The following is a 57,671-nucleotide window of genomic DNA, read 5'->3' on the forward strand; positions in this document are numbered from 1 at the left end:
CCGTCTTCATCTTTTCCGGCACTAACTACGAAGTACCATGTTCCTGTTTTTTCATCCTTGTGAGCTTTCATCTGCATTTTTCATACCTCCAATTTTTTGAACGCAAAAGAGCAGGAGGCTAGCTCCTGCTCTGCTTTAAATGATTGTTACTTCTTTAGTGTTTTTTCACTTTGGAAGAATTACGACATCATTCTACTAACCTTCTTTATTATTCCTTTCTGATATATTCTCTTAAATAATGTAGATTTAAAGTTGTCTTACATACGAATAAGGTCTAATATTGAATTTAGATTTTTGTTTATTTCCTAATAATAATCTGAAATAATATGATTTAATGTTGGATTATTGATGTTTATTACATATTGTCATTAAATTTCGGAGGTTTTTTATGAATTCAAATGATATGAATAAAGAAGAAGTTCTTAATTGTTTCAACACTTTGTTGAAGGATACAGATGAATTTGCTTTGAATGAGTTTGGTGAGTTCTGCATTTCCGAAAAGGGGGAAAAGAAAGTAGTAGCTAACTTTTCAGTCATTCCAACTAAACAAGTGATGAAATTATCTGATAACGGCGCTCCTCGACCATATAAATTTGAAATGACAGGTTTCATAAATCAAGGTGGAATCAAAGAGAAACTTACATCATTTGAGGTTCTGTATAATGAATTTAGTAATGATAAATGGATATCTAAGAATATCCCTTTTGGTATTTTCAACTTACCTCGAAAAACAGCATATATGCACTTGCAAAGATTCATTCTAACAACTCTTGATTCCTCAAAAGGCTTAATTGAGTATGATAATCCCGGATGGCACTATTATGATTCTCAGTGGTTTTATTTGCATAGTGCTGGGGTATTCGGACCCTTAAATAATGTTTATACAACAGATAAAAATAGTTTAATTGAAATCGATGAAAACTTATCGAGAAAAGAAGCATTTGTAACGACTTTAAAGATGTTAAGTTTTGTTGAGGGGAAGTTGACCCATGCTTTACTGGGTTTTCTGTTGACTTCTTTGATTACTACACCTCTAATGAAGTCAAAAGTTTCACCAAACTTTTCTTTATGGATTTATGGCCAATCTGGTACAGGAAAGACATCTATTGCTAAACTCTTTACTCAAATTTTTTACCATGCGAAAATTGTTCATGTTTACGATATGAAAAAAGACATTCAGTCTAATATTGGCGCTAAAGATAGTGTTGCTATATATGACGATTATGGTACTGCTAAAACTACTCAGTCCAGTTACAGAATGGATGAGAAAGTGGAGGAGATCATAAGGGCCATAGGGGACAGAGAAGTATCTACAAATTTCTCTTTTATTCCTGAGGGTATGGCTATGTTTACTGGGGAGAGATTTTTGGCAAATCAAAGTAAAAATGAGTCTTCATCTGCTAGGCTAGTTAGAGTTAAGATGGATAATGTTTTTAATAGCAAGTTATCAGAGAGTTATGATTCCAGTAGAGCTATTGATTTTAAATATTATAGCTCTAGAACATTTCTCCCAACTAGCATTGCTGGATACTTAGAGTGGCTTAGTACAGAAATGAATAACAATTTTATTCAAAAATATAGTGATGATTTAGAATCTATAAAAAGTAAGTTATCAATGCGGGCTCACCAACGCCACATTGATAGTATTGCTCATTTGATTAATTCTTTTAATTTTTATCTGTCCTACGGTTTTCAAAAAGGATTTATTACACCTGAACAATTTGCGGAATTTAAGAACGCAGGGGAGAAACATTTTAGACAGTTACTTGAAGAACAGAACAAAGTAATTCTAAATACGGAAACCGAAGAGTTTTTGTCAGTTTTAAAATCAGTTATTGAAGATGAGGAGATGCCTATAAAAATTAAAGATCGACCTTACGGATATTACTTTACAACAGAACCAATGGGGATATTAGATTTGGAGAAGAACACGCTTAGTTTGAGTTGGCAAATAGCATATGATTTGGTTTCGGAGAGGATAACTTCCCAGAAGGAACGAAACTATGAATTCATATCAAATAAGATGCTAGGGAAAGCTCTTCGTGAAGCAAATATGATTTTGCCTGGTCCACAGGGAGTAACCAAAGTTATAAACGGACTAAAGGCTCGGGCAATTCAACTCAAAACTGAAACAATCCCTGAACTTGTAGAAAGTATTGTTAGTATCAATGAGAACTCACCATACTTAAAAAGATTACGTGAGATTGAAGAGGATTATTCAAATTACGATTATTAAATCGGTGTTATCAGTGAGCTGCTTCATAATATATGTGACCCGTAAAGACACTATCTTATTAGTGTCTTTACGGGTTTTTCTCTTATAAATCTTCTTAACTATTGAATTATCAAGACATATATTTTTTTTCATTAACTCATCAACACAAAAATAATGGATGCTAAGATAACTATACCCTTATCTTACTTAGTATCTTCTAGTGCCCATAATTCTTATAAGTAGAGGGGAATACGATGTATATGTTTGATACGATATATATATACCATCAATTAACCAGAGTTGAGTACAATGATCTTTTTAATCAGTTAAATAAATTAAGTTACGAATTAAGTGGGAAGAAGCTCTATAGAGATCGCGATGATCGTAATGCTCATGTAACCAATTGTTTGTCTTCTATAGGTATACAGTCCATTAGATTAAGACATTATAAACCTGTTGGTTATAGAGCTGTAGAGGTTCTTCTGAGACCAAGACTGTTAGTCGAGCCAGGTAATTATATTGATCCATTTCATATTAAAGATCTGGAAACTTTACGGAAGAATTTTAATGTAATAAACAAACCGTTTGGCTTGCCAGATTTGCTACTATGGAAAACTAAAAGGATTGACGCTGCAATAGACATTTTATTGAGTGGTGAAGATATTTTTAATTATATGTTCCTTTTAAAAAAATGTAATATACCTGAAATTATGAAAGATAATATATTGACAATTAAATATCTTGAATCTCCTCACAATGTCTATTTAAGTTCTAAAAATATTACTGTGAATTTCTATTGTCGTTATACTGCTCTAGTTAACAAGGTAAAGGAAGGCTTATTAAAAGAAGAAGTTGATATTTCTAAAGCAAAAAATAAACTTCGTTTAGAAGTTCAATATAAAAAGTGTACAGGGAAGTTGTATAAATTCTTAAACGCAGAGTACAGCCGTCATCTTATAACAAAATATTATAATGAAGTTATTGGAACAGGAGATTATTACAAATTAGATGAAGCATTATCAATAGTTGATTCTAAAATTTCGGGACCATTAAGTAGGACGAGAACAAGAATGTTTATAAAAGGTATAGCTAAATACGGGACGGTTCACAATGCAAAACAAGTGTTTATACAAAGTAACAAAAAGAGTGGAAATTTAGCTGTAAAGGATTTCAATAAGTATATTCATCTGCTTAATGGAATTGGAGTAAATCCTGTTACAATTGCAGAATCCATGAAATTAAATTCTTTAAAAAATTTGAATTCGAGAATATCTGAGTATTACAACCATCTATATATAGATAGTTCACATTTTTGAAAGGGGATGCTTTTCAAGCAATCCCCTATTAATAGACTGTATTAATCTTTCTTTGTTGCTTCTTTTATTTCAGAATACTTATCGTTTAATTCTTTGGCAGTCTTCAAAACATCGAAACGATTATCCAATGTTTTGGTTACCGCATCAATGGCAGAAGTTATGACTAAGTCCCATTTTCGATTCATGTCTCCGTATCCTCTCTACATTTATTTAGTAATTCTTCTAGTGGAATTAATTCCTGCTAATCCGGTTCCGAATAAGTAACCGACGGCTGTACCCGCACCAGGGAGGATCATTGTTCCAATTGCTGCTCCAGCACCACCACCAGTGAGAGCGCCTGCTGCTGCAAATGCTAATGTTGTCACGTTATTGATAAAAGTATTGCTCATAAAGTCTTGTCACCTCCTTTCATGAATTCAGAGAAAGTTGAGGTCTAGTTCATAGAGTTATACAACAAAAAGGAGATGCCAACTAACAGCATCCCCTTTACCATGAACTAACCACTTCAGCAGCGATCTTACTTATCAATAGTCAAATTACTAGCATCTACCCAATTCGAAGCTTTATACCTAATACCAGCCATCATAGACCAGTAATCAACATCACCATCTTTTACCCATAGATTATCTTTACTTTCCCAATATACAAGAATACGTCCTTTATTAATTTTTTGAACTTCACCGTAAAAGAATCCTAACTTGACACGATCCCCTATTTTAATAGTAACGCCTTGTTTAGAGACAGGCTTATTTGAATCTGCCTTGGGCTTACCATTCTCTTGTGGGAGTGTGTTGGACTTATCGTCTGAGTTTATTGGCAGAAAGTAATCATTATACTCTGTAGGCACATTTCCGAAGTAACCTTGATATAAAGCTATAATCTGGTTTTTTTGATCCCATATAAGCTGTAATCCTAAATTATCACTAACAAAGCGTAGTGGAACCATGGTTCTTCCGTCTAGTGTAGTAGGAGCAACATCAAGCTCAACTTGTTCTCCGTCTACAAAAGCTTTACGACTATCAAGGATCAGCACAACTTTTTTTGAATGCAGGTTTATGGTTACTTTCTTTTCTGATCCGTTCCAGGTGGTGCTTCCTCCAAATTCTTTGATCAAATTACTAATGGGTAGGAGAACTCTATTGTTGACCAAAGTTGGAGCTGCATATTTGACTGGATCAATATAGGTTGAATACTCAGCATCATCTACAAACATTCCAGCATCATTTAATTTTAAAATGATTCGCTTATTGGGAATTTCCGTTGCAGCCGAGATTACACTGGTTCCTAACAAGATGAAATTAAGGACTACAACAGCGCCTAGAATAGTGATATATTTCTTTAACATATGATTATCATCCTTAATATAGTTTAGTTTGTTTTCTTGCTTTTGGCTTGAAGCAAAAATCCAATTCCTGACAAGACTGCTGTGGACGAACCAATCATAGCTGCAATACCAATATCCCCATACATCATTCCTCCTAGAGCAATACCTACGACACCTACGATTAGAAGTAAAATAGCGATTGTTTTCATTGTTTGTTTTCTCCTTTATTTAAGTTTGTTAGTAACCATAATTAGATGGGTGTATGTACCACCAAGAGCATTATCGACTTCCATACGTCCAGTTGGGAAACCTGTTAAGGTAACCTCGTTTCCTGTTTGAATATCTCCGCTAGATACTGTGCTGAAAAACTCTACAAAGGTTCCGTCAGTAGTTTGTATTAGTACATCCGCTGTTCTGATGTCTTCACTTCCGGGTGGAAAATCTGTGACATCTTGCACAATTCCAATAAAGGTCAGTGTTTTCCCATAGAAATTCCATGGACTTTTAACAACCTCTATAGGGGATACTGCCTCTCCAGTTGTTAGAGGATTCATTTCTTTTACCATGTCCACAGCCAACTGAACGTTTCCGTTTAGTAGAGCATCTGGCTCGCTTTTGTTCCAGTTCAAATCACCGCTTTCCTGTTTAAAAGAAGATTCTTCTTCAGACATACTCACTGCTTCTGTTCCTTCTTTTGGTGGTGTAGAGGTTCTTACTTCAATATTTTCTCCCACGGCTTGTTGTTCGTTCTTAGGAGAATCGTTTGGGGATGTTTGAGATTGAGCGACTTCCTTAGTTTTATCAATTGAAGAATTTGCAGTTTCTTTCGTGTCAGATTGATCCGAATAAATTCCTAGAAAGATAAGACTTAGAAGTATTCCTAAGCCGTAATAACCAAGAACTTTGCCGCGAGTTTTCTTTTCTCCCCATTTCAAAACTAATCCTGGTTTAATGAGGCCAGTGATCAAGGATGCAAAACAGAAAAGCAAAAGTAAAGTGAATACAACTAACAAACTTAACACTCCTTCATTTGAATTTTGAGGCTCGGCCTAGTCTTGAGGGTATCATTGAAATTATGACTATCAGACCTAAGACAATTGAACCACATCTGAATTATATATTGAATGAAACTAATAGTAAACAAAATGAAACTATTAGTATATTAATGCTTCGCTTCATATTGGCTAGTGTTATATATGGAGGAGATCGATATGAATTATGAGTTGTTGGGGAGCAGATTGAAGCAAGAACGTTTGAAGATGAACTTAACTCAAGAAAAGCTGGCTGAGAAAGTAGAGGTTAGTCATGCTTACATTGGACAAATTGAGCGCGGGGAAAGATCGCTGACACTGGATACGCTGGTGAGGTTAGCAAACTGCTTAGGTGTAACTGTGGACTACCTGTTATCAGATGCATTGGAGAAAAACGGGCATTATTACATGGATAAGGTAACACAATTAATGCAAGAACGTTCACCTGACGAACAACAACTGATTTATGAAGTTTTAGATTTAATGTTCACACGTTTAGATAAGATGAATTCCAAGGAATAGGGAGTAGTTTACTCTCTATTTTTTTACATAAGATTTTTTTCTCGTAGACTGGTATAGCTGTTATGACCAATAATTATGTGATCCAGCACGTCTATCCCAATAGTTTCGCCAGCTTCTACAAGTCGTTTTGTTAAATTTACGTCTTCTGGAGAGGGCGTCGAGTCTCCGCTGGGATGATTATGAGCACAGACAATAGAAGCACTACAATGCTTAATAGCAGCATGAAATACTTCTCTTGGATGAACTATGGTGGCATTTAATGAGCCGATGGAGATGACTTCTTTACAGATTACTTTATTTTTTGTGTTTAAGAAGAGGCAAACAAAGTGTTCCTTTTTTAAGAATTTGAACTCAGGTTCGAGGAAATGGAATATGTCTTTAGGAGATCGAATGCTAATTTGTTCAGATACTGGTAGTGTTAACAACTTTGCAAGTTTCAGTATGGCATTCAATTGACGAGCTTTACTCAATCCGATTCCTTTGATGTTAACTAGCTGTTGCTCTGAAATGTTCATTAATGCCGTTGTAGTTGGGTATTGCTTAAAAAGCTGCTCAATTGGGATGCTGTCTTGATTTACACTTAAGCAGACTGAGATCAGCTTTTTTAGCTCTTCATTGTAGGATATGTTTTTCAAGGGCAAGCCTCCTATATTTTTGTGTAATAGTGTTTAGGTAATTTGTATTATTTAAAAAGTTAGGTGGATACAAATATTATAGGTATCAAGGTAATAATATATATTTAAATTTATAGTGATTACAATATATGGAACGCATGTTTGGGAGGAAAAGGTAAATTAATGTCGAAATTATGACTTAAGAACCATGCTTTTTAAACTATAAAACTAATTCTATTTTAATTTAAGTGATGACTCATTCTACGTAGGAGGGAATAATGAAGCAATTAACTAAAAGGGCGAGAAATCTTATATTCAAATTTGATCTCACCCACGATTACTTGAAAACTGAAAAAACTGCGATGACGTTGAATTATGAAGATGGTAAATATAGACAAAGTGAGATCGTTAGAATAATAAGAGAATCCGTAATTCATTTTGCGCTCACGAAAAGAGAAATAAAAAAGTACAAAGAAGACGATGATTTTGGCGAGATGCAAAGAAAGGCTTGGGAAAGAATATCAAAAGCTCAAAAAAATCAAAAGGGTGATTTTGGAGAATTGCTTTTATATATAATACTGAGTGTGTTTTTTCCATCTGAAAAGTTTGTAACTAAAGTCAGGCTCAGAAGTTCAACTAAAGACCAGATAAAGGGGTTTGACTGTGCACATTTTTCGATTGAGGATGAGGATGTATATCTGTGGTTAGGGGAAGCGAAGTTCCATCAAAGTTTTAGTGGAGCAATTTCAAATGCAATAGAGTCTATAAAAGAACATTGTGAGATTGATTATCTAAGAGACGAAATCAGCATTCTATCCTCTAACATCGAGCTAAATGATAACTACCCGGAATATGAAAAGATTAATGATATTTTAAATAGCGGAGGGACTTTGGACAAGATTAAAATTAGAATTCCTGTGCTTTTAACTTATGATTGTAAAGTCCTTACTAATCACAAAGATATTGAAAGTGAAACTTTCATTGAAGAAATGACAGGGGAGTTTCTGAAGAAATACAAAAAAATAGAAGATTTTGAATTATCGTCAAAGCCTAATATTGAAGTTCTTTTTATTATTATGCCTTTTGAATCGGTTGCATTTATAAAAACAGAGCTAGAGAAATTAGAGGAAGTGATGAGATGAATTTATATAGTAACAGGGTACTTTCTACAACCCAATTGTTAGCAGAATTAAAACAAAATGCATTCTTAAGTAATTCACAATATAAGTTTATGTTGGAGACTGCATATAGTTTACTTTCTTCTGAGAATGATGAGGAGTACAATTTAGGGCTATCTATCATATGTCATATTGCAGAAGCAAAGCCAGACGATAGATTCATACATCAGCTTTTGTTTGATTGCATCATCGAATCCAGAGTATTTCTTTATCATGAAATGTTTAAGAATCTTAACGAAAGTTATGCTGAGTATGTTGGTCATGGTTTCCTGGACTCTTTTGTACAATCGTTTTATACCCTAAATACAGGGACTGTCTTGACACGTGATCAAAAAATGTTATTTGAAGACTTCAAAAAATATAAAAGATTGGTCGTCAGTGCACCTACTTCATTTGGTAAATCAAGAATTGTCTCAGAAATAATTATTCAAGGAAATTACAATAATATTGCTGTGATTTTACCTACAATTGCTCTACTCAATGAAACGTATCTCTCATTCAGGAAAAATCTTGCAATACGAGAACGATATAATCTAATTAACACATCAACTCAAGAGTTTGGAGATACAGGAAATATTTTTATATTGACTCCAGAAAAAATGGATTTGTTGCTAGACTCACATCCAAAACTACGTATAGATTTCTTCACAATGGATGAAATCTATAAAATACAGGATGATGATGAGAGACGACATGTATTTACACATTGCTTGTATAGGTTATCCAAAATGGCCGGAGACTTCTATTTAATAGGGCCTTATTTTAAGAACTTCAGCAAAGTATTTCTTGACCGTACTAATGCTGTTTTCAGAAGGTATACTGCGGAGATTGTTCAGAAGGATATGATTGACATCTCTAGTTTGGAAAATAAAAAAGAATTTAAAATTTCAAGACATACGTTCAAAAAAATGGCTGATGACGATAAAAATCTAATCAATATTACTTCTTTAATTGATGGACAAACTTTGGTATATCTGGGTAGAAAAGATACGGTTGAAACTAGAGCTAAAAAAATTGCAGAGAAACGATCTGATATTTCAATTCACAATGATTTAATTGACTACATAAAATCAACAATAGATGATAACTGGTCACTTGTGAATTGTCTAATTAAAGGAGTAGCATTCCATCACAGTTCAATTCCCAAGTATATTCAAACCGAGATAGTGGATGCTTTCAATAATGGAAATATTGATACTCTGCTATGTACATCTACTCTAACAGAGGGAGTAAATACCTCTGCAAAAAATATAGTAATTTATGATAATCATAAGGGGGGGAAGTTGCTAAGTGGGTTTGATGTGAAAAATATCAAAGGTAGGGCGGGGCGTTTTTTATCACATTTTATTGGTCGTGTTGTTACATTACAGCCAATAAATGAAGAAGAAGAGAAACAAACCATTGAATTTAGTTATTACGATAATATTTCTTTAACTCCTGAAGAAATAATACAGGTTGATAAAGGTGATTTATATAATGAAAATTTAAAAAATAGAGAGAAGATGGAGCAGCTCCTTTCGCAGTGGAATATTACATTTGAATTAATCAAGAAAAATAAGTTTATAGCTATTCAGAATCAAATTTCTTTAATCGATTATCTAAGAAATAATATAAATCTTTTAAAGAAAATTGAATTTACTACTCAATATCCAAAAAAGGAACAGTTAGAATTGATTTTAGAGACTTGTTATTTACATTTATTTAACGAGAGAGATCAAAATGATAGAAATTTCTCAATTGGTAACTTAATCAGACTAACTAAATTTTATATCTACCAATCCCCTTCTATAAAAGAATTGATACAGAATCAGAATGGAAAAAAAATAGATACAAGAGTTAGAAGTGCATTTGCTTTAATTACTAGATATTTTGAATTTTCTCTACCTAAATATTTTACAGCCTTTGAGAATCTTTTTAACTATGTTTATCTTGAAGTTTATAGAGTCAAGGATGCAATCAGTTTAAAAGCTTTAATCACTAAATTGGAGTTCGGTTCAAATGAAAAGCACGAAATAGTCTTAAAAGAGGCAGGAGTACCAACAGGTATTATTAGTAAGATCTCAAGTGGATTAGTTGATTGTGACAACATTACAAAAATAAAGGTGAAAATAGCTTTGGATCCTAGTGTAACTAATTCATTGTCTAACTATGAAAAACTAATTTTGAGTAAATATGTGTAGTTGTAAATGTTAGATTTGTAGATTTACGAAATAGGGGGATACTATTATGATGAATGAGTACGTAAGAGTTATCACTGATGAAATTTCAGATTACAGAGAAGGCGAAATCGCCATTATTGATGAAGAACATGTTGAACGTTGGTTATGGCAATTTACGTCAACGGATAGACTTATAATTGCAAGAGAAATGGCACATATTGTGAGCAACTTTTATCTTACAAAATCTGAAACAAAAACCATCATTAAAACGATACTGCAAGAGAAAGAGTTGTTCGGGGATTTGAAAAACGCTCCTCAGAAAACAAAGTTTTTAAACATTCAACAAAACGGAAGAAGTCAAATCGAATTATTGGATTTAGTAAATGAAATTCTAGTTGAAGATTATAATACTAGTCTTGATGATTTGGGAAGTACACCAAATAGGTATATATATTTTGACGACTGTTTGTTTTCAGGAAAACGTTTGTTCACGGACATCAGACATTGGGTAGAAGAAAACAAGGAGCTTGATGTTGAACTGCAAATAATTTATATTGCTTGCTATTCTAGAAATTATTTTAGTACAAAAAAGAGGATAGAAGAATTAACAAAGGATACACAAATAAAAGTGAAATATTTTGAATGGGTAGAATTTTATAACTACCATAAAGAAACATTACAAAAATATGAATGTTGTTGGGCAGGAGAGCCTGGAACTCATAATGAAGATTTACAGAATTACATAGCGGAGTTACACAGACAGTGTGAATCTAAGAATAGAGGTCCTCGACTTTTTAGAGGGGAATCGATTGGATTTGAGGAAACTATATTTACTAGTCTTGAGGGAAGAAACGTTGTTGAACAGGCTTTCTTAGAACATGGTTCAGCTATTGTAAGGCTCTCTCGAAACAATAATCTGTTAATGAGACCATTAGGTTTTGAATCATATGAAAGTTTGGGATTCGGAGCTATGTTTATTACATATAGGAATATAGCGAACAATTGTCCACTCGTTCTATGGTGGGGAGATACTACTTATCCTCCTTCTCACCCTTTTAGTAAGTGGCATCCTTTATTCCCTAGGCGAATAAATAATTAATTTGACACAAAAATTGTTGTAAATTAATGTATGATAAATTCAAGGGGCTTTTATAAATTTCGTAGGTGGGGTTGAATGACAAGAATATATTCAAGAGACAGAGCTATCGTATTCAAAAAAACGAATGAAGAGTTTGGTGGTCTGTCAAATATGGCACCTGGATATCCTTTGGAGATAAATAGAATTAAAATTCGCACTTCAGAAGCCTTATATCAAGCTTGTAGATTCCCTCATAATATTGAAGTTCAAAGACTTATCATATCAGAGCGGAGTCCGATGACAGCGAAAATGCGGAGTAAACCTTTTAAAAGTGAAACTAGAAAAGATTGGGATGATATTAGATTACTCATAATGCGTTGGTGTTTGAGGGTCAAGTTACTACAAAATTGGGATAAATTTCATGAGCTTTTGATTTCAACAGGTGATTTACCTATAGTTGAAGAATCTAACCGAGATTCTTTTTGGGGAGCCAAACCTGATGAAGATGGACGACTAGCTGGGACTAACTCATTAGGAAGATTGCTAATGGAATTAAGAGAAGAAACAAAGACTTATGATTATACGAAATATAACTTGAATCCTCCTCAAGTTAGTGATTTCTTTCTTATGGGAGATGAAATTCCTGTTATAAGTGCAACGCTTTTCAAATCAAAAGCTGTAGATAACGTTAAAAAGAAGACAGAGTTTGTTAATGACAGCCAACTTGATATGTTTGATTTGTAAAATGAATTAAAACAAGTATAGGATACCCCTATACTTGTTTATCATTACTTAGTATTTATAGTCTATTTAAAATAAATTCTACTTCAATATGTAAAACATTTTCTTCTGAAAGTAATTCTTTTAGTCGGGATTTAGCGGAATAAGCCTCAATATCTTTTAAATCTTTTCCCTGATTCTTCAGAATCGAGAAGTCGTATTGACAGACTTTTTGAGAATTATCAATATCCTCTTTATGAGTAATTCTAAAACCTTTTTGAGTATTACTTTTTCTTTCAAAGTACCATTCCACAACCGCGTCCTTCAGATTTTCTATGTGCTCTCCACAACTATCACATACTACAGATTTTGTTTTAGTCAGAATAACCAAGTCCTTTCATTTATCAATTTAAGTTCTATGTTTATAGCTAATACTACTCTACTCTGTAGTCTAGTGTAAATAATATGAAACATTGTTTGCAACTTAAAAAGTAGAGAAATGGTTTGATTGTATTTGATTTTCAGTCCGCCATCCTACATGTTACAATTCATGTTAATAATACAATATAAGTGAGGTATTTAAATGAAGGAAATTAGTCAACTACATTTTGAAAGTAATCCCCCTTTGTTGGTATCGGAGTTAAAGGAACGAAGTACCGATTTATACTCAGTTGTGCTCTCAGTCTATCGTAAGACAAAAGATATTTTGGATACACGGGTTTCACAAGTTTTTCCTGATTATACACTTCATAATGTTAACCATTCACTAAGAATTATAAATTATATGGGAGAGATCATTCCAAGTATAGAGCAACTTTCTGATCTTGAAATTACCTTTTTGATTTGTTCAGCGTTGCTACACGATATAGGGATGGGAGCAACATCTAGTGAAGTTGAAAGGATAAAATCAGGAGAGCTCAGTTATAAGGACTTTAGTTACGAAGCTTTTCTAAAAAAGTTTAAAAATGACCATACTAAAGCTGTACAAGATTACATAAGAAGGGTTCATGCTTTACGTTCTGCTGAATACATCAAGAAGGAGCTTAAAGACGTACTCATTGTTCCAACTATGCCAAACACTAATTTTGATGAAGAGGTTTCAAAAATTTGTCAGTCACATACGGAGGATATAAGTTGGATTGAAAAGAATTTAACAACGTATTCTTTAAAGGGAAGTTATAAAATAAACTTGCAATTTTGCGCAATGGTGTTAAGACTTGCAGATTTATTGGATTTTGATAGCGAACGAACACCACCCAGTTTGTACAAGGTGTTGGAACCTACAGGCGTTAGTGACCAGGAATGGAAGCAACACTTTAGTATAGATAACTCTAACAAAATTACACTTGATAGCACAAAAGGTTATAAGATAATAGAGTTGTTTGGAAAATGTAGTAACTCCATTATTCATCGAAAAATTTTAAAGTATTTAGACTGGATAAATGATGAGATTGAAAACATAAATAAAGTAACTAGCAAGATGGAAAATCACTATGTCGTAAACTTTAAATCACAAGTTAGAAACGAGATACAATCAGAAGGATATACCTTTGCAGATTTAAGGTTTATTATCGACTTCAGACAAATAACGAACTTATTAATGGGTGAGCAAATATATGGAGATAAAAAGAATGGATTACGCGAACTAATTCAAAATTCTATTGATGCTTGTAAAACTAGAAAAGAGATCGAGGATAAGCATAGAGAGTTTGGAGATGAAGAGTACGAGCCAGTAGTAAAAGTAATATTAGATCAAGATAAGAATCAAGTTATCATTAGTGATAATGGTAGTGGTATGAACATTGAAATTTTAAAAAATTATTTCCTGAATGTTGGATCTTCTTACTATACATCGGATGATTATATGTTAAAAGGTCTGAATCATAAACCTATAGGGAATTACGGGATTGGTTTTTTAGCTTGTTTCATGCTCTCAGACTTGGTTACTGTTAAGACTCGTCATTTCGAGAATTCTACTAGGTATGAGGTTGAATTGGCAAAGGAAGATGAGTATGTATCCATTAAAGAAAGTGAAGATGTTAAACATTTCGGAACAGATATTATTCTTAAGTTTGATCAATTCATACAGGTGTGGCCTGAAGGTATGAAGGAAATACAAGAGTATTTAGAACTTTATTTCTTATCAGATGAAGTCAGTATTGAACTAGTAGACAAGGCCAGCAAAACAAAAAAAACTATTTCAAACAGTCTGGTTTCAATAAAACAGGATGTTGGTCAAAAAGATACGATAATTGATTTATCTGAGTTTTTAGACGGTGTAACTGGGGAAGTGATCGTTAAAAATCCTAATAATATTTTATTTAACTATTCTTTTAATGATATCTCTTTGTTGGGCGAGCCTTATTACTATAATGAGGAAATGATTAATTTAGAGGATTCTGAAATAAAAATTTTAAGTCTAGTTAGGGATGGTAAATTAAAAGTTGTTAATATTCCAATTATCGAACATGGCGAACGTTTAGAGCGACTTATAGAGGCTTTTAATAATGTAAAAGAAGGAATAGAGCATTATATGGAGAAGAACAATTTTGATTATATAACCATTTTAGCTCCTCCTGAGAAGATTGAAACAGCATATAAAGGAACGATATCCTATGATGATGAAATAATGGATGGATTAGAATTTAAAGTGCTGTATAATTACGGGCAGGATAGAATGTGTGATCATTGTTTAGTTGATATTGGATTATTTAATTTATTTTCCCTCCCTGGAAATAGTGCTTTTTTAGAATTAGTTGATAGATCACCCAATGAATTTAGGTATTTTAGAAGTAAGGATTCACATGATTTCAGACTCTATGTTAAAGGCGTATATGTTAAATCGTTTAAAATAGTTTTAGAAAAAATGCTTTATGATCTTAAATTTGAAAATTTTAAAGTCAATATTGTTAAGGATAATATTATACCTAATGTATCGAGAGATGGTATTCAAGAAGAAATCGAAAATAACATTAGTACTGCAATTTATCAGGCTATTTGCATAGGGGTATATCAAAAAATAGAGGATATAGTTGAAAAAGAAACCTTACTGCAGTATATTAAACAGTTTAAGAATACCGAGACCATATTTATGAAAGAAAAGTATAAAAATTTGATAAATTAATTATAAAATTTTGGTCACATTTCTGGTCACACTTTTTCTTTTCCGAGCAATACGCTAAACTGTACGTAGAAACAAAAAAACAAAATAAACGCTTGTTACTTAAGGCTTTCCTCTGCGTTTACCTTAACGTTCAGAATCCTATCGCTCCACTGGCAGCGATGAGGTCAGGGGTTCGATCCCCCTAGGCTCCATACGTAAAGAACGCCATCACGTCATGTGATGGCGTTTTTTCTGTAAGTCCTTAACAAGGGTTTGCTTAACCCTCTATACGCTTTCACTTAGCGAGGTGTTCGACAAACCTTACAAAGATAGCAGCGACTTCGGCGCGGGTAGCAGGGGCTGTAGGAGCAAAAAGATTATCGGGATTGCCTAGTACAATACCGATGCCCCGCAGCGCCTGAACTTCCTCCAACGCCCATGAGTTGATTTCACTCTCGTCTGCGAAGGACTTGGAGTGGCTTTCAGGTAATTCATAGCCCTTGTACTTCATGTAGTTGTAAAGGATCACTAACATCTGCTCGCGCGTCATTGATGAATGTGGGTCAAACTGCTCTGTGCTTAAACCATTGACTATGCCTTTTTCGGCCGCCCACTCGACTGCCGCCGTGTACCACTGTCCGTCCGTCACGTCTTTAAAACGGGAACTCGTGTAGTCGGCGTGTTTTACGCTCTCCAGATTGGCCAGTACCTGCACGAACATTGCGCGCGTCATAGCGGTACCCGGTGAGAACGTCGTAGATGTCATGCCGTTGAAAAGGTCGTATGTGTAGGCAGAATTTACATCGCTGTAGAACCAGTCGTCCATAGTGGTATCGCTAAAAGGATTGCCCGATACGACAAGGAAGCCGAGCGGGGTGGAGTCATCGAATGCAAGCTCCGCAGCCTTACGGATGTTCAGCGACATGTCGTTTTTTAAGCCAATACTTGCTCCGTCTGGTCCGACCACAACCATGCCGTCGCTCCGTATTTTCGATCCGTCATGGATATGCACTTGATTGCCGTTTGGCAGGTTCACGTGCGCTTCTTTGCCGTCTATTGTGACCGTACCGTCGCTCGCGATCGTCGAGCCGCCCGGAATGGTTACTGTGCTGTTGCTGCCGGGTAGTGTCACTTGGGCGCTCTTGTCCGCTGGAATGGTCACCTTACCGTTTGAGTCTATCGATGTGCCTTCAGGTACATTGATCTCCGTCCCGCGCTTGTTCACAATCTTGCCGCCGCCGGGCAGGGTGGTATTGCCGTTTTTATCCGTGACTGCCGGCTTATCCTTCGGTGTATTCACGGTGTAGGTCGACTTCGACATTCCAGCGTCTGTCCCGGTACCCGTATTGTCGGTGTTGCTTGTGTTACCACTGTTGTTTGTATTACCGGTGTTGCCCGTAGTGCCCGTAGGGCCACCAGAATCAGGCACGGAAGGCGTTGTCGCGGCCGTCGGCATGGCCGTCACACTGACCTCTGCGCTGTCGCCCTTTGCGTTCACCGCGATGATTTTGAAGCTGTAGCTTTGACCGTTTGTCAGATTTTTGAAGGTATAGCTGGTATCCGCCGCACTCAATGTGACTGGTGCTGCGTTGCCATACCACACCTTGTAGCCCAATATCGGGCTTCCCCCGTCGTCAGCAGGAGCAGTCCAGCTCAATGTGACCCGTCCGTCACCCGCAGTTGCCTTGAAGCCGCTTGGCGCACCGGGCACAACCGCTTTTCTCTGCGCAAACATCCAATCAAAGACATCTGTGTAGTCATTGTTCCAAGCCGGCAAGTTAGAGGACTGCGCCGTAGGAGCCATACTCCAACTTCCCATCGTTATTTGGTTGTAAAGAACCGCCGCTTCAACCTCATGCGCTATATAATCAGCCAGAACAGGTGTGTTGGCAGGATTAGGCCTCAGATTCGGCTGATCAAATTGATTGTACGGCCACGTAAGAGCCTCATTACTTTCAAAGCGTGAAGCCCTCGCGTTGATCATTTTCGGCATATTGTTATTGATGAAGTTATTGAGGTTAGTCTGGTAGCCTCCAACATTATGAGCATTTAGAAACATCCAATAGGCCAGGTTGTGGTGAGCGTCATTGTCCTTAGCGTTCGGTGAACCGCTTACCGGGGCCATTGGTGCGGCGGCGGCGAAGAAGCCAGGGTAGCTGTTAACCAGGTTGTTCGTATACTGGCCGCCCCAGGAGAAGCCTGCCGCGTAAACACGGTTAGGGTCTACTTCGCCGCTGGCAATCAGGGCGTCTATGACCTTCTTAACATTCTCTGTGGAGGGAACAGATACGCCATTATAGGAAATATTCAGTACATGGCTGGCGTACTTATCGGGATTTTGCTCCATCTTTTTCATTAGAGCGACCGAGCCATTGGCTGATTTCATGGCCGCTTTTTGGTCTGCCGCAGCGTTTGTACCGCCGCGTGACATGCCGTGGGTATACACATACAGCGGCAATCCTTTCATCACGTTACCGTCTTCATCCTTGTGAAGGTAGAGCGAACGATTGACCGAATTATCCGTGAATGTTGTAAATTGATCGAGGATTGGATTCACAACTTTTTCTTGTTCAAAAACCACGTTGTGAAGCGGATTTCCTTCTGTCAATACGATTTCGCCTTTTTGGACAAGGGTGTAAACCTGCTTTGTCGAGTTACTGCTGCCATCCAGTGTTGTATTGCCGCCGCTCTCTGAATAAAACTCAGACTCAACGACGATGTAACGGCCGCTCGCCAGTCCGTCCTGATAATCTGGTGAATTGCTTACCGGCCCCACATAGCCCCGTACCTTCGGCTCGTCATTAGCGTATACCCTAGTAATCTTGCGTGGTCCTTCAAAGGTAACCGCTTCACCGTTCAGGGTTGTGTTCCTGGCCGACAAGGTAAACAAGCCGGGATGAAGCTCGGAGCCTAGCGCCGCCTTTCCCTCGCCTAAGTCAATGATGACAGCCGTTGTGTACTCGCCACTGGCAAAGTTGTCATTCCATACGATAAAGGGGAGTATGCCCGCGTCCGGATCGTTTTTGAATGTCACATGAATGGTATGGTCGGCTTCAATATTCGTAAAGGTATAAGTGCCATCAGTTAGAGCCACGATCTCGCCGTCTACCGTTACGGTATCCACAACTTTACCGGAGTCGGGAGCAAACGTAATTTCTTTGTCAGAGCCCAGGTCTACTCTCAGAACATCGCCGGGTGGGCTCGACGTTATTCGGCCGCCCGGACCTGCCGTTGCGGTGATTGATAATCTGGTGTCCACTTCATCGGCTGAGATGAGCTGCAGGCTGTCTGTAAATGAATCAGAGCTGGTATAAGCCGCGTCCGGAACTCCAAAACAGGAAACGACTTCATAGCGGTCAGCCCCGTTTTCCGTTGAGTTATTGATATAGACCTCAAAGGTAAGATTTCCCTCCTGTAAGGTCAAATTTCTTTTGGGTATTCTCATTTCCACGATGTATCCTGTTTCCGTAACCTGTGTCCATGCAGCTCTGCCTGGAGCGGCTTGACCTGAAAACACACCCGTCGCGCTGACGCGCCATTGGTTAGAGCCGCTGCTTCCGGTACCCACATAAAACTCCAGGCTGTCGTACCGGTGGTCTCCGCCAGCTCCCTGATATAGATTACTATCATTAACAACAACGCGGACATACAGGAAGTCATGATCCCAAAGGATTCTGGCCGTGCCCGTGGCATGGGGTCTTGGGTCGGTGGGCACAGTGCTTTTGTTGATGTGATGCTCCATGGTTTGGCTCCAGAGGGGGTCGTTTGACCCGAGTTCGGGAGTTCCAAAAATGGCGGTCGGTGCTTCATTTGTTACTACTGCGTTTTCAATGTTGTCTTTGTCGGCAGCAGCATAGCTCGCAGGCATTAACGAGGCTGCCATGACCAAGCAGCAGAGGAACGCGAGCAATCTTCTAAAACGTTTGGGCATAAATGAAATCCTCCTTATTTTTCGATCTGGTGCGCTAAGGCTTACCCGCATCCTAACAGGACACGTTATGCATTTGACAAGCGCCCAACTATATATATTATGCTTATCAAGGGTTCAACCCTTTAATTTAATCATAGAGCGTATTTAGAATGAAAACGATTACTTCGAAAGGATAGGGATAGTGCTGCAGTACACGTCAAATTTCAAATTGAAATAAAAAAATCCACGTTATTAACATCATAGTACATTGAATTGAAATATCTGAACACGTAATATGAGAAGAAATGTAAGCGCATTCATTTTGTAGAGTTATTCTATATAAGTTGAACGATTTATTTACACGTGAACGGATAGGACAGAAAAAACCTGAAAAAGCGGAGCGGTCGCCTTTATCACCGGATTTTCCCCTTTGTAAAGGGAATTGAAAAAATCTGGGGATAACAGCGATTGGAAGGTTATTCTGTCATTGGAGTGGATTGTGTAAAATCTTTAGTTCAACTTATATAGCTCCTTGAGTGAGGTGGTCTTGTTTTAAAGGTGAGTTATGGCTTTGTATGCTTCTGAAATTTAAACGAGGGGAAGAATGCTATGCGAAAGCGAATGACAAACATAACTTTGGTTTTACTTTTGACTTTTAGCAGCTGTTTTAGTTTTGGTATGCCATTCAGCAACCAAGCTTCCGCAGACACGATAACACCAATGATGCTGGCGCATTATCCATTGATCGAGGATGTATTGGATACATCGGGTAATGGCAAGCACGGAACGGCTGTAGGAGACATTACGTATGCCGATGGCCTTACTCTACCTGGAGGGACCGATAGTAATACGAACTACGTGCAGCTTCCTACGGGCTTGTTTGATCATCAAGAAAATACAACGATCTCTGTATGGATAAAAAGTAACACTGGCAGCGGGAATTACTCCGCATTGTTCTACGGTACACCAGCAGCTGAAAATAAGTTGCCAACGAATTATTGGCTGTTTAATCCATCGAATCCAAGTGGTGATTTCAAGTCCGTATTTACAGATCGAAATAATGTGGAGCAGCCTTGGACAACTGAGGTAGGCATATCAGGCGCTTCTACCTCACAGTATCAAGGTCAATGGGTTCACTATACCACGGTCATAACAGAACATTCTATTACAGGTTACATTAACGGTGTAAGTATAGGCACGGCCGCCAAAGAGAAAACAACAGCAAGCTTTGGTACGGATTTGCAAGCTTACATCGGTCGCTCCAATTATGTAGGGGATTCAACTTTTGCGGGCAGCTTTCAAGATTTAAGGATTTACGGAGAAGCACTAAATAGTGAAGATATCGCTGGAGTATATGAACAATCGTTGAATGAAAGGCAAGTACAACAAAGCAAAGTAGAGCTAACATTAGGTGATATATCTGCCGTTACAGCATCTCTTGAACTTGCTTCTGCCAATAAGTATGGCGCATGGATATCATGGGCTTCCAGTGATGAGAGTGCGATTAGTCCAACGGGGGAAGTGTTTTTACGAGAAACGGAACAACAAGTGACGTTAACGGCAACCATTTCTATAGGTGAGAGCCAAGCGACAAAAGAGTTCGTAGTTACCTTACTACCTAAGGATGCCTCTTTAGAGCAGACTACCAATCAAGAAAAGTTGCTGACAGATGATCTGCTTCTTCATTACGACATGAAAACGACTGCAAAAGTAGATGATCAACTCGTACTAAAGGATGTCGCCAACAAGAAAGTTACATTTGATGGGATATTTAAAAATGCAAACCATGGGCAATTCGTTGCAAACAGTGAGGTTGGCTTTATCTCCTTCAATGGTGGAAGCTCTACATCGAATAGTGGATATGTTGAGATTCCTAAGGGCTCAAATGGCCTGGATCTATTACAAGGTCTGAATGAGATTACCGTATCTTCCATCGTGAACTGGACGAATGATGGTACGAATCGCTGGATTTTCGGTTTGGGTACGGTGTTAACACCGGAAACGAACAAATATTTTTTCGTAACCCCACGTCACGGTAGCGGATCAGGCAATATGGTGGCTTCAGGTATCTCTAAAAATGGCTGGCCGAACGAAGCGTTAGTTACAGGCAGCGCAAACTCCAATCTGATCGGTGGACAGTGGAAGCATGTAACGGTTTCTTTCTCTGAAGCCAGCAACAGGATCACATTATTTGTGGATGGAGTTAAGGTTGCTTCAGGTAATGCGAAAGGACTAAAGCTGACAGAAATCATTAATCCGGATTCTACGTTTTCTGGTTTTATCGGCAAGTCAATCTTCTCGAACGATCCATATCTTCAAGGTAGCGTGGCTGATTTTCGTGTATATGATCGTGCATTGACGGAGCAAGAAATAGCCGAGTTATATCAACAAGAAGCAGCAACTCACATTTCCAAAATACGAAAGCTTACTGTGAATGATGCAGCGAATCAACTAAGCATCGATCGTTACTTAGATGAGGCAGATCAGAGTGCTGAACAGATAACGAAAAACCTTGCCTTACCGACGAGCGGTAAAAACGGTGTCAACATCACTTGGAGTTCAAGTCATCCAGCTGTCATTTCTAATAGTGGTATTGTGCAACGTCCAAATGCTCAAGCAAGTGATGTTCAAGCAGAGCTTACGGCTGCTTTAACGTATCAAGGGGTATCAACAACAGCTGTATTTCCTGTTACAATCTTGAAGCAATTCGATGATCAGCAGAAGGTTGATCTGGATGCTGAACAATTAAAGATCTACAATGCGGACAACGTTAAAGGAAACTTACGTCTTGTCACTACAGGTGAACAAGGCTCTACTATTACATGGACATCTAGCAGACCGATAGTTGTTAAAGGAACGGCTGAAGCGGCTGGTAACGCTGCACGGTTAGGCTGGGTAAGCCGGCAAGCTACGGATATACCCGTTACGCTCAGAGCTACAATTGCGAATGGCACAGCTTCTAAAGAGCGTACGTTTAACCTTACGATTAAACAAGCACCTGCACCAATACAGCCTGATGCGTACTTCTTTGCGTATTTTACAGGTGAGTATGAAGGTGGGGAAGAGATCTCCTTCGCTACAGCTGAAGACCCACTGTTCTGGAAAGCGCTGAATAATGGTAAGTCGATCCTTCAATCGAAAATGGGGGAAAAAGGACTTCGTGATCCATTCGTTATTCGTTCAGCAGAAGGGGATAAATTCTATATGCTGGCAACCGATTTGAAAATGGGTGAAAGTACAGATTTCGACCAGGCTCAAATTACAGGTAGTCATTACATGATGGTTTGGGAGTCGGAGGATCTCGTGAATTGGAGCGAGCCGCGAATGGTCAAGGTTGCTCCCAAGACGGCAGGCAATACGTGGGCACCAGAAGCGATCTATGATCGGGTAACCGGAGAGTATATCGTATTTTGGGCATCCTCGATGAAAAACACAGAGACATACGGTGATTATGACGGGAGACCGGCAGGTCAGTACAATGTGATGTACTATGCAACAACACGAGATTTCTACAACTTTTCTGAGCCAAAGGTCATGATTGATGAGTCACTTCCAACCATTGATACGACGTTTATTGAGCATAATGATATGTTGTATCGATTCACCAAGTCAGAAGTGAATACCAAAGTATATGTGGAGAAAGCACCAAATTTCTACTATGACAAGGATGGTATTGCTGAGAATGGCCTTCAATACGACGCTGTTCCGGGTACACGTGATAACAAACTTGGCTTGATCGGAAAAAATGGAAATAACGAAGGACAAACGATATTTAAGGATATTCATAAAGACAAATGGTATCTGTTCCTTGATTCATGGCCATATCATGTACGATATACAACAGATCTGGATAGCAGCACGCAATATATGAACAATGTATTAAGCAGTGATCAATATGCACTTCCGCCAGGACCACGACATGGAACGGTAATTCCCATCTCACGTGCAGAGTATAATGCTTTGCAAGTAAAATATGCATCGAAGGGTCCTGAACCATCTACAGACCCGGTTGTACATTACTCATTTGATGCAAATACAGTGAAGGGTACAACGTTGAATGACATTTCCGGCAATGGCCATCACGCAACACTGGTAAGTGGAGCAACGATTAATGAAGAGGATCATGTTGGTAAAAAGGGTGCTTCGTTAGAACTTAATGGGTCAACGGGATATGTGAAACTGCCGGATCACTTGATTCAATCCTTGAATCTGGAGAAGGCTACGTTCTCTACATGGGTTCAAGTAGACAAAAATCAGGCAAATCAACGCATATTTGATTTTGCTTCCGAAACAGGCAGACAGGTTAACCGCAACACCATGTACTTGAGTACACAAGGAGATACAGGTAGTTTAGAGTTCGCTGTCGTAACACCTTTTACGGAGAAATTCAGCAATGACAGCACGAGACTCGGATCAGGTTATAAATATGCATTGCGAAATGCTGGACTATTACCAACAAAGACTTGGCAGCATGTTGCCGTTACGATGGATGAATTTGATGCCGTATTGTATGTGAATGGTCGAGAGGTTAAACGCAGCTCTACATTTAACGTTGAGCCGAGAATGTTACTGGAAACAACGATGAACTATATTGGTAAATCGAGAAATAGCACCGATCGTCTGTTTGCCGGTAAACTGGATGATTTCCGTATTTATAATCGTGCATTATCTGCTGAAGAGATTGCAGCATTAGCGGATGAAGACATTACTCCTCCAGTAGAGCAGCCGTCTGGGGCTGAGCTTATTCTCCATTACGATATGAATGATATCGATGGAGAGACGGTTATTGACCAAACCGGAAAATTCAACGGAAGATGGATGAATTCGTCCAAAGCAGAATGGGTTCGTACACAAGATGCTGGTGTGCTGAGTTTTAATGGGGGCACAACTAATTCCTATGTAGAGCTGCCACAAGGAGTGCTCGATGGATTAACGGATATTACGGTTTCATCCATAGTGAACTGGAGCGGCAAAAACGCTGCGGAGTGGTTGTACGCATTAGGAAAACCCAACATTAATACGCACTATACGTATTTTACACCGCGTTATAACGCTAACGGTATGGCCCGTTTAGGGATCGCAACAAATGCCTGGAATAATGAGTCCTCAGCTTCGGCCACGGGCTTGAAAAATAATGAATGGAAAGTAGTTACGACTGTTGTTTCAGGCACGGATGGTACACTGACGCTTTATATTGATGGTATTGCTGTTGCAACAGGCTCAACCAATGGAATGACGCTGGAACAAATAAAAAATATCTCGGGCAGTAGTGGATATATCGGGAAGTCATTCTATACAGCTGATCCATACTTCGGCGGGTTGATTGCAGACTTCCAAATCTATGATGGTGCTATGAGTGCGTCAGATATTGCTTCACTGAAGGCTCGTGCAGATCAGAAGATCGCTTCGATGAAGGGCATGTTTGTATCGGCTGCGACAGAGAAATTAACGATTGCTGATCTTCTTGCTTCGAATACATCCAAAGATACGATTACAAGCAATGTAACCTTGCCAACATCAGGCGCTTATGGCACGACAATAAGCTGGACAACAGATAAAGGCCATGTGATCTCAACTACAGGTGCCATAACAAGACCAGCTAACGCAACTGGCGATCAAGTTGTAACGTTAACAGCGGTATTTTCAGATGGTACTGAGACTGCTAACAAAACTTTTACGTTGAAGGTTAAAGCATTGCCGAACGATGCCGCTGCTGTAGATGAAGCCAAAGCAGCACTAGTCGTTCATAACATTTATGATGTAAGAGGTCATCTCACATTACCGGCATCTGGACTCTATGGAACAACGATTACGTGGACTTCCGTTCAACCAAACGTCGTTTCAGTTACGGGTGAAGTAAAACGCCCAGCGCACGGTAGTGGAGATGCAGACGTGAAGCTTACAGCGACGATTACATTAAATTCCGCATCCACTACGAAGGAATTTATTGCGAAGGTGAAGGAACTGCCTGCTGAAGAAAATTATGCGGGATACTTCTTCACATATTTCACAGGAGAAGGTACTTCTACAGGGGAGCAAATTTACTTTGCAGCAAGTGACGGCAATGATCCGTTGAACTGGCGAGAATTGAATGATGGTAAACCTGTATTGACCTCTGCCTTGGGGGAAAAGGGGGTTCGTGATCCGTTCATTATTCGTTCGCCTGAAGGTGACAAGTTCTATATGATCGCTACCGATCTGAAAATTAACGGCAATGGCAACTGGGGCAGAGCACAAACATGGGGAAGTCGTTCCATTATGGTTTGGGAATCGAATGATCTGGTCAACTGGACAGATCAACGCATGGTAGAGGTTGCACCGGAAGAAGCGGGTAATACTTGGGCACCAGAAATCATGTATGATAAAACAACAGGTGAATACATTGTATTTTGGGCATCGAGAATGTTTGATGATGCATCCCATACAGGCAGTGCCTATCAAAAAATGATGTATAGCAAGACAAGAGATTTCTATACGTTTACTGAACCGAAAGTATATTTGGATTATGGATATTCCATCATTGACACCACGATGATCGAGCATGATGGAAAAGTATATCGTTTTACGAAGGATGAACAGGACAACGGAGCTGCTGCTCCATTTGGCAAGATGATCTTCCAGGAGGTGGGTGACTCAGTCCTGGACCCAGCCTTCAAGATGATTAATCAAGGCGTAGGTAACATGAAATGGGTCGAGGGTCCAACGATTTTCAAATCCAATACAGATGAAAAGTGGTATTTATTCGTAGATGAGTTTGGTGGAAGAGGTTACATTCCATTCGAGACAACCAATCTGGCATCAGGTATCTGGACATTATCTTCCAACTACAACTTACCAGCTAATCCGCGTCACGGAACGGTTATTCCTATTAAACAAAGCGAATATGATGCACTCCGTGGAAAAAATGTACCCGTTAGCGGAATTAGCTTGGACGAAACGACGTTGTCCATAATGGTAGGTCAATCAGGGCAATTGACAGCTGCGATAGTCCCAGCTAATGCAACGAAAAAAGCAGTAACATGGAGCTCAAGCAACCCGGCGATAGCTACTGTAAGTGCAACAGGTCGCGTAACGGCGGTGGCACCAGGAACAGCAACCATTACAGTAACTACGGTAGATGGCGGTTTATCATCCAGCGCTACGGTAACGGTGACACCACTGGTTGAACCGACTGCACCAGGCGGTGGTAATGGAGATGGTGGCGGTAGTAGCAGTAATACTCCTGCACCTGTAGCACCACCAGCTTCTACAGGTGGAAGTGAACCCGTGGTAACGGACAACGGGCAAATAAACATCAAACCAGTCGTGAATGAGAGCGGCACTTCTGAAGTCAAGTTAAGTGCAGATACGGTGAAGCGTGCGCTTGATCAAACGACAGGCAGTAAGCTGCGGGTACAAGTTGACGGTAATCAAGGCTTGAACGAACTAACCATTGATCTATCAGTTGATCCGCGCTTAACAAGTGGAACTGCTAAGGTAAGTAGCATCGAGATCAACACAGGCTCAGCAGTCGTAACGTTGGCTACCGAACGGCTTGGAACAGGAGCAAGCGCAGGGAAAACGTTAGGATTGTCGATCAAGAAAATGGCAGCTGATCAACTTCCAGCTGGCACACAAGCTGGGCTGAACGGTGAGGTTGTATACGATATCAAGTTAACGATGGATGGTAAGAAGCTTACAGCGTTTGATGGTAGAGATGATCTTGTGATTGCACTGCCATACAAATTAAAGCCTTCCGAGAATCCAAACAACATCATCGTATACGATGTGAAGGATAATGGAGAGCTAAGAGTAGTGATGAATGGTAAGTACTATGCAGGAACTGGTCAAGTAGAGTTCAAGCCAACGAAACTAAGTAAGTATGCGTTAATGTATGTTGCAACGAGGTTTCAGGATGTGACCCAAAGCTGGGCGAAGGATGCAATCTCGGCATTGGGAGCAAGAGGCATCGTAAAAGGTGTAGGCAACGGCGAGTTTAATCCGAAAGGTCAAGTGACAAGAGCTGAATTCATCAATATGTTGATGAATCTGTTAGAGTTATCGGATGAAAGCGCAACGACAAGCTTTAGTGATGTGGAGCAAGGAGAATGGTACCATGAAAATATCGCAACCGCGCAGAAGCTGGGGATTGTGAACGGGAAACCAGATGGAAGCTTCGGTGTTCATGAGAACATTTCGCGAGAAGATATGGCTGTTATGGTATTCAAAGCAATTCAAATGAACCAACTAGCGTTACCAAGCAGTGAAGCTGCAGCCTTCAAGGATGAAGCAAGCATCGCAAGCTATGCGAAGCAAGCGGTAGAGGCAATACAGGGAGCAGGCATCATAAACGGTGTAGGGAACGATGAGTTTGCGCCGAAGAAATATGCTAACCGTGCAGAAGCAGCAGTGATGATCTATAATTTATGGAGTTTGATGTAGACACATTAAGTATAGGGGGCCTACATGGAGCGATGACGAAGCGATTAATCCTCCTGGGCTTCATTCAAAAAAGGAACGCCATCACATTACGTGATGGCGTTTTTTAGCTTAAAAACCGGGGAACTAAGCGTACAAGTACGAATGAGTTTTCGTTACCTATTCAGAGGTACGCACTTTTTGCCTTGTTTCTATTAGCCCGAACACCTCATCCATATCGAGGGAAAACATGACGCTTTCACTTGTTATCGGCTGGAAGTGAAACTCCAGCTTTTCTTTCCCGAATTGCTTCTCAAGCTCTGCCCACTGTTCTGTGGACAATAATAGAAAGGCTAACGTGTCGTTGCCTAAAGACTCCATAAACCATCGAATCTGATAACGTGGACCAATCATTTCCTGCATAGCCCGAATAGCGCTGTCTCGATCAGTCCGATCATCAGCGAACGGAATGGTCAGCTTGTGATCGTGCGAACTTAACACAATATCAATGCCTCTCGGTTTGTCGATGTCGATTATCTCGCACGTGATCTGATCCGATTCCGGCAGTTGATCGTACTCTACATTATCCTACAAGATCAGCGGGGCCTGAATAGGTCAAAGGATACAGGCGAATGCCCAAAACACTTGTAGTCATATAAATGTCCAGATTATAATGAATGAAGTAAATATTTGGTATGTGCCATTGGCGTAAACGTGAAAAACCACGAGCAAGCACATATTTCATAAGCCGTACGCCTGGGCAACGTATTTGGTCGTACACCGAATGATTTTATTTATTTTACGGGAGATGAATAGGATGGAACAGGTACGGCAGGCAAGAAATGTGGCAGTATTCATTTTTGAACAAGTAGAACCTTTGGATTTTGCAGGACCATTTGAAGTTTTTATTTCAGGAAGTAACAGAGGGCAGGACTTCAATGTGTACACTGTGGCGGAAACGGAAGGTCCGATCCAGGCATTGGGAGGGCTGAGCATCAATCCAGCTTATACGATTCATAACTGTCCTGATCCCGATATATTAGTGATCCCTGGAGGTTGGGGTTCAAGAAAAGAAATGAACAATGAAACGATAACGAGCTGGATTCGGGAAGTGTCTAACGATGTCGAGATGATCCTGTCGGTCTGTACGGGAGCCTTGATTTTGGCAAAAGCCAATCTGTTAGACGGTTTGAAGGTGACAACCAATCGTTTGGCGATGAAAGAATTACGGGAAATTATCCCTGCTTCTACTGAAATCATAGAAGATGTTCGTTATGTGGATAACGGGAAGATTGTATTGTCCGCTGGAATATCCGCTGGCATGGATGCTGCGTTATACGTTGTAGAACGACTACTGGGCGAAGATCGAGCTATACAAACGGCAAATATTATGGAATATGATTGGAAGAAGGCTTGAAATGGGGATTCTTGTTGAGAAGTACCCTGCACGTTGAAAACGATAGGTGGAAAATCATATCAATTGCGCCCTCAAATTATAATGATAAGCATAGATTGGCGGCATGAAACTTTACATATGGAGGTCATTAAGTTTGAGGACATATTACTACTTCAGTTGGTTTAATCATTTTTTCCCAGAGAAGCTGTTTAAATTGTTGCACGAGGATATCCAAGACAGAAAATCACTTGTTATGATTAGCGGTGATCCTTCTGATTATGAAGGTGAGCAGGTTAACTTTGATGATATCACGGAATGGACATGGTTTACTCAGGCAAACCTTCGTTTTGATGAAACTCATTTCATTGATTACCGCATGCAGCAGGAAGAGGCCCAGCAAGTTATGCGTAACGCTTCAGTCATTTATTTATGCGGTGGAGATCCTGTTCAGCAGCACGATTTTCTGGCCAAATATGAATTATCCAATGTAATCAAGAATAGCAACGCCGTGATCATCGGTGCAAGTGCTGGTTCATTAAACATGGCTGCAAAATGGTTATTTTCTAATGACACTATCCCTGAGGTCGAAACAAGTATTATTTATGAGGGTTTAAGTTGTAATGCTTTTGCTTATGAATCTCATGCTCAACGTGACTACGCTACGTTTGTTGAGGGCTACCTGTTCACCCTATCTGAAGAGATAGATGTTTATGCGGCAGAACAGGAGAGCGCTATGCGTGTTAAGGACGGCAAACACTTTAGTTGGAATAAAGTTGTACAGTTGCAGAGAAATGAACATTCTTATAGACCGACCGCCTTCATTGGCGGTTTTTCTAGTGCGCCCGGCCAAGATGGATATAAAAGATCACTTAAACTTTAAGCAGTCAATGTTTGTTTTACCATTAGTAGAAATGTATATTGGCATTAGAAGAGGTGAATTACGTTATGATTAATGTGGATAGATTAGCTTCAATATTTGCAAGCAATTTATATGAGATCGATGGAGTCAATCGAATGATTCTGCAGCCTAAGAGTGCATTGCGTGGATTCAGAACGTTAAACCATGGGTTTATTTTTGTGACTCGAGGTGAAGCCAGCATGTCAGTGAATGGAACAGTCTATGAATTATACCCAGGGTCTGTTTTTCATGCAGCGCCAGGTATGTATTTGGATTCACAAGTGAATGGTCAGTCGGAGTACGAATATTATTCCCTTTTTTATCGTTATGACAGAGCAGGAGAGGACAAGTATGTTCCAGAATTGTTTTCTCATTACAAGCTGGACTCAGGAGCCGATCCCAGGGTTGTTGAATTGTTAATTATGCTACAGAAGCAGTTCAGTAATCAGGGAGGAATCGGGAAACTTCGAATTAAGCAATTGTTTTTAAGTATCATGGTTCATATTTTTACAGGGTACAGTCAACGGGAAAGAGAGGCTTCTCCGTGTGAAAGAATGGTTGAGGAAGCCATTTCTTATATTCAAGGCCATTACATGAATCCGATGACGCTGGACGAGTTAGCCAAGTTACATGGCGTAGGTTCTAAGCGATTCTCTTACTTTTTTCACAAATATACGGGATTTCGTCCAATTGACTATGTCATCCATTATCGAATGGAACGGGCGAGTGAGCTGTTACGGTCAGGAAATTATCTTGTTCGAGATGTTGCTGCGAGTGTTGGTTATACCAATCCCCTCTATTTTAGCAGAGCTTTCAAAAAGAAATTTGGTGTTTCACCTTCGGAATTCACACCACAATTAGATAATGATACATATCGAATTTGATTTTTGTGTATTCGCTTTTTGAGGCATCCTTGCTATAGTATGTATTGATAATGATAATCATTATTAATACAACAGCTTGAAAGGTTGGTTGATTTGGCTACAAAAAGACAGCTTTGCATTGGAGTATCCTTGACAGCAACCTGGCTGAAGGGAAAGAGCTGGTGTCATGAGGATAGCCATGTAGAAAAGTTATATTCCAGCGATTTTTATCTGGAGCTGGCATTAAGGGCTGAGCGGGCCAAGCTAGATTTTGTTTTTAAGGCAGACGCATTGCTGCTGAATACAGCGGTAATAGATCATACTCCTGGATTCAGCAGTCCTGATTCGACGATTTTACTTGCCTCCATTGCGCGTGAAACTAAGCATATCGGGCTTATCACGACGACCTCAACAACGTTTAACCCGCCGTATGTTGTTGCGAGACAGCTTCAGTCGCTAAACTGGATCAGTAACGGACGCGCAGGCTGGAATATGGTTACCGCCATCGGTGGAGCAGAAAACTTCAGTGATGCTCCGATGCCTTCCTCTGAGGAAAGGTATGCTAAAGCATTGGAGTTCAGTGATGTAATACACAAGCTTTGGCAGAGTTATCCGTACGACGCGTTAATTGTTGATCGCAGTACGGGACAATATGCAGACCGGGAGAAAATACGTGCGATTGATCATACGGGTGAATACTTCAGCGTGAAGGGACCACTCAATATGCCAGCTCATCCATCAGGTCCACTTCCTTTACTTCAGGCGGGTTCATCGGAATCGGGGCGCCGCTTTGCTGCTTCCGTCGCGGATGCTGTTTTTGCAGCGACTCCCGATATTGCTTCAGGCATCGAATTGCGTGAAGACCTCAGAAGAAGAGCCAGCAGCCACGGTCGTCATCCTGATGAAATCCGGGTGCTTCCCGGCATGTATTTTTTCTTGGGGAAAACACGAGAAGAGGCGCGTGAACTGTATCAGGAGGCCCACGCTCATCTGAGCACTGAGAATCGATATTCGGCTGTCAAGTCGATATTAGGAATAGATATTAGCCATTTGCCTTTGGATGGCTGTATCACGGCAGACATGCTTCCTGATCCGGTCGAGCCGTTGCGTAGCCAGACTCATGCCAATTTACTGCGCAGGCTGATTGTCAATGAGCAGCCTTGCGTGAAGGACTTGCTGTCAAGGCCAGAGGTTGTTGGTTCTGCATATTGGGTAGTCGTTGGAACAGCAGAGGACGCACTGAGTGAAATCACGACCTGGTTCGAGGCGGGAGCTCTGGATGGCTTCATTGCTCTTCCTGGCGGTTCCCTGCATTCCATATCCATATTTTTTGATGAACTCGTTCCTATGCTTGCCAACAAAGGTTTGTTCAGAAAGGAATATACAGGGGCCACATTGTCAGAGCATTTGGGAATTAAGAAGAGCTTATGAAGTGTGACATTATTTTGTGGAAGGGGTTATAGAGAGGGATGAATAAACGGTGGATATTTATAGGTATGGTTGTTTTAATGCTTGTAGTTTTGGCTGCATGTGGAGGGGGAGAAAAGCAGAGTGAATTAAGCAAAACTGCTAATAACAACGTATCAAAAACAGTATCTGGAACGGAAAGCGGCGCTTCAAATTCAACAAAAACGATTGAATATCTCGGAGAAACCTACACGGTGCCACAGCAGGTCAAGAACATTGTAATTACGGGTGCAATGGAGGCGATGGAGGATGCGTTAGTTCTTGAAGTTCATCCTACTGGCGCGATCACTGTCGGCGGCGAGTTCCCGGAGATGTTCGCTTCAATCACCAATACCTCTGAATCCATTGGAGAGAAACAGCAGCCCAATTTCGAGAAAATACTAGCGTTGAAGCCTGACGTTATATTGGGTTCAACGAAGTTCCAGGAGGAAGTAAAGCAAAACCTGAAAAAAATAGCTCCAACGATTTTGGTTTCGCACATTGCGACGGACTGGGAATCCAATTTGCAGCTTATGGCGGAATTAACCGGAAAACAAGCAGAGGCAGAAAAAATCATCTCTCAATACCAGACGGATACACAGGCAGCAAAAGCGTCACTGAAGGAAAAGCTTAAGGGTAAAAAAGTAGCAGCAATCCGTATTCGTGGAACACAGATGTTCGTATACCCGCAGGATGTCTATTTTAACCCTGTTTTATATAATGAAATCGGCCTGGAAGTGCCACAAGAGATTCAAATGGCGAAAACACAAGAGGCTATCTCCGTGGAGCAATTGGGGGATATGAACCCGGATTATTTGTTTGTGCAGTTTTCTTCGAGCGAAAATCAGGATGCAATCAATACATTTGAAGATTTGAAAAAAAATGCTATTTTTCAAAATGTTAATGCCATAAAACAGGGTCATGTCTATGTTAACGTGGTGGATCCGCTCATGGAGGGAGGCCCGGCCTATAGTCGAATTAAGTTTCTGGAAAGTGTGCAGCAGCACCTAGACAAGCAGTAGATTGGAGCAGAAGGAAATGCATTGGTTGTCAGGCAAAAGCTTTATGCAGGTGGTCATTTTAACATTGCTTTTTGGGATCACAATCATGGTATCCGTTGGATATGGCTCCAAATCGATCAGTTATGAAGCGGTGTGGCAGTCGCTGGTTCAATATGATTCCGAAAATATGGACCATCTTATCATTCACACCTCTCGTTTCCCACGTGTCGCAGGTGCATTGCTGATCGGTGCGTTCCTGGCCGTGTCCGGTGCGTTAATGCAGGGCATGACGAGAAACTATCTTGCCTCTCCTTCCATAATGGGTGTAACCGATGGATCGGTATTTATGATTACACTTTGTATGATTTTCATGCCAGGGGCCTCCTCGATGACGCTTATCGTAGCCTCCTTAATCGGCTCGGCATTGGGTGTAGCTCTTGTATTTTCAGTAGCCAAAATACTGCCTAACGGAATGAGTCCCTTAACCTTGGCTATATTGGGGACTATTCTGGGAACGTTTCTGAGCGGGGTATCCCAGGCGTTGGGGACTTATTTTCAAGTTTCGCAAAACATCAGCTTCTGGTATAACGCAAGGCTGCATCAGATGGACCCGGTTCTGATCCAGTGGACCGTTCCGTTTGCTATTATTGGATTACTTATTGCATTCATGGTTTCTCGTTCTATTACAGCCATTTCGCTGGGAGATGACATTGCGCAGGGTCTCGGCATTAACCTTGCTGTCATGAAGAGTTTGACGATGCTTAGCGTAGTCATTCTGACTGGAATTTCGGTTGCGTTGGCCGGAAAAATTGCTTTTATTGGCCTGATCATCCCGCATATAACTCGATATATTGTTGGACAAAACTACAAAAAAATCATTCCTTATGCGGCTGTATTTGGTGCATTGTTTCTCGCTTGGTCTGATGTCATTAGCCGATTTTTGAATCCTCCATTTGAGACGCCCATCGGTGTGGTTACTGCCTTGTTTGGAGTTCCTTACTTCCTGTACCTAGTCAAAACAAGAGGGGGGAGGAGCGTATGAGCAAGCTCAGTCTTCAGGGAAAGTACTGGTTTGTGCTCGGCCTAACGTTGGCTCTGTCCATTCTGGTCATGTATGTCAGTGTAACCAATGGCACATTTGATATTTCGGCGACAGATGTGCTGCGAACGTTATTTCGTATGAATTCCAGCAAGGAGTATGATCTGGTTATTTTTGATTTCCGATTGCCCCGGATCGTCATTGGAGCTTTAGTCGGCTTGGGGCTGGGAATTTCAGGTGCTGTGCTGCAAGGCATTACAAGAAACCAACTGGCTGACTCTGGTATTCTGGGTATTCATTCTGCTGCGGGTATGGCAATTGTGCTGTTCATGTTCATTTTCCGAGGAACGACAGGTGCTCACTGGTTATCTACTATGGCGATGCCGATTTTTGGCTGGTTTGGTGGTTTAGGAGCCGTGTTTCTATTGCTGCTGTTTGCCAGACAGCAGGGGGGACTTGATCCGCAACGATTGATTCTGGTAGGCATTGCTTTAGGGTTAGGCTTCGGTGCAATTACACTGTATATTTCGTTGAAAATGGACCCGCAGGATTTTGAAATGGCGACCGTATGGCTGGCAGGCAGTATCTATAGTAAGAACTGGCTGCAGATCGCAGCGGTATTACCGTGGCTAGTCTTGTTAATACCTGTGATTTGGTGGAGAGCCTATAAGCTGAATTTGCTGCATCTTGATGAGGTATCCGTCTCTGGTATAGGATTAAATGTCAATCGGGAAAGAATGATTTTTCTATTATGCTGTGTCGGGCTTGTGAGTGCTTGTGTATCTGTATCCGGGAGCGTTGGTTTTGTTGGGTTGATTGCACCTCACATTGCCAGAAGATTGGTGGGCATTCAGTATAAGTACGTTCTTCCTGTTTGCGGAGCTATCGGCATACTGATGGTATTAGTCGGAGATTTTATTGGGAAAACGATTTTTGCTCCGGCAGAGCTACCGGTAGGTATTGTGATTTCTATAATTGGCGTTCCTTATTTTATCTATTTACTATTTAAAAAACGAAAATAGCATCCTGACTGCGTACTTCTTAGAAAATCATTAGAAAAGAGGAAACCATACGATGAATAAAATGAAAGACCATGATGTATTCGATGTAACGATTGTTGGCGGAGGACCCGCTGGATTATTTTCAGCTTTTTACAGTGGTCTGCGTGAAATGAAAACCAAAATCATAGAATTTCAGCCCTTTTTGGGCGGGAAGGTGCATGTTTATCCTGAGAAGATGATTTGGGATGTGGGAGGACTACAGCCTGTTCCCGGAGCACAGCTTATTGAACAAATGGTTCATCAGGGATTAACCTTCCAGCCAGAGGTCGTTCTTGGAGAAAAGATCACATCCATATCCAAAGATGAACAAGGGCATTTCGTATTACACACGGCCTCTGAGAAGTTACACTACTCCAAAACAGTGATTTTAGCTATTGGAGGAGGGATTTTGAAGCCTATTAAGCTGGACATTGAAGGTGCAGAACGTTTCGAGGTTACCAATTTACATTATACAGTCAAATCGCTGTCCCGTTTTAAAGACAAAACGGTTCTTATCTCGGGTGGAGGAAATGCGGCGATCGATTGGGCGAATGAGCTTGCCCTTATTGCCAAACAGGTCTATTTAACGTATCGGCAGGATACACTGAAAGGCCATGAAGCGGAAATAACACGTCTTGAAAATAGCCCGGTTGAGTGCTTACTCAACACAACGATTGAGAAGCTGATTGCTACAGATGACCATCAACAGATTGAAACGGTTGTGCTGAAACGCAATGAGGATGGAGCATTATTAGGGCTGGCTGTGGATGAGGTCATCATTAACTACGGATATGAGCGAGACAAGGAACTGCTGGTGAACAGTCATATCCAGATTGAGATGAAGGAGCATTGGATTGCTGGAACTTCGTCCAGCGAAACCTCTGTACCGGGCATATATGCAGCGGGAGATATTTTGCATCATGAAGGAAAGCTGCATTTGATTGCAGGAGCGTTTCAGGATGCAGCGAATGCGGTGAACAAAGCAAAACTGCATATAACTCCCGATGCCAAAACACACGGACTGGTTTCCTCACATAATGATTTGTTTACGAAAAAAAATCGGGAGTTGCGCAAACACTTATACACGAAGTAAATGTCAGGTGTTTTGGCAAGTTAGCGTTTTACTCTATATTTCACGTTGAGACCGGATGTATTTTGCCCCTGAGATTGTCAGTGTAGGCCAGGTTTCCGTCCTTTGTAATGACAGCAGCTTCGATATGCTTCATAGGATTCACCTTGTGAATGATGGAGGCGGCATCTAACCCGAACAATTCTGTTGTATAGATGTCACAGTCCAGCGACTTGTCTGCAATTATAGTTAATGAAGCGATATTGCTTTCCATCGGATAGCCAGTTGTACTGCTGAATATATGGTGGTACTGCTGGCCTTCTTGTTTCAGAACTCGCTCGTATATGCCGGATGTAACGACGGATTGCTCTCGGATGCTGACATATGCTGCTGCATTTCCCCGGGGGAGAAAGGGATTCTGTATTCCAACCTTCCAGTGACTGAGCCCCGAAGGGGAATCCCCATGAACAAGCACATTTCCACCCATATCGACCATTACAGAGACGACCCCGTTGTTCTTGAAAAAGGTCATAATCTGATCGGCAAAATACCCTTTAGCAATCGCACCAAGGTCGATCTCCATGCCTTTTTTGCATAAATGAACCGTCTGGCGCTCATCGTCAAGCTGTACATTCTCCGGGTTCAACAGCTCCAGCACTGCTTTGATATCTGCATCCTGGGGCACATGTGCCTCGCGGAAACCAATTCTCCACAATTTGATCAATGGACCGATCGCAATATTTAAAAATGAATCTTCATGCAGGCTGTGTGCTTTGCCGATCCGGATAAGATCATACAGCTCTTTGTCCACCTGTATCGGATGAGATGCGGCTGCTCTTTTTAACATGGCAAGCTGCGAGTGCTCGCTGTTGGCACTAAACACTTGTTCATACTGCATCAGCATTTTCGCTGCTTCCTCGGCAAGCTCTTCAGCATCTTTGCCATCGATATAGAGGGAGATGTTCGTCCCCATGAGTGGTATCGTTCTCGTAAAAGGTTTCATGATAGCCTCCTATATTGCACATTGCTGTCCGTGATTGAGGAACGTATGGATGAGGTCATGATCCACGCTGGTCAGCTTTTTATCTCCATGATGGGCAATGAAATAATCCAGGCTTATCTTATCCAACGGAATGGGGTAGATATTGTATTCTGCCGGACACTCGTCAACCCGAACACTTTCGGGCACAATAGTCAGGCCCAAATTACGCTTGGAGAGCTTGAGTACAGTGTAGATATCTTTGCTTTCCATCATGATGTCGGGCTGTACCTTGTATACACTGAGTAATTGATCAATCTGTTTGCGGATGGCCGAGCCCTTGGACGTTAGAATAAGCCGTTGACTCAAAATGGTGCTGATCTCAATCGTGCCCTCCGGGATGACTGCGACATTCTCTTGATATAATTGGCAGCAGCGCGGAATAATGGCCCGGTAACTGTGTTTGCCCCAGCTATACGAGTTCAGGTTAGGGGAGATGCTGCTGGAATTTTGGCCGATCCAGAAGTCGAGCTCGTTACTCTGGAGGCGTTTCTCATTTTTTTCAGGCAAATCCTCGACAAGATTAATTTTATACGTTGGATGAAGCTCCAGAAAATTCGGTAAAAAAAGGGGCGTTAAGTACGCACCGAGGCTTGGGAGAATGCCGATCCGCAACACTTTGTTGTCGATATCCGATACATAGGAGATTTCCCGGACAAGCTTGGCGTAGCTATGTTCAAGTGAAGTCAGATACTGATAATATATTTTGCCCTGCTCGGTTAATCGGTATGGAAGCTTGTTGCGTGTAATCAGCTCACAGTTCAGCTGGCCTTCAATCTTTTTGATCACCTTGGTCAGGTAGGGCTGAGAGATGTAAAGGGATTGGGCAGCTTTGCTATAATTACTGTATTTCAGAAGGCTGTCGATGTAACATAAAATATCCTGCGATTCTAATTTAGACATGTCGCTCACCATTTGTGAAAAAAGTAACAAACTTAGGATTTGAGCTGATTATAACAAATTGGTTATCAAACTGCAATGAATAACTATTAGATCATTCCAGCTTCCCTATGTTAAGGTTATGCCGAAAGATCGAGTCTGACATTGACGAACATGATTTTCGAATGACAGAAGGGGGATTACGATGAATTATTTAGCTATTGTGGGCACGAATTCGGATGTGTCAACGAACCGCACACTGCTTCAGTTTATGCAAAAGCATTTTGCCAGTGAGGTCCAGATTGACTTGTTTGAAATCAAGGATTTGCCTGCTTTTATCGAAAAGGACGATCTAGAGGAAGCTGAAGTTGATATTCCTGTAAAGGTACAAGAATTGCTGGACCAAATCTCCAAAGCAGAAGGCATCATTATCGCTACTCCTGAATATGATCATGCGATTCCGGCTGTGTTGAAAAGTGCGCTGGAATGGGTCAGTTATACCACCCAAACCCTAAAAGACAAGCCTGTTCTGATCGTAGGTGCTTCCCACGGCTCGCTTGGCTCCTCCAGAGCGCAGGCGCATCTCAGACAAATTCTGGATTCACCTGAACTTGGTGCGAGAATGATGCCTAGCAGCGAGTTTCTTCTAGGAAAATCACAGAGTGCATTTGATAACAGCGGCAGCCTGATCAGTGCTGAGAAAGTTACGGAGCTTGAGGAAATTTTCAGGGAATTTGTTTTGTTTACGGAGATCACAACAGAGCTGCTGTCAAAACGGACGTTGAAGAAAAAAACGAAAAAATTTTCCTGGCAAGAGTAGGGGGCTAACTACAATGAAAATCATAGCGATCGTTGGCACAAATGCAAAGAAATCATATAATCGCAAGCTGCTTCAGTTCATGCAAAAGCACTTTGAATCCAGAGCAGACATTGAAATCCTTGATATTACAGATGTTCCGATGTTTAATCAATCTAATAACCAAACGAACAGTGTAATTATACAATCGTTTAACGAAAAAATTATAGCAAGTGACGGCGTGATTATTGCGACTCCGGAATATAATCATTCCATTCCTTCATCCCTGAAAAGCTTGCTGGAATGGTTGAGCTTTGAAATCCATCCGCTTGCTGGCAAGCCGGTCATGATTATTGGTGCGTCACAGGGAACGCAAGGTTCCTCGCGTGCACAGCTGCATCTCCGTCAAATTCTGGATGCACCGGGTGTTGAAGCGAATGTGATGCCAGGATATGAGTTTTTGCTTGGCAGTGCACATAAAGCATTTGATGAAGCAGGAAACCTGAACAGTGAAGGAACAATTGATTTTCTGGAAGTGTGCTTCCTGCGGTTCCTTCGTTTTGCCAAAATCTCCAATCAGCTTAATGAGGAAGAGGAGTTTACCTATACACCTGGTGTGTATGAGGTCAATGCGATTGGTCACAGCGGCAATCTGCCGATGAAGGTATCCTTTAGTGAAAATCGGATCGAACGTATTGATATTGATTCCCAGGGGGAAACCGAAGGTATCGCCGATGTCGTTTTTGTAAGAATCCCGAATAAAATCATTGAAGGACAGACGCTGAATGTGGATGCTCTATCCGGTGCTTCCGAGACGAGTAACGCTGTCATCAACGGTGTCGCCAAAGCAGTCAAGCTGGCCGGAGTAAACCCCGACATTCTGAAAAGACGTCCAAAGCCTGCCAGCAGCCAGATGAAGGATGATGAGGAATATTCTTGTGATGTGGTTGTTGTAGGGGGAGGCGGCGCCGGGCTCAGTGCGGCTGCTACAGCTCTACAGCAAGGTGCGAGTGCGATTGTGCTTGAAAAATATCCAGCTGTTGGGGGTAATACAATCCGTTCAGGTGGTCCTGTTAACGCGGCAGACCCTGTATGGCAGCAGCAATTTAGTGAGAATCCGGGGGAACGACAAACGATTGAGAACTTGTTAAGTACCGATGAGAGCCTGATTCACCCGGAATATATCGATGATTTCCATGCGTTGAAAGCAGAGTTTGCAGCATATCAGGAGAAGTTTGGCACAGAAAAGGCCTATTTATTCGATTCCCCACTGCTGCACAGAATGCAAACGTATTTCGGAGGCAAACGAACCGACTTGAATGGCACCACGATCTATGGACAGTATGATCTGGTTAAGGTGCTTACCGATCGTGCCCTGGAAAGTGTGCAGTGGCTTGAGGATATCGGTGTTGAATATGATAAGAGCATCGTATTTGCTCCAGTAGGTGCCCTGTGGCGCCGTGGTCATAAACCTGTCAAAAGCTACGGTTCTGCATTTATCATTGCGCTTAGCAAGTATGTAGAAGACAATGGCGGACAAATCATTACAGACACCCCGGTGAAACAATTGATTATTGAAGATGGAAAAATTGCAGGTGTCATTGCAACGGGTGTAAACGGTCAGAAAATTACGGTTCATGCAAAAGCAGTTGTGCTTGCCAGTGGTGGTTTTGGTGCAAATACGCAGATGCTCAAGGAATATAACACGTACTGGAGCCATATTGACGATGATATCAAAACAACGAATTCCTACGCAATGACGGGTGACGGAATATCGCTTGGCAAGAGTGCAGGAGCCGCACTGACAGGCATGGGCTTCACACAAATGATGCCGGTAGCTGACCCGGAAACGGGCGAGCTCTTCAGTGGACTGCAAGTACCGCCTGAAAACTTCGTCATTGTTAATAAAAAGGGAGAAAGGTTTGTCAACGAATTCTCTGGACGAGATGTCTTAACCAAAGCGGCGATCGAGCAGGGAAGCTTATTTTATCTGATTGCGGATGACGAGATCAAGAAAACCGCTGCCAATACCAGCCAGGAAAAAATTGATCGGCAGGTCGAAGCGGGCACTTTGTTTAAAGCGGATACGATTGAAGAACTGGCAGTGAAAGTGGGTATGGACCCTCAGGTTCTCAGATCGACCGTTGATAAGTATAACTCTTACGTAGATGCGGGCTTTGATCCAGAGTTCCACAAGGATACGTTTAGCCTAAAAGTCGAGAAGGCTCCTTTCTATGCTACGCCTAGAAAACCTGCGGTCCATCATACGATGGGCGGTATCAAAATCGACACCCAAACTCGTGTCTTGAATGAAAATGGTCAACCTATTGCACATCTGTATGCTGCCGGAGAAGTTGCAGGCGGTATACACGCTGGCAATCGTTTAGGTGGCAATGCCTTGACCGATATCTTTACGTTTGGACGGATTGCTGGTAAAACGGCTGTTGATGAGATGAATCATAAATAAGTAGTACAAAAAGAAATGTAAAAAGAACACCATATTCGACTTTTAAACCACTTCACATTGAAGTGGTTTATTTGCAGTTCTTTGCGATGCGTATGGAGCAGATAGTACGAAAAGCTTCACAATTCTAAAATGTAAACGCTTCAAAAAATGCTGGACAAATGGAATAATGGAATGGTATATTGTTTCTGTAAGAAACAATATTATCTTTAATGAATATTAAAATACAAAAAGGACGGGATATGCGATGACTAGAATTGAAACAACGCTTCAATCTTTTGACGGTACACAGCTTTATTTCAGCAAGGATACTGTGGAGAATGCAAAGGCTGCGGTAGTCATCGTACATGGATTGGCTGAGCATGCCAGCCGGTATGATTATGTGACAGAGAAGCTGAATACTCGCGGTTTTACCGTATATCGTTTCGACCATCGCGGTCATGCCAGATCGGAAGGTGCCCGCACATTTTATAGTGACTTCCATCATCTGATTGATGATGTGAATGCTGTAGTGGAGGCAGTGCTGCAAGAGATCGGGGATACTCCGCTGTATATTATTGGACATAGTATGGGCGGCTTTGCTTCCTCATCGTTTGGAACGAAATATCCGGGAAAAGTGAAAGGCATTGTGTTATCGGGGGCACTTACCCGTTACAATACAAAGGTGGCTGGAGAACTGCCGATGGAGCTGCCGGCAGGCACATATTTCCCGAACGAGCTGGGCAACGGGGTGTGTAGTGATCCTGAAGTTGTATCCGCTTACGCCAATGACCCGCTCGTAGAGAAGCAGATTTCAGTTGATTTGTTTAACAGCCTGGGTTACGGCGTGGAATGGCTTAAAGAGCACGCCAAACAATTTGTTGATCCGGTGCTGGTGATGCATGGAGCAAATGACGGACTCGTGAGCGAAAAGGATTCTCGCGACTTTTACGGAGATATCGCTTCAACGGATAAAACACTGAAAATCTATGCACATCTCATGCATGAAATTTTCAATGAAACGGCACGGGATGAAGTCATTGAAGAAGCTATTGCATGGATTGAAAAACGCATCTGATTTCAGTAGAGTAAAAGAGAGAGAATTTGAGGACGAAAGGGATTACGCATGAAATTAGATTGGATGGGTGAACATCGCGAACTTGTCGAGAAGATCATCAAGTACGGCAATGCTTACTCCAACACCTATAAGCTTCAGCGAAGCTACGGAACAGATATGACGTTCTCTGCTGCTCAGATTCAGACACTCGAATATATTTTAGAGGCAGAGGATCAGGAAGAGAAGATGTCCGAGATGGCCGCGCGTTTGGGCGTTAGCCGCAGTACCTTTTCCAAAAATGTGAAAAATCTGACAGAAAAAGGACTGCTCGAAAAATATCATTTAAGCGGCAACCGCAAAGATATTTACGTCAAACCTTCGGACAAGGGCCGCGAGGTCTACATGAAGTATACTGCATTTGTGCGTGAGCTTTGTTTCGATGATATTTTCAAGCTGGCAGACCAGATTACGGAGGCTGATAAAAAAAGCTTTATTCGCATCATGGATCTGTTAGCAGATGTGCTGCTCTGGTACGGTGAAAAAGAACAGGAGCCGCGCAAGCTCATCAAGATTGAGCCGGACAACTCATAAGCAGCTATGCCGCTTTCGAAGGCGGTTCAGTGAACGCTCACGCTGGACCTGGCTAACGGACTACAACAAATAAATTCCCTCAGGCTGTTATTGCTTTGAGGGGATTTTTTTACGTTCGATGTGTCATCTTTAAAGGGGAACCAGGCTATGAAGCAGCGCGGAAAAACTGGGACCCGCATACCGAGAGGTATCCTAAAGTATTTGTTTTTGCTGAAATGGGCTCCTTCGGTGGATACCAGATTGGGCAGCGAATTGTCCATCGGACCGAAAAAGCGTGGCAATGTCATCATGGAGGGCTGTTGTAAAGTTTTATTGCTTCCTGATCCAATCGAGACTCAAAGGTTCAGCAACCAGTTCTCGTCCGGTTTTGGACGAAAACCATTCCCCGACAAAGCGTTTAAATCCATGCGAGCATTTTTGGGAAATCTGGAAGAGGAACCAGGCGGGTTCCATTTCCTCAACTGGGGCGGAGCGGTAAGCCGCAAATCACCTAGATCAACAGCGTTCTTCTGGCGCAAAGAGAAGTTCTACGTGGAATGGAACAGTACGTGGCTCAAGCCATCTCATGCCGCTAAAAATATCGCACTCGTTCGTCAAACTCGCAAGAAATGAAAGCCAAATATGATCCGAAAAATGTGTTCAACAATCCGCAAAGCATTCCTCCGGCACGTGGGCTGTAGTGATGCAATAAGCAGAAGCGGGTGTAGTGGAAAAGGAGCCGCATATGCGGCTCCCGGACTCTACTCGACGATCTTGCGTCCCATTTTACGTACAATATTGTGTGCTGCTAGCCCCTTCTTCGCATCCTGCTAGCTGGACAAGCACTTTCCTGTTATTTCTTCTGATTAGCCATCCACTCCATCAGCGTTACGGCTTTACCTTTCATTTTGACAGGTTTGCCATTGAAGTCCTTGGAGATGTCGTTGTTCAACACAGGAATCCAGGACCAGTGTCCGTTGTACTCATAGGGAGCGTTGTCGCCGTTGCCTTTGGAGTACAACCCACTCATATCCAACACCTTATCAAAATAGGAGTAATGAACATTTTTGGCTCCCGCAGCGATCAAACGTTTGTAGGTAGCAGTTGACGTTTTGGATGTATCCACCGTCTGATCTGCTCCTGCAGCTGTGAACCAGATCGGAATATTTTTCAGCTTGGCTATATCCTGCTTGGTTAACCAGGAATCGTCGTATGCTTCAGCGGAAGGATAAGCAGCAGCGAAGTAATCGGGGTTGGCCAGCAGCATGTTCAGGGTCATAAATCCGCCGTTGGAGCACCCGCCAATGTAAATGCGATCCGTATCAATATCTGCTGCATGCTGTTTAACATACTGTTTGATCAAAGCAGTTAGTGACCTGGTATACATACTCTTTCCATCCTTGGTGTACTGCCCCGTGCCGTCATTCATCCAGAAGGTCGGGGTTTGAGGAACCAGCACAGCAGCATCCCCAAAATATTTCTGGATCGATTCATCAGCTAATGCGGTTACTTTGTTGCCAAGCAGAGCAATTCTCGGGTCGGTTCCACCTTCACCTGCACCGTGAAGCCAGATGATCAACGGTTTTTCCTTGCTGGTTTCAGGCATATATGAGGCATAAGTCAGCTGAATCTCACCGTATGTGGAGTCCTTGTATCTGAACTTGCCTGTCAGGTCAAACGGCTCAACACCTTGTTCGATCATCGTGTGAGGTGTATCCGGTCTTGTTGTCAAATAATCAATCACATTTCCAGCCTGATCCTGAAGGGATTTTTGCTGAATGATCGTATATTGCAGGTCCACATATCGATTGGTAAAGGACTGAAGATCAAACATAAACGGGCTGGCGGTCATCAGATCGGGGTGTACTTTCATCTCAATCGTAATGTATTGACCGCTGGACATGGAGATTGGATTGCCATTTTTATCGGAAAGGTAGGCTTTCTCTATCGCTCGGCTGCTGCTATCCGATCCATCATATTTTTGCTGTGTTTGAAAATTAATCATCGGATAACTTCGTTCTGCGAGTACCTTAAACGAGTCCTTGGTCAGTGAATTTCCTTGAATGGCGGTACCTGTATCCAGAATGATCTTGTAAACACCAGGGCCCCAATCATATCCTTTGGTTACGAGAGAGTAGGAGAGTGGAGAGCTTGATTCAGCAGAATTGTTTGCGCTTACATTAGTGGAGACGAGAAGAGAGGAAGTTAGAGCCAGAGCCAGAAAACCTGACAGCAAGCTTTTTTTCATATTCATCAGCATATACCTCCAGATGGTTAATGTATGTAGATGCTAACATTGTATCATTTCAGGAGGAACATGGGAATTACGAACGTCTTTTCCAGCTTTATATTACGCAAAAATCGCCTGAAGCTCACCCTATGGTGAATTCCAAGCGATTCTGCAAGATGTGAGGCTTTGTATTTCGTAGATTTCTTTAAGACGATTACTGTTTGACTGCTTCGCCTGCAAAGACTTCTACGTTCATCGGTGCAGCCATAAATGCTGCAGCTTGTTGAACAAAAGCCTGGAAGTGAGCACTTGAGTTATGAACAGCTGTTGCAGCTTCATCTTTCCACAGCTCGATCATCGTGTAGCTTTGTTCACGTTCTGTGCTTTTAACCAGCTCATAGCTGATGTTGCCTTCTTCTTGGCGTGTTGCAGCAATCAGTTCTTTGGCGGCGTTCAGAAAAGCTTGCTCTTGAGCGGCTTGTACTTGCAGATGTGCGTGAATGATAATCATCGTGAATAACCTCCATTGAATTATATTTAGTAAAGCTGATTATTGTAATAAGAGTAGATCTGAATTTGAACATGATCAGTGTGCTTTAATCCGGTCTGTCTAGAAAAATGTAATTCTTAATTCTGAACTTATGCCCAAGTTGTAATTGTGTCTACTGGCAGACGGTAAGAAGGGTGGCCTTCTTTGGCTGATTTACCAATCGAGATCAGCATTACCGGCTGATAGCGGTCTTTGTCCATGCCAAACGTTTCAGCGATTTGAGCTTTTTCGTAACCACCGATTGGATTGGTGTCATAACCGTGAGCACGTGCAGCGAGCATCAATTGCATGGAAACCAGACCAGCATCAATCAGGTTCACGTCACGCAGATCGGAAGCAGGCATATTGTCATAATAAGGTTTAACCACTTTTACTTGCTGTTCTGCAACTTCTTTTGGCATAAATCCGTGCTCAACAGCTTTGCCAAAAATCTCTTCCAGATACTCGCCATTGTTCATGTCGATGAATACACCGATCACTGCAGCAGAAGTCAGCACTTGATTTTGGTTAAAGCGTGCAAGCGGGGCCAGCTTTTCTTTGCCTTCAGGTGTATCAACAACAAGAAAACGCCAAGGCTGCATGTTTACGGAAGATGGGGCACGGGAAGCTTCTGCCAAAATTTCAGTCATTTCTTCACGGCTGATTTTCACTTCTGGATCATACAATTTGACGGAACGACGACCGTAGGTAATTTCATTAAAATCATTTGTTTTTTGGAATTTGCTTTGTGTTGTAGACATGGAAATCTCTCCTCTATATATGGTTTAAAAATTGTTTTGCATACGTTCCAAGAAATCGGCGAGCGCATGAATCTCATCTTCACTGAAACCATCCAGAATCTGATGAATATAATTGGTTTTCTCTGTTTTATATCCTTCAATCTGTTTGCGCCCATGATCCGTCAGACGAACAAAAGTTACCCGATTATCCTCAGGATTTTTGCGTCTCGTAACCATCTGGTCGGCTTCGAGTTGTTTCAGGTGGCGAGTAATAGCAGCACTGTCGATGTTAATGATCTTCTGGAGCATAGACTGGTTAATCTCGTCAACCTGATCCAGCTCATGCAGAATTTCAAAACGTGAGGAACTGATCCCGGTGCAGCGTTCAAACTTGGGACTGATTTTGTTCCCCAGCACATTCAGCAGATTAATGATCTGCTCTTCTTTGGAAACCATACGTGTCATGACTAGACCTCCCGGGTGAATCCAATCAACAACGGCGTATGTTAACAAATAATTAAAGTTGCCAGTATACAATGCCATTGCCTCATGATTCTGTAGCTACGCTCAATCGTTGATGGATCAATATTTGATACGTCAATCATTGATGGCTCAATTAATATATCATGTGATTTATCATTTTGCAACAGCGGACTGAATAGAAATTTTTGCTGCCCTGATCAGGGTATGTTGTATGTTATTTTATTGAGAACTATTATCATCTAAACTATAATGACAATATAATAATGGCTGAAGGAATTCGTGTGTAGAAGCAACGTGCCTGACGTTCAATGACAGGAAGGATTGTTAATGGAAAAAAAGGATTACATGAAACGAATGGAAAACATACATATTTCCTCTGTTCACGTATATCAGGGCACGATCGTTACAGCACGGGTTCAGCGCAGGACGTGGAGAAGGTATGCTGTATGCCGGATCAGTAGCGGCAAAGGTGTATTGAAGCTGGATCACGCTGTTCATCTGGTATCCGAGAACGATTGGTTTATATTCGAACCGGGCATGTATATGGAGATAGAAACGAACGGGGAAGCTCCCCTCCGGTACCAGATCATCTTATTCTCTTATGTAGGTCTTGTCCGGCAGCAGGCTGCTTGGCGAACGGAAATGTTTGATTTCCCTGTAACAGGCAAGCTTCAGCTGTCGGAGAGTACCCGGGAGGTTCAACAGATGTTGGATCAACTGGTGCATTTCACTCCCCGCTTCCGTGAGCTGGAAAATATAGAAACCAAACAACGGCTGCACAGGCTGCTGATCCGGTTAATACGGAACGTCAAATCGAATGCTGCGCCGCAGGCAGGTATGGATCAAGTACTTAATTATATGACTCATCATTACATGAAGGAGATTCGAATAGAACAGTTAGCCGCAATGGCTGGACTGAGTGTAAACCATTTTACAAGGACATTCAAACGCGAGTTCCATATGACTCCAGTTGAATATTTGATGCAGCAGCGGATCTCAAAAGCCAAGCAGCTGTTATTTTCGACCGAGAAAATCAGAGTCATTGCTGAGCGAGTCGGTTATAAAGACGAACATTATTTCAGCAGAGTTTTCAAAAAGCGCGAAGGTATCGCCCCAACGCTGTATATGAAAAATAAAATCAGCCGAATTGCTGCATTATATTACGGGCTGGACGATGCTGTCATGACGCTCGGGCTGGAGCCGGTATCTGCATTATCCTATGAACAGCGGGTTGGCAGTCACCCTTCTGTAGTGGAAAGCCAGGCATTCAGGCATTCAGGACTTATGCTGAGTAGCCTGAACCAGAACTTTGACAGACTGAAAGGTGTGCAGCCTGATCTGATTATTACAAGTGATCGCATGCAACTGGATCATTCTCTGCAGCATATTGCCCCTACAGCCATCCTGAAGCACACCAATGATATCGCTAATAGCCTTCTATATATGGCGGACGTTATGGGCCGCAGTGAACAGGCTGTTCGCTGGATTGAGCAACATGCAGAATTAAGCCGGGTTCTGCAGGCAGACCTTCGATCTAGATGGGGAAAGCAACGGGTTATGTTTATTCGAATTACGGCTCACTTCACGCGTATCTACGGAAAGCATAACCAAGTGGGAGCTCTGTTATACGAAGATCTTGGTTTTCTAATGCCTGCACATTTCCCGGAAGGGGAGTGGGCTATAGAGCTGCACGAAGGGGAGCTGCCATTATACGATACCGATCATCTGTTTGTGATGATTGATCCTACAGCGGAGGCTTACGCTCGGTGGCGGCAGTTGCAACAGTCCAGCGAATGGACAGGTTTTACTGCTGTTCAGCTGGGCCATGTCCATGATGCAGGAGATATTTTTTTTAGGGCGCTCGGGCCTGCGGGGAGGTTGTGGTCGATGCGTTATGTAGCCGGGATGCTCGGTGTGAAGGTCAGGTGATATTGTGCACGTGAAGAGAGTGGAATAATCCATGGTAAGCGTGTACCCTTTTCCCTACTATAATGATAATGATTATTATTATTAATTAGAAAAGGGGATTAGCATTCAATGGTACGATATAGAAACGCAATCATCATCATGTTAACACTACTCATGCTGGTTTTATCGGCATGTAGCAAGACTGAGGAAGGAACGAAATCAGCAGCAGAACCCGCTAAAGCCGCGGAAGAGAGTGCTACACAGACAATTGAACATGTGAAGGGAACGGCAGTTATACCGAAAAAGATTGAACGTATGGTTGTTATGTCTGCTGCTTATATTGACCACATGCTCACGATTGGAGAGAAACCAGCCGGTGTTAATGTGGAAGTGCGTTATGGCGGAGAATACTTGCCATATCTGGCAGATCAGCTGGCAGGTGTGCCAACGGTAGGGTCAGCGGATAATCCCAACCTCGAAGCGATTCTGCAGATTGATCCCGATGTCATTATTATCGAGAACCGAACAGCCGAAAATACATACGAGCAGTTGGAGAAGATCGCTCCAACGATTGTACTCGGTAATGAAGAATGGCTGGATTATGGTGATGATACTACGTACTGGACTCAGGATTTGCTGACGATTGCGGGAATGTACGACAAGGTGGATCTGGCCAAAGAAAAGATTGCTGAACTGGAGAAGCAGACAGAACAGCTCAAAGCGAAGGTGGAGCAGCAGGAGTATCGGAAGCTGGCATATCTGCGGGTAAGAGAGAAAAACTTGCAAATTTATGCGGCGAAAGGCCATCCGACCAATACACTGCTATATCATGATCTTGGATTTGTCCCCTCTTCGGTTACACCTGCTGAGAAGCGTGAAGACCTGTCTATGGAGAAGATTGGTGATATTGACGCTGATTACATCGTTCTGGAAGTCGACCCAAACGCGCACGATTATCTAAACAATATGCATGCCAGTTCCCTATGGAAAAAGGTTCCGGCTGTGGTGACTAATCAGGTGTATGACACGGATTCTTTCTGGCTGTTTAAAGGCTGGGGCTTCATTGGCAGAACTGAGATTCTCAAAGAGATTGAGGGCATGATTCAATAGATGGTACGTTATGGTGATTATGATCATGCAGCAATGTCGGCCGCATTAGAGCAAGCTTTTGTGACGAGAGTCAGAAGAGCGGAAGAACTGTCCAGCTTTCCTTTTTGTGCCAAGGATCTGTTATGTGAAGGGACACGAGAAGCCATATTGCGTGAGCAGGCTGTGCAACAGGGACTGGAACTCGGAGGATCAGGAAGCTTAGCGGTAGGTACACTTTTTGCCAAACGTTATTCGGTTCTCGTTATGGCTGTAATCTCTGCGTTCAGTATGTATGATGCGTTACTTCACATCGAGGAAGATAGCGTGCATATAAAATTAAACGGAACAGGCGGCATGTGGTACGAAACCCGGCTGGAGAGATTGGTGGAGACGGACACTGGGTCGCAAGTGACACTGGAGCAGGAATATTGGTTTCGACGGGAAAAGGAAGCCCGCTTGCTCAGGGATCGATTGCAGTTGCATCTGCAGCGTATGTTTCAAGCCGTCGCAAAAGCTACCGGTGCGAGCGATAAAGTGATGAGTTCTCTGGTGGCACATAATGTGCAGCAGCTCGCCGCAAGTATGATCCATGATCCCGATATATGTTGGACGAATCAACGACTTGCATTGATCGAGCATGATATGCACATCTGGCTGGAGCAGCGCAAAGAAAACATGTTTGGCGGCACCTTTCAGCGTTTCGAGCACGGCAAGTGGCAGAGGGCACCGCTTCTGATTCGTCGATATTGCTGTTTGGCTTATCAGATCGGGGACGGTCATCATGCACATAGTTATTGTAACAGCTGTCCGAAGCTTGACTCGGAGTCAAGACTTCGGCAATGGATCAACAAGGGGACTTTAACGTAACATGACTTAATAAGCAGATATGGATTAATCCGTATCTGCTTTTGTTTTATCCAAATCTGACTTCGTACCGGCAAACAAGCATGTCACCTTTTTTTAGCTTTCCTGACAATTAAACAGTCATAAGCTTCAATTGAACAGGCTGAGCTCATATAATATCGCTAATAGTTCTCTCGCAATAAAATGCATATGGTGATTCATCGTCACGAAAGGATTGGTCTTCATGAGTCTGGAAGCATTGAATGAACGTGTGAGAAATGACTTGACGTTTCTGTCTTATGGCGGGGCCAGTTGGGTGCGAGCCAAAGAGCAGGCAGAGGGCCATGTGTATGATGTCGTTATTGTGGGCGGTGGTCAGAGTGGCCTTGGCGCTGCATTTGGACTCCTGCGTGAACGGATATCCAACATCCTGATCATTGACGAGAATCCGGCTGGACAAGAGGGCCCTTGGGAAACCTATGCCCGAATGGTTACCTTGCGTACTCCTAAACATCTGACCTCCATTGATCTGGGCATTCCATCCTTGACATTCAGATCGTGGTGGGAGGCTCAGAACGGACGTGAGGCATGGGAAAAGCTTGACAAAATACCGCGCGGAGAATGGATGAACTATTTGCGCTGGTATCGGGAGGTGCTGGAGCTTCCTGTTCGCAACGAGGTCCGGCTGAAGCTGATCGAACCCGCTGTTCATGCTCATCTCGAAAACGGTCTGATGGAAAAAAATATCGGGATTCATCGCCTTCATATCGAAGGACCGGACAAAATGAATAGCGTTATCCTTGCTCGTAAAGTGGTTCTTGCAACCGGCATTCAGGGAGGGGGCGAATGGCATGTGCCTTCCATGATTGCTGACCGATTACCGAAGGAGATGTACGCCCATACTTCGGAAGTGATTGATTTTGAACGTTTGAAAGGTAAAAGGATTGCTGTCCTTGGCGGCGGCGCCTCCGCCTTCGATAATGCCAGTTATGCATTAGCCTCAGGAGTACGGGAGGCACATGTATTTGTAAGGCGGGAGCAGCTGCCCAGCGTTAATCCGATACGCCAGATGGAGCAATCTGGCATGATTGAACGTTTTCACGCACTGCCTGTCGCTGATAAATATCAGGTGATCTCCCATTTCTTCAAATATAATCAGCCGCCGACCAATGATACGTTTAATCGCGCAGCTGCCTGGCCCGGGTTTGTTCTGCATCTTCACTCTCCATGGCTGAGCGTGGAAGCGAAGGAACAAGGAGTTCAGGTGCAGACGCCCCATGGGCAGTTTATGTATGATTATCTCATCATCAGCACCGGGCTGCTTAGTGATCCTGCGTTAAGGCCAGAGCTTGGACTGGTCGAGAAACATATTGCACGCTGGAAGGATTGTTTTCAGGCTCCAGAGGAATATCGCAATGCCTTGTTGGATGCTCATCCATTTTTAAGTCCTGGCTTTGCTATGACAAGCCGAACAGAGCAAGGCAAGCAGGTGTTACATGGACTGTTTGTTTTCAATTATTCGGCGCTTGCGAGCTGCGGCTTATCCGCTTCTGCCATTTCAGGCACCAGAGCTGCCATTCCCAAGCTGGTTACTGCTATTGCAGATCAATTGTTTCTGGATGATCGGGAAGACATCTTACAGCAGTTTTATACCTATGCAGAGCAAGAATTCACGGCAGTCTGGAATCCGAATAACGTTCTTGCTGAGTAAAGACGCATGCATTTAACAAACTTACCGTACAGTGCCAGAGCTGTGCGGTTTTTTGTTTTTGTAAACATCGTTTTGCAGGGGACTTTAATTTATTGTAAAATGTCGTTTGGAACATGTTAAAGGCAGGGATCAGGAATGGAACTAATGAAACAAACCAAACAGATGAGTTATGATCAATTCAGAGCACATGTGAAAAGAGCATCGAGTTTACGCAATGTACCTTTGATCAAAATTGTAGCTTTTCAAGAGAAGTATATGAAGATTGAAGAAATGCAGTTTTTTGATGTGGAACAGAATTATATGAGTGTTCAGGCTTGTAATACGTTATGGATGAATCTGAAGGACAAATCGTTTCGTACGGTAGTGTCTCAATCGCTTCAGTTTTATCAGCAGATGACGAATCTTGGACGGCATTCTCTTGAGAATCTGATCCGGGAGTTATATGATACGGCTGTTCCGGTTCTGCTAGATTATGATCCGTCCAGGTATTATACCCTGGAACAACTGGTTGAGATTTTGGCAACCGACGAGGATAAGCTGATTGAGCAGCTTGAGATGGGACGTTTCAAAGGAGCTTTCATTAATGAAGAGGGGAAATGGCTCAAGCCAAAACCGGAATAGTGTGCAACGAACTGCTGTAACCGTCAAAAAATCCTGCAGCACTGCCGTCAGTAGCGGCGGTTGCTGCAGGATTTTTTCGAGCAGAAGACCTGTTACTGGCAACTAACTGCAGGATACACGTCGAACGACAAAACCATCCTTGCAGCGATTGGCAGGACCGGGAACAGCAAGCACTCGTTTGCCTTGCATCATAATGCCTTTGAGATTGGAACATAATTGAGGAGAACGTCCATTCAACCGGCAATGGCGGAACTGGATGGGGGTAAATCTCGACAAAGCAGCAGTAAAACCATTAACAGTAGGTGCCTCAACAATCCATTCTGCCGAGGTTTGTGGGCCGGAATAACGTTGTACCGTGCGGAATGTCCAGCCTTTGCTTACGTCTTTCAAAATGATGCAGCAGGTTTTACGTGTGATTTTCGTAATCGTCGCCTGCATCTTATCCCCCGGTGATACAGGGGAAGAAATCATTGTCTCCGCGGCGGGAAGTATTTCCCACCAGGCATAATATACCGGCTTACCGTTAACCCAGTCATGACTGGTTCCGGTCTGAATCAGATCTGTATTATTGTAGCCATCAATGCCAATCCAGGCAGAGGAGTAAGAGTTCATGCGGGAGGGAAGCACATAAGGGACTGTCCATTCTGCAGATATTCGCTTATAGCTTCGGGGTGAACTACTCTTTGCATAACCGCTCCAGTTGGAGGAGACCCACCCGGGCTGAAGTGATGTACTTTTTTTCAGCTGTTTAAGTTCACAAGGCTGTCGCCGCTTACGTATACGATCGGTCATCTCATGCACACCTTTCATTAATCACTCCCAAGGTCTAGTGCACCTGAGGCTTCTCAAGCCAAGTGATTGCTGGTTGTAATATCTAATGCATCTGTGTTGGCATGTGAAAGGTACAGCTGCTCAAGAAAACAAATCTTATGGATGAAAGTTTTTGAAGGTTTTTAAATTATTTTGAATGAAAATGATTGTTTTTTACGGGATTTATGATACTATAGAAGCAGTTGGAGGAATGGATATGCTGACTGAAGAACGATATGCTGCAATTATAGAGCGCTTACATTTACAGGGAATTGTGAAGTTGCAAGAGCTGGTTGATGTGCTTGGGGTTTCTGAATCCACAATTAGAAGAGATTTGATTGATCTGGAAAGTCGTCAGATGCTCAAACGTATTCATGGTGGTGCTTCACTGGTGAATGAGAAATCATTAGAACCAGGCATGGAGGAGAAAACGTTCAAAAACATTCAGCAAAAAACAGTCATTGCCCGTTTGGCATCGCAGGAGATTCAGAATGGTGAATGTATTTACCTGGATGCTGGCACGACAACGCTGGCTATGATTCCTTTTATCGAAGCCAGAGATGTTACGGTTGTAACCAACGGACTTTCCCATGTAGAGGCATTGGTGAGCAAGCGAATTCGCAGCTACCTGCTTGGCGGTATGATGAAAATTCATACGAAAGCGGTCATCGGCAGCATTGCGCTGCAGAACATGGATAATTTCCGGTTTGACAAGTGTTTTCTGGGAAGTAACGGGGTTGACCCTGAAATGGGGTATACAACGCCTGATCCAGAGGAAGCCTTGATTAAGAGGCGTGCACATCAACTGTCAGGAAAATCCTATGTGTTGGCTGATTCCAGCAAAATTGGGGATATTACTTTTGCCAAATTGTTTGATTTGGAGGAGGCGGATCTGATTACAGAACGAATGCCTGAACATTGGCGGACGGTAATCACCCAGAAAACTAAAATAATTGAGGGATAGCGATGATATATACGATAACACTCAACCCGTCCATTGATTACATCGTAGAAGTGGACGATCTGAAGCTAGGCGAACTTAACCGCATGAATCGGGACTTGAAACTCCCTGGCGGCAAAGGCATCAACGTTTCCCGCATTCTGAATCAGCTTGGGGCAGCCAATACGGCCATCGGCTTTTTGGGTGGTTTTACAGGTCGTTTCATTAACGACAAGCTGCAGGAAGAAGCCATTCAAACCGACTTTGTCACCATTGCTGATGATACTCGCATTAACATCAAGCTGAAGCATGGGGACGAAACCGAGATTAACGGTCTTGGACCAGCCATTCGTGCAGAGGAGGCTGATCAGCTGCTGCATAAGTTATCTTCCTTGCAAAAAGAAGATATTGTCATTCTATCTGGAAGTGTTCCGCCATCACTCGGTTCGGATTTCTATAATCGTCTCATTCAAGTCTGCAAGCAGACGGGAGCCGAGTTCGTCATTGATACTACAGGACCTGCACTGATGGAAGCACTTGTTCATCAACCATTGCTGGTCAAACCAAATCATCATGAATTAGCCGAATTGTTTGGCGTAACTATTGAGACTCGTGAGGAACTGGTTTCTTACGGTAGAAAATTGCTCGAAGCTGGTGCCAAACATGTTCTGATCTCCATGGCTGGAGAAGGGGCATTGTTTATCACCGGGACAGATGTATATCATGCAACCGTGCCGAAAGGAAAGGTCAGAAATTCAGTTGGCGCGGGTGATTCCATGATTGGCGGATTTGTAGGTACGTATGTATTGCAAGCAAACTTGTATGAAGCCTTCCGCACAGGGGTTGCATCCGGCAGTGCAACGGCTTTCTCGGATGACCTCGCAGCGCGTGAATTGATTGAAGAATTGCGTGAGCAGGTAACGATTACCAAGCTGTAGGCAGCAAGGTTATATCAGAGTATGAACGATTAACACATGAATAACGATCAAGAACAGTTAAGGGGATGGCCTGCTGCTGCAGGCCAACCGAACTCAAGGGAGTGTTCCAAGATGAAAATCACTGATTTAATGATTCAAGAAGCGATGATCATGGATCTGCAAGCAACCACCAAAGACGAAGCCATCGATGAGCTGATTGCGAGTCTGAATCGGAGCGGAAGAATTAATGATCCGGTGCTGTTTAAGGAAATGATTTACAAAAGAGAAGCGGAATCCAGCACAGGCATCGGTGGCGGTATCGCTATGCCACACGCCAAAACAAAAGCGGTGAATGAACCAACGGTTGTTTTTGCGAAAAGCAGCAAAGGTCTTGATTTCGAAGCGCTGGATGATCAGCCTGCTCACATCTTTTTTATGATTGCAGCTCCTGAAGGCGCTGGCAACACCCATCTCCGCACACTCGCGGCTCTTTCAAGGCTGCTAGTTGATAGCGATTTCATCTCGGAGCTGATGAATACGAATACGCCTCAAGAAGTTAGCGCTTTGTTTGATGCGAAGCAGGCAGAGGCTGCTGCGAAGGAAGCTGAGAAAGAGAAAGCCAAAGCGGAGAAGGAAGCACAGGGGGCCGGGGTATCCAGTAGTGCCAACAACGTAAAAAGCAACGCTGGAGTCATTGTTGGCAATGCAAATTCCGAGGATTTTGTTGTTGCCGTTACAGCCTGCCCTACCGGTATTGCTCATACGTATATGGCTGAGGATGCGTTGAAGAAAAAGGCTCAGGAAATGGGAATCAACATTCGTGTTGAAACCAATGGCTCTGAAGGAGCACAGAATGTACTGACTGCCGATGAGATTGCCCGTGCCAAAGGTGTTATCGTCGCAGCTGACAAAAATGTTGAGATGGATCGTTTTGACGGCAAACCTGTGCTGCAAAGACCGGTAAGTGATGGTATCCGAAAATCCGAAGAGCTGATTCGCAAGGCAGTCAACGGAGATGCACCGATCTATCGCAGTCAAGGCGGAAGCTCCAAGGATGAAGCTGCAAGTGCTGGAAAAATGAGCGTGGGCAGCAAAATCTACAAAGATTTGATGAACGGTATTTCACACATGCTGCCATTTGTTGTTGGCGGTGGTATCCTGCTGGCGATCTCGTTCCTGTTTGAGCAGATTGCAAGTCCTGACAATCCCATTGTGAAGCTGCTGCAAACGATTGGCGGCGGAGACGGAGCGTTCCACTTCCTGATCCCTGTGCTTGCCGGATTCATTGCAATGAGTATCGGTGATCGTCCGGCCCTGATGCCGGGTATGGTCGGCGGTTTGATGGCTGTCAATTCCAATGCCGGTTTCCTTGGCGGTCTGGCTGCCGGTTTCCTCGCAGGTTATGTGATCCTCGGTCTGCGCAAAGCGCTGAAAGGTCTGCCTAAAGCGATTGATGGCTTGAAGCCGATTCTGATCTATCCCGTGCTTGGTTTGCTGATTGTTGGTGCAATTGCATATTACATTTTTGATCCGATTTTCGGTTCTCTGAACACATGGCTTGTAGATGCACTTGGTAATCTGGGGACTGGTAACAAAGTATTGCTTGGTTTGCTGCTTGGCGGTATGATGGCGATCGATATGGGTGGTCCTTTTAACAAAGCGGCTTATACCTTTGCCATTGGTGTATTTACCTCCAGCGGCAACACTGACGGCGCATGGATGGCAGCGGTTATGGCAGGCGGTATGG

The 57,671-nt window shown here is 42.2% G+C and carries 48 protein-coding genes and 1 riboswitch (2 of these 49 cut by a window edge); of the genes, 31 read left to right on the top strand and 17 right to left on the bottom strand.

Annotated elements, in window-relative coordinates:
• A protein-coding gene (locus HNR77_RS00530; protein ID WP_184179642.1) for a site-specific integrase crosses the window boundary here: on the bottom strand, positions 1-77 show its 5' portion. Its footprint begins 1,054 nt before the window's first position; 77 of the gene's 1,131 nt are visible here — the first part of the coding sequence; the start codon lies at positions 75-77; its stop codon lies beyond the left edge, outside the window.
• 311 nt (positions 78-388) lie between these two features.
• Between HNR77_RS00530 and HNR77_RS00535 the strand changes: the two genes are divergently transcribed.
• Both HNR77_RS00535 and HNR77_RS00540 read left to right on the top strand, forming a co-directional pair.
• The gene (locus HNR77_RS00535) at positions 389-2,236 is read left to right on the top strand and encodes a hypothetical protein (RefSeq protein WP_184179645.1); all 1,848 of its coding nucleotides are present in this window, start codon (positions 389-391) and stop codon (positions 2,234-2,236) included.
• A 239-nt stretch (positions 2,237-2,475) separates the two neighbouring features.
• Positions 2,476-3,531, top strand: coding sequence for a hypothetical protein (locus tag HNR77_RS00540; protein WP_184179649.1), 1,056 nt, complete (start codon positions 2,476-2,478; stop codon positions 3,529-3,531).
• 41 nt (positions 3,532-3,572) lie between these two features.
• On the opposite strand, the gene HNR77_RS00545 is transcribed toward HNR77_RS00540, so the two are convergent.
• The 5 genes from HNR77_RS00545 to HNR77_RS00565 all read right to left on the bottom strand — a co-directional run bounded on the left by HNR77_RS00545 (position 3,573) and on the right by HNR77_RS00565 (position 5,868).
• Positions 3,573-3,716 carry a hypothetical protein gene (locus tag HNR77_RS00545; RefSeq protein WP_184179652.1) on the bottom strand — a complete coding sequence of 48 codons (144 nt, stop codon included), beginning with the start codon at positions 3,714-3,716 and terminating at the stop codon, positions 3,573-3,575.
• Positions 3,717-3,737: 21 nt separating this feature from the next.
• Positions 3,738-3,920 (bottom strand): hypothetical protein, encoded by a 183-nt coding sequence (locus tag HNR77_RS00550; RefSeq protein ID WP_184179655.1) that lies wholly within the window; start codon positions 3,918-3,920, stop codon positions 3,738-3,740.
• 128 nt (positions 3,921-4,048) lie between these two features.
• Positions 4,049-4,876, bottom strand: a complete 828-nt coding sequence (locus HNR77_RS00555; RefSeq protein WP_184179658.1) for a stalk domain-containing protein — start codon at positions 4,874-4,876, stop codon at positions 4,049-4,051.
• Between the two features lie 23 nt (positions 4,877-4,899).
• A complete protein-coding gene (locus tag HNR77_RS00560) occupies positions 4,900-5,064 on the bottom strand; it encodes a hypothetical protein (RefSeq protein WP_184179661.1) in 165 nt (54 codons plus the stop codon).
• Positions 5,065-5,079: 15 nt separating this feature from the next.
• A complete protein-coding gene (locus HNR77_RS00565; RefSeq protein ID WP_184179664.1) occupies positions 5,080-5,868 on the bottom strand; it encodes a hypothetical protein in 789 nt (262 codons plus the stop codon).
• A 198-nt stretch (positions 5,869-6,066) separates the two neighbouring features.
• On the opposite strand from HNR77_RS00565, the gene HNR77_RS00570 reads away from it, so the two are divergent.
• Positions 6,067-6,408 carry a helix-turn-helix domain-containing protein gene (locus tag HNR77_RS00570; protein WP_184179667.1) on the top strand — a complete coding sequence of 114 codons (342 nt, stop codon included), beginning with the start codon at positions 6,067-6,069 and terminating at the stop codon, positions 6,406-6,408.
• 23 nt (positions 6,409-6,431) lie between these two features.
• Here HNR77_RS00570 and radC read toward each other — a convergent pair whose 3' ends face one another.
• The gene (gene radC / locus HNR77_RS00575) at positions 6,432-7,043 is read right to left on the bottom strand and encodes a RadC family protein (protein WP_221443634.1); all 612 of its coding nucleotides are present in this window, start codon (positions 7,041-7,043) and stop codon (positions 6,432-6,434) included.
• 257 nt (positions 7,044-7,300) lie between these two features.
• Here radC and HNR77_RS00580 point away from each other — a divergent pair, with 257 nt between their 5' ends.
• The 4 genes from HNR77_RS00580 to HNR77_RS00595 all read left to right on the top strand — a co-directional run bounded on the left by HNR77_RS00580 (position 7,301) and on the right by HNR77_RS00595 (position 12,181).
• On the top strand, positions 7,301-8,164 hold the full coding sequence (locus HNR77_RS00580) for a HamA C-terminal domain-containing protein (protein ID WP_184179670.1): 864 nt from the start codon (positions 7,301-7,303) through the stop codon (positions 8,162-8,164).
• Positions 8,165-8,199: 35 nt separating this feature from the next.
• Complete coding sequence (locus HNR77_RS00585; RefSeq protein WP_221443635.1) at positions 8,200-10,380, top strand: DEAD/DEAH box helicase; 2,181 nt, start codon at positions 8,200-8,202, stop codon at positions 10,378-10,380.
• Between the two features lie 49 nt (positions 10,381-10,429).
• Entirely contained in the window at positions 10,430-11,458 is a 1,029-nt protein-coding gene (locus HNR77_RS00590; RefSeq protein ID WP_221443636.1) for a phosphoribosyltransferase-like anti-phage protein, read from the top strand.
• A 75-nt stretch (positions 11,459-11,533) separates the two neighbouring features.
• On the top strand, positions 11,534-12,181 hold the full coding sequence (locus HNR77_RS00595; protein ID WP_184179679.1) for an NADAR family anti-phage protein: 648 nt from the start codon (positions 11,534-11,536) through the stop codon (positions 12,179-12,181).
• 55 nt (positions 12,182-12,236) lie between these two features.
• Here the strand turns inward: HNR77_RS00595 and HNR77_RS00600 are convergent, their stop codons facing one another.
• Positions 12,237-12,470: a hypothetical protein gene (locus HNR77_RS00600; protein WP_184179682.1), complete on the bottom strand. Its 234-nt coding sequence runs from the start codon at positions 12,468-12,470 to the stop codon at positions 12,237-12,239.
• Between the two features lie 270 nt (positions 12,471-12,740).
• On the opposite strand from HNR77_RS00600, the gene HNR77_RS00605 reads away from it, so the two are divergent.
• Complete coding sequence (locus HNR77_RS00605; protein ID WP_184179685.1) at positions 12,741-15,281, top strand: HD domain-containing protein; 2,541 nt, start codon at positions 12,741-12,743, stop codon at positions 15,279-15,281.
• A 274-nt stretch (positions 15,282-15,555) separates the two neighbouring features.
• Here the strand turns inward: HNR77_RS00605 and HNR77_RS00610 are convergent, their stop codons facing one another.
• Entirely contained in the window at positions 15,556-19,191 is a 3,636-nt protein-coding gene (locus HNR77_RS00610; RefSeq protein WP_184179688.1) for an S-layer homology domain-containing protein, read from the bottom strand.
• Positions 19,192-19,848: 657 nt separating this feature from the next.
• Between HNR77_RS00610 and HNR77_RS00615 the strand changes: the two genes are divergently transcribed.
• Entirely contained in the window at positions 19,849-27,591 is a 7,743-nt protein-coding gene (locus HNR77_RS00615) for an immunoglobulin-like domain-containing protein (RefSeq protein ID WP_184179691.1), read from the top strand.
• 156 nt (positions 27,592-27,747) lie between these two features.
• Here the strand turns inward: HNR77_RS00615 and HNR77_RS00620 are convergent, their stop codons facing one another.
• Entirely contained in the window at positions 27,748-28,068 is a 321-nt protein-coding gene (locus tag HNR77_RS00620) for a hypothetical protein (RefSeq protein ID WP_184179694.1), read from the bottom strand.
• 188 nt (positions 28,069-28,256) lie between these two features.
• Positions 28,257-28,336, top strand: a riboswitch (ZMP/ZTP riboswitch).
• A 48-nt stretch (positions 28,337-28,384) separates the two neighbouring features.
• On the opposite strand from HNR77_RS00620, the gene HNR77_RS00625 reads away from it, so the two are divergent.
• The 8 genes from HNR77_RS00625 (at position 28,385) to HNR77_RS00660 (ending at position 36,343) form a co-directional block, all read left to right on the top strand.
• Complete coding sequence (locus tag HNR77_RS00625) at positions 28,385-28,984, top strand: DJ-1/PfpI family protein (RefSeq protein WP_184179697.1); 600 nt, start codon at positions 28,385-28,387, stop codon at positions 28,982-28,984.
• Positions 28,985-29,117: 133 nt separating this feature from the next.
• Positions 29,118-29,843, top strand: a complete 726-nt coding sequence (locus HNR77_RS00630; RefSeq protein ID WP_184179700.1) for a Type 1 glutamine amidotransferase-like domain-containing protein — start codon at positions 29,118-29,120, stop codon at positions 29,841-29,843.
• A 65-nt stretch (positions 29,844-29,908) separates the two neighbouring features.
• Positions 29,909-30,745 carry a helix-turn-helix domain-containing protein gene (locus HNR77_RS00635; protein ID WP_184179703.1) on the top strand — a complete coding sequence of 279 codons (837 nt, stop codon included), beginning with the start codon at positions 29,909-29,911 and terminating at the stop codon, positions 30,743-30,745.
• Positions 30,746-30,838: 93 nt separating this feature from the next.
• Complete coding sequence (locus HNR77_RS00640; RefSeq protein ID WP_184179706.1) at positions 30,839-32,155, top strand: NtaA/DmoA family FMN-dependent monooxygenase; 1,317 nt, start codon at positions 30,839-30,841, stop codon at positions 32,153-32,155.
• 38 nt (positions 32,156-32,193) lie between these two features.
• Positions 32,194-33,192 (top strand): ABC transporter substrate-binding protein, encoded by a 999-nt coding sequence (locus tag HNR77_RS00645; protein ID WP_184179709.1) that lies wholly within the window; start codon positions 32,194-32,196, stop codon positions 33,190-33,192.
• 43 nt (positions 33,193-33,235) lie between these two features.
• Positions 33,236-34,213, top strand: coding sequence for a FecCD family ABC transporter permease (locus HNR77_RS00650; protein ID WP_184180423.1), 978 nt, complete (start codon positions 33,236-33,238; stop codon positions 34,211-34,213).
• Positions 34,210-35,232: a FecCD family ABC transporter permease gene (locus tag HNR77_RS00655; protein ID WP_184179712.1), complete on the top strand. Its 1,023-nt coding sequence runs from the start codon at positions 34,210-34,212 to the stop codon at positions 35,230-35,232. Before HNR77_RS00650 ends, HNR77_RS00655 begins: the two co-directional genes overlap by 4 nt.
• A 61-nt stretch (positions 35,233-35,293) precedes the next feature.
• A complete protein-coding gene (locus HNR77_RS00660) occupies positions 35,294-36,343 on the top strand; it encodes an NAD(P)/FAD-dependent oxidoreductase (protein ID WP_184180425.1) in 1,050 nt (349 codons plus the stop codon).
• A gap of 40 nt (positions 36,344-36,383) precedes the next feature.
• Here HNR77_RS00660 and HNR77_RS00665 read toward each other — a convergent pair whose 3' ends face one another.
• Both HNR77_RS00665 and HNR77_RS00670 read right to left on the bottom strand, forming a co-directional pair.
• Positions 36,384-37,322: an FAD:protein FMN transferase gene (locus HNR77_RS00665; protein WP_184179715.1), complete on the bottom strand. Its 939-nt coding sequence runs from the start codon at positions 37,320-37,322 to the stop codon at positions 36,384-36,386.
• Between the two features lie 9 nt (positions 37,323-37,331).
• Positions 37,332-38,261 carry a LysR family transcriptional regulator gene (locus HNR77_RS00670; RefSeq protein ID WP_184179718.1) on the bottom strand — a complete coding sequence of 310 codons (930 nt, stop codon included), beginning with the start codon at positions 38,259-38,261 and terminating at the stop codon, positions 37,332-37,334.
• 181 nt (positions 38,262-38,442) lie between these two features.
• On the opposite strand from HNR77_RS00670, the gene HNR77_RS00675 reads away from it, so the two are divergent.
• The 6 genes from HNR77_RS00675 (at position 38,443) to HNR77_RS30530 (ending at position 43,804) form a co-directional block, all read left to right on the top strand.
• On the top strand, positions 38,443-39,057 hold the full coding sequence (locus HNR77_RS00675; RefSeq protein ID WP_184179721.1) for an NADPH-dependent FMN reductase: 615 nt from the start codon (positions 38,443-38,445) through the stop codon (positions 39,055-39,057).
• Positions 39,058-39,070: 13 nt separating this feature from the next.
• A complete protein-coding gene (locus tag HNR77_RS00680; protein ID WP_184179725.1) occupies positions 39,071-41,500 on the top strand; it encodes a flavocytochrome c in 2,430 nt (809 codons plus the stop codon).
• Between the two features lie 244 nt (positions 41,501-41,744).
• Positions 41,745-42,554: an alpha/beta hydrolase gene (locus tag HNR77_RS00685; RefSeq protein ID WP_184179728.1), complete on the top strand. Its 810-nt coding sequence runs from the start codon at positions 41,745-41,747 to the stop codon at positions 42,552-42,554.
• Between the two features lie 48 nt (positions 42,555-42,602).
• Complete coding sequence (locus HNR77_RS00690) at positions 42,603-43,124, top strand: MarR family winged helix-turn-helix transcriptional regulator (protein WP_145402934.1); 522 nt, start codon at positions 42,603-42,605, stop codon at positions 43,122-43,124.
• Positions 43,125-43,352: 228 nt separating this feature from the next.
• Positions 43,353-43,736, top strand: coding sequence for a hypothetical protein (locus tag HNR77_RS00695; RefSeq protein ID WP_311768559.1), 384 nt, complete (start codon positions 43,353-43,355; stop codon positions 43,734-43,736).
• Complete coding sequence (locus tag HNR77_RS30530) at positions 43,733-43,804, top strand: BBE domain-containing protein (RefSeq protein ID WP_311768557.1); 72 nt, start codon at positions 43,733-43,735, stop codon at positions 43,802-43,804. Before HNR77_RS00695 ends, HNR77_RS30530 begins: the two co-directional genes overlap by 4 nt.
• A 152-nt stretch (positions 43,805-43,956) precedes the next feature.
• On the opposite strand, the gene HNR77_RS00700 is transcribed toward HNR77_RS30530, so the two are convergent.
• The 4 genes from HNR77_RS00700 to HNR77_RS00715 form a co-directional block, all read right to left on the bottom strand.
• Complete coding sequence (locus HNR77_RS00700) at positions 43,957-45,357, bottom strand: prolyl oligopeptidase family serine peptidase (RefSeq protein WP_184179730.1); 1,401 nt, start codon at positions 45,355-45,357, stop codon at positions 43,957-43,959.
• Between the two features lie 190 nt (positions 45,358-45,547).
• Positions 45,548-45,844 carry a putative quinol monooxygenase gene (locus tag HNR77_RS00705; RefSeq protein ID WP_184179733.1) on the bottom strand — a complete coding sequence of 99 codons (297 nt, stop codon included), beginning with the start codon at positions 45,842-45,844 and terminating at the stop codon, positions 45,548-45,550.
• Between the two features lie 128 nt (positions 45,845-45,972).
• A complete protein-coding gene (locus tag HNR77_RS00710) occupies positions 45,973-46,623 on the bottom strand; it encodes a nitroreductase family protein (RefSeq protein ID WP_184179736.1) in 651 nt (216 codons plus the stop codon).
• Between the two features lie 24 nt (positions 46,624-46,647).
• A complete protein-coding gene (locus HNR77_RS00715; RefSeq protein ID WP_145402931.1) occupies positions 46,648-47,067 on the bottom strand; it encodes a MarR family winged helix-turn-helix transcriptional regulator in 420 nt (139 codons plus the stop codon).
• A gap of 345 nt (positions 47,068-47,412) precedes the next feature.
• Between HNR77_RS00715 and HNR77_RS00720 the strand changes: the two genes are divergently transcribed.
• The 5 genes from HNR77_RS00720 to HNR77_RS00740 all read left to right on the top strand — a co-directional run bounded on the left by HNR77_RS00720 (position 47,413) and on the right by HNR77_RS00740 (position 53,257).
• Entirely contained in the window at positions 47,413-49,014 is a 1,602-nt protein-coding gene (locus HNR77_RS00720; RefSeq protein ID WP_184179738.1) for a helix-turn-helix domain-containing protein, read from the top strand.
• A 108-nt stretch (positions 49,015-49,122) separates the two neighbouring features.
• A complete protein-coding gene (locus tag HNR77_RS00725) occupies positions 49,123-50,103 on the top strand; it encodes an ABC transporter substrate-binding protein (RefSeq protein WP_184179742.1) in 981 nt (326 codons plus the stop codon).
• The gene (locus HNR77_RS00730) at positions 50,104-50,949 is read left to right on the top strand and encodes a hypothetical protein (RefSeq protein WP_184179745.1); all 846 of its coding nucleotides are present in this window, start codon (positions 50,104-50,106) and stop codon (positions 50,947-50,949) included.
• A gap of 220 nt (positions 50,950-51,169) precedes the next feature.
• Complete coding sequence (locus HNR77_RS00735) at positions 51,170-52,636, top strand: FAD/NAD(P)-binding protein (RefSeq protein WP_184179748.1); 1,467 nt, start codon at positions 51,170-51,172, stop codon at positions 52,634-52,636.
• A 144-nt stretch (positions 52,637-52,780) separates the two neighbouring features.
• Positions 52,781-53,257 carry a hypothetical protein gene (locus HNR77_RS00740; protein ID WP_184179751.1) on the top strand — a complete coding sequence of 159 codons (477 nt, stop codon included), beginning with the start codon at positions 52,781-52,783 and terminating at the stop codon, positions 53,255-53,257.
• Positions 53,258-53,359: 102 nt separating this feature from the next.
• Here HNR77_RS00740 and HNR77_RS00745 read toward each other — a convergent pair whose 3' ends face one another.
• On the bottom strand, positions 53,360-54,049 hold the full coding sequence (locus tag HNR77_RS00745) for a G1 family glutamic endopeptidase (RefSeq protein ID WP_184179754.1): 690 nt from the start codon (positions 54,047-54,049) through the stop codon (positions 53,360-53,362).
• Between the two features lie 235 nt (positions 54,050-54,284).
• Here HNR77_RS00745 and HNR77_RS00750 point away from each other — a divergent pair, with 235 nt between their 5' ends.
• The 3 genes from HNR77_RS00750 to HNR77_RS00760 form a co-directional block, all read left to right on the top strand.
• Positions 54,285-55,031, top strand: a complete 747-nt coding sequence (locus HNR77_RS00750; RefSeq protein ID WP_184179757.1) for a DeoR/GlpR family DNA-binding transcription regulator — start codon at positions 54,285-54,287, stop codon at positions 55,029-55,031.
• A gap of 2 nt (positions 55,032-55,033) precedes the next feature.
• Positions 55,034-55,945: a 1-phosphofructokinase gene (gene pfkB / locus HNR77_RS00755; protein ID WP_184179760.1), complete on the top strand. Its 912-nt coding sequence runs from the start codon at positions 55,034-55,036 to the stop codon at positions 55,943-55,945.
• A gap of 111 nt (positions 55,946-56,056) precedes the next feature.
• Positions 56,057-57,671 carry the 5' portion of a PTS fructose transporter subunit IIABC gene (locus HNR77_RS00760; RefSeq protein ID WP_184179763.1) on the top strand. 356 nt of this gene lie beyond the right edge of the window, so only the first 1,615 of its 1,971 coding nucleotides appear in the window; its start codon is at positions 56,057-56,059; its stop codon lies off the right edge, out of view.

It is taken from the genome of Paenibacillus sp. JGP012 (genome assembly GCF_014203995.1).
Lineage (GTDB): Bacteria > Bacillota > Bacilli > Paenibacillales > Paenibacillaceae > Paenibacillus > Paenibacillus silvae.

Bases quoted from the DNA above. Each gene is read 5' to 3' on its own strand.
- HNR77_RS00720 (WP_184179738.1), top strand. From the start codon at position 47,413: ATGGAAAAAAAGGATTACATGAAACGAATGGAAAACATACATATTTCC.
- HNR77_RS00685 (WP_184179728.1), top strand. From the start codon at position 41,745: ATGACTAGAATTGAAACAACGCTTCAATCTTTTGACGGTACACAGCTT.
- HNR77_RS00610 (WP_184179688.1), bottom strand. From the start codon at position 19,191: ATGCCCAAACGTTTTAGAAGATTGCTCGCGTTCCTCTGCTGCTTGGTC.
- HNR77_RS00680 (WP_184179725.1), top strand. From the start codon at position 39,071: ATGAAAATCATAGCGATCGTTGGCACAAATGCAAAGAAATCATATAAT.
- HNR77_RS00650 (WP_184180423.1), top strand. From the start codon at position 33,236: ATGCAGGTGGTCATTTTAACATTGCTTTTTGGGATCACAATCATGGTA.
- HNR77_RS00725 (WP_184179742.1), top strand. From the start codon at position 49,123: ATGGTACGATATAGAAACGCAATCATCATCATGTTAACACTACTCATG.
- HNR77_RS00555 (WP_184179658.1), bottom strand. From the start codon at position 4,876: ATGTTAAAGAAATATATCACTATTCTAGGCGCTGTTGTAGTCCTTAAT.
- HNR77_RS00655 (WP_184179712.1), top strand. From the start codon at position 34,210: ATGAGCAAGCTCAGTCTTCAGGGAAAGTACTGGTTTGTGCTCGGCCTA.
- HNR77_RS00660 (WP_184180425.1), top strand. From the start codon at position 35,294: ATGAAAGACCATGATGTATTCGATGTAACGATTGTTGGCGGAGGACCC.
- HNR77_RS00560 (WP_184179661.1), bottom strand. From the start codon at position 5,064: ATGAAAACAATCGCTATTTTACTTCTAATCGTAGGTGTCGTAGGTATT.
- HNR77_RS00625 (WP_184179697.1), top strand. From the start codon at position 28,385: ATGGAACAGGTACGGCAGGCAAGAAATGTGGCAGTATTCATTTTTGAA.
- HNR77_RS00615 (WP_184179691.1), top strand. From the start codon at position 19,849: ATGCCATTCAGCAACCAAGCTTCCGCAGACACGATAACACCAATGATG.
- HNR77_RS00595 (WP_184179679.1), top strand. From the start codon at position 11,534: ATGACAAGAATATATTCAAGAGACAGAGCTATCGTATTCAAAAAAACG.
- pfkB (WP_184179760.1), top strand. From the start codon at position 55,034: ATGATATATACGATAACACTCAACCCGTCCATTGATTACATCGTAGAA.
- HNR77_RS00550 (WP_184179655.1), bottom strand. From the start codon at position 3,920: ATGAGCAATACTTTTATCAATAACGTGACAACATTAGCATTTGCAGCA.
- HNR77_RS00710 (WP_184179736.1), bottom strand. From the start codon at position 46,623: ATGTCTACAACACAAAGCAAATTCCAAAAAACAAATGATTTTAATGAA.
- HNR77_RS00545 (WP_184179652.1), bottom strand. From the start codon at position 3,716: ATGAATCGAAAATGGGACTTAGTCATAACTTCTGCCATTGATGCGGTA.
- HNR77_RS00605 (WP_184179685.1), top strand. From the start codon at position 12,741: ATGAAGGAAATTAGTCAACTACATTTTGAAAGTAATCCCCCTTTGTTG.
- HNR77_RS00740 (WP_184179751.1), top strand. From the start codon at position 52,781: ATGAAACAAACCAAACAGATGAGTTATGATCAATTCAGAGCACATGTG.
- HNR77_RS00730 (WP_184179745.1), top strand. From the start codon at position 50,104: ATGGTACGTTATGGTGATTATGATCATGCAGCAATGTCGGCCGCATTA.
- HNR77_RS00580 (WP_184179670.1), top strand. From the start codon at position 7,301: ATGAAGCAATTAACTAAAAGGGCGAGAAATCTTATATTCAAATTTGAT.
- HNR77_RS00715 (WP_145402931.1), bottom strand. From the start codon at position 47,067: ATGACACGTATGGTTTCCAAAGAAGAGCAGATCATTAATCTGCTGAAT.
- HNR77_RS00690 (WP_145402934.1), top strand. From the start codon at position 42,603: ATGAAATTAGATTGGATGGGTGAACATCGCGAACTTGTCGAGAAGATC.
- HNR77_RS00750 (WP_184179757.1), top strand. From the start codon at position 54,285: ATGCTGACTGAAGAACGATATGCTGCAATTATAGAGCGCTTACATTTA.
- HNR77_RS00735 (WP_184179748.1), top strand. From the start codon at position 51,170: ATGAGTCTGGAAGCATTGAATGAACGTGTGAGAAATGACTTGACGTTT.
- HNR77_RS00635 (WP_184179703.1), top strand. From the start codon at position 29,909: ATGATTAATGTGGATAGATTAGCTTCAATATTTGCAAGCAATTTATAT.
- HNR77_RS00645 (WP_184179709.1), top strand. From the start codon at position 32,194: ATGAATAAACGGTGGATATTTATAGGTATGGTTGTTTTAATGCTTGTA.
- HNR77_RS00570 (WP_184179667.1), top strand. From the start codon at position 6,067: ATGAATTATGAGTTGTTGGGGAGCAGATTGAAGCAAGAACGTTTGAAG.
- HNR77_RS00705 (WP_184179733.1), bottom strand. From the start codon at position 45,844: ATGATTATCATTCACGCACATCTGCAAGTACAAGCCGCTCAAGAGCAA.
- HNR77_RS00670 (WP_184179718.1), bottom strand. From the start codon at position 38,261: ATGTCTAAATTAGAATCGCAGGATATTTTATGTTACATCGACAGCCTT.
- HNR77_RS00590 (WP_221443636.1), top strand. From the start codon at position 10,430: ATGAATGAGTACGTAAGAGTTATCACTGATGAAATTTCAGATTACAGA.
- HNR77_RS00675 (WP_184179721.1), top strand. From the start codon at position 38,443: ATGAATTATTTAGCTATTGTGGGCACGAATTCGGATGTGTCAACGAAC.
- HNR77_RS00540 (WP_184179649.1), top strand. From the start codon at position 2,476: ATGTTTGATACGATATATATATACCATCAATTAACCAGAGTTGAGTAC.
- HNR77_RS00700 (WP_184179730.1), bottom strand. From the start codon at position 45,357: ATGAATATGAAAAAAAGCTTGCTGTCAGGTTTTCTGGCTCTGGCTCTA.
- HNR77_RS00665 (WP_184179715.1), bottom strand. From the start codon at position 37,322: ATGAAACCTTTTACGAGAACGATACCACTCATGGGGACGAACATCTCC.
- HNR77_RS00745 (WP_184179754.1), bottom strand. From the start codon at position 54,049: ATGACCGATCGTATACGTAAGCGGCGACAGCCTTGTGAACTTAAACAG.
- HNR77_RS00535 (WP_184179645.1), top strand. From the start codon at position 389: ATGAATTCAAATGATATGAATAAAGAAGAAGTTCTTAATTGTTTCAAC.